Consider the following 41,859-nt stretch of genomic DNA (forward strand, 5'->3'; position numbering starts at 1 on the left):
GTTTAATTTAGGCCCAGCCTCAGAAGACGCCCCTACAAAAGCAGGTTTGTACTTTTGCAAAGAGAATAACGGCAGCAGTGCAGAGCAGTGGATACCTATCGCCGTGTTTGAGGTAGAGGGCGTGTTGTGGGTAGAAGATGCCAGCTATGGGGAAAAAATCCCTTTATCCGAGCATGTCGCGGCATTGGATTGGTATTGGTGCAAAGCCGCCTAGCGTAATGAATGCGCCTGCTAAACGGGCGCATGGCCAGCTCAAAAATCCTATGGCCATTTATTAGAATAAGACACTTCCTTTTTTAAAATTCTCGAAGCGGCTCCCGCATAAGTCAAACCTTATATCCATCCATTGACTCTAATTAATAGTGCACACTATCGCTAGTTGTGTTAATATGATCGTGTCAGTTAAATAAACCCACAGGGGATACAGCCATGCCACGACTAACGCGAGTCTACGCCTTTGACGATACAGGCGAACTATCATCAGAAACCTTGGACGACCACGGCAACAGCTCACGCGAAGCTGCTCATAAAGTGATCGAAGATGTGCTTGATTGGACGCATGAAGAGATGGACAAAGAAGGCGGTAGCAGCTACTCAAGCGCAGAGCTTCAAGAGCATATCCGCGAGCTTGAAGGGCTTCAAAGCGACATCAAACAGTGTCGTTTAACCATCACCAATGAGTTTTGGTTTCGCTCTCATCTTGGTTTCACATTCGAAGCGGAATAACTCTCCCAGCGCCTTTCGGGGCGCTCTATCTAAACAAGGAGCAGCATTATGACAATGACACTCGACCTACTGGCAAAGCAGTCCTTAGAAGCGGCTATGAGCATCACTGGTGCGGATGCGAAAGACCCACACACGCAAAACGTTGCTTTTGATTTGGCTTGCGTAGCAATGGCAGAAGAGGTGGCTAAGCGCCATTCAAATATCTTGGTCACGTCCATCGACATGAACAATGATTCAAACAAGCTCACACTTGTTAAGACCGCGATTAACGCAGAGCTTCGTATGACTAATCCGCTCAGCGATGCAGACGCGCTCACGCTGCTTGGTGATTGTGATTGTGATACAAGCAATCGTTTAGTGATTGGCGCGGTCAGAACGGCAATAGAGAAGCAAGGCTTTACGGTGCCAAAGATTCTATTTGATGGCTCTGAAGGTACTTACAGTCTCAGCGTATCGCACGACGAATACGGGCATGGCTTCATCATTGTAGAGGTCAATGAAGCGCACTAACTTTTCCAGAAAAACCCAGCCCTTAAGCCAGTGAACACCAAGCTTGAGGGCGAACTAGTACTGATAGCAATCCATAACTACGTTTGGCTGGTGGCTGGGCGCAGCGTTAAGTCAACTGAACCACAACCTGATGGTCAGTTCCTAACGGGCTTTAGGTTTCCTGAAAAACCGCCAGCCACTTTATTTAAAGAAGACATTCTTTTTTGAAATGGTCTGGGTGGTCCTGCCTAAAATCAAGCAAATTAATTTGTATTATCGTTGATTTTAATAGTGTGCACCCAAGGTATTGCGATATAATTAGCCTTGTCAGTTAAAGAGAGTTCTTACAGTTCACGAGGTCAACATGAATACTATTAATTTGCCAGCTCTACCAATGCGCCAACAGTTTTCCGCATTGCTTTCTATGCTCTTTAAGGATGCCTACTTTCCACAAGAATGCTCTGAAGATGAACTGAGAGCAATTATTGACGAGGAAGAGAAAGAAAATCATCAACGCCTTTCGGCAGCCTTGTCAATGCTTCTTCAGCGAGAAGTGTCATGCTCATACACTGGCGAGTTTTTGGTCTACTGTTCAGACCTAGATGATGTAGCTTCAATGAAGGCATTGCTTCGCTTGTATGGTTATAAACGCTTTGAGACTTACACAAAGAAATTGCCACACCCTGATGATGTTCACCAGTCGATCATTGACCCTAGACATCCCTATGTACTGAGTGTTCATGAATCTGAATCGCTCATTTTTGGTGATATGTCGAAACAATGGCTAGAGATGCACAAAGACTTCATTGATGTTGTGCGCGACGAGATATCATACATCTATTGTTACAATACAAATGCAAAACTCACGTTCTTAGATGAAAAGGTGGCTCGTATTTTCCTTGCAGCTCTATCGGTTAAGTACGCAGGGCACGAGAGGGATGCAAAAGCAGCTGGTAAGAGTTTCCCCAAAATGTGCATTGGTATTAGGCCACACTATAAAAGCCTTGATGGTTGGATAGTTCATTTCAATTATGCCAGCCAAGCACAACAAACCCCTATTTACTAGTGAGAGCTTTTTCTGAAAAACCGCCCTCACTGATTCAGTCAGAATTCACAGAGATTTGAAAATGAACTACACCGAGAAAAACATCACTTCAATTGGTTGGCTTAACTGTGCTGATGGCAGCATAAACCTCACGCCTTGTATCAATGGCGCAGGTCATGCGACTAAGGTCAATGTAAGCAAAGAAGAATACAACGCGACCAACGGCGAGAAGCCGAAAATGATCGCTTTAGCATTGAAACACCTTAATGCTGGTGGTTCGAATGTCGAGATAGACGCACTGGATACGCACAAGGGACGCATAGACCACTTTGAGCGTAACCTGAGTAAGTGCATAGAGCATCACGGTCTTATCAGTGACTATACCACGCTCGCGTTCTACGAGCTTCAAGCTGCCAAAATGGGGATGGAGCTACAAGAATCTTACGAGTGGGGCAAAAAGGAAATGGAGCGAGTTAAAGAGCTGACATTATCCCGACTATAATCATCAAGGGCAGCACTGCGGTGCTGCTCTGTTACTTCCACCAGCTGCAACCCCTTTATTTAAAGAAGACATTCATTTTTTAAATGGTCTGGGTGGTCCTGCCTAAAATCAAGCAAATTAATTGGTATTATCGCTCAACTCAATAGTGCGCACTATCGCGTATTGCGATATAATTACTGCATCAAAAAGGCAATTAGAATTTAAAACGGAGAGCAGTCATGACACTAGTTTACTTTGATGGATACAGCACTAAGCGCGTCTTTTGTCCAAATGCGACTTACAACCAACTAGCAAACCGCGCAAGCGCATTTCCACCGTCTTACATTTGGCATATTGAATAAAACAGCAGGAGCACGCCATATGAAAAAATTAATAGAGATCCCTGCAAGCTTGAGGCTGGAAGTACCAGCTGACATGAGTCAAGAGGATATGACCAAGTTAGTTAAGGCACTAACATACGGTGATTTTGCCGTTTATCCCGACAGTAGCTCAGGAAGTCTCATGCAAGAAACAAAAGAACATCTATTGATTGATGCAGACGACAGCCTAGATAAGTTAGTTGAGCAAATATCTGTAGTGGATCTTTGGGCTACTGAAAATAAATTCGAAGTCACACAACATTGCCAATAGGTTAAATCAATCGCTGCATTTGTCAGAATCACAGTTATCCACATTAACGCAGTCGAGACTATTGCACTTTAATAGATCTATTCGATGCTCTTAATTTCTAAGGGCATCCGATAGGACTACTAACGGAATGCAAACATAGGAGCATAATTATGACTATCACAGTGACACAAAACGTATCAGGAGATGAGCAGGAGTCCACGTTTATGAATTCGTGTTTATCCGTTTTAGGTGAACATTCTATTTCTATTGCAGTTAGACCACCAAGCGAGTTTGAAACGTTAACTCAATCAGCCATGCAAGATATGTTTCTTGATGATTTTCAGCCACTCATTGAAAAAGGCTATTCAGTCGAAATTCAGACGGGTTTAGATTAACAGCAACGCTTATCACCTGAATGCCAGTTTCGAACTGGCTTTCGTTTTCCTGAAAAACCCCCAACCCCTTTATTTAAAGAAGACATCCATTTTTTAAATGGTCGAGAAGGTCCTCGTTTAAGTCAACTTAAATACTTGGCAAAAAGTGAATATTTAATAGTGCGCACTACCGTGCATTGCGATATAATCAGCCTTGTCAGTTAAGCAAATCGTTTTCACTTTTTAGGAGTACTACCATGAAATCATCAGCGCGTGAGCCTATCAACATGGATGCAATGTTAGAGCGTCAGAACAAACAAGATCGCACTATCTTAATCATGACTATCGTTGCAAGTATCGTACAAATCATTATCACCGTTTTAGCGGGGCTACTGGTTAAAGATGCCATGTATTCGAATCTTATTTGTGCAGGCGCGTTTGTTTTGTTTGTGGCCGTGTTTGCATGGATGGTTATCTACCATGAGAAACACACTTTCTTGTCAGTACATGCGGAGGATAACGCATGAAACTCACCACCGAGAATGGCCTTCAATTTTTCGTTCGTAGCATGGGCAAGCTTCACCAAGTTCAACAAATCATCGACCAAGAGGCGCAATAACATGAAAAACGCACAAGAAATGCAGGAATACATTGAAAAGCATCTGAGCGACAAACCTTCTGTTGAGCTTCCTTTTGCTGTTGGTGAAGAGGTGCTTGTTATAAACAGCTATGGGCTGGTTTGGCAAGGGTTCAAAGTGATCGGCTTTTCTGATGATCCTAAACGCCCTGATTGTCACATTCACTTAAATTGGGACAGCTATTGGTTTGCCCCCGATGACCACCGCGTTTTGAAAAAGGATGACATTGAGCAGCTTTTCCGTATTTACTCACCATCAAACGGCTATGTCGCGTTAAATAAACATGACTACGTTTGGAGCGTAGACCCTGCGAATGCGGAGCTGTTTACAGCAGACACTTGCGAAAAGTACCAAGCACAGGGATTTATCAACAACATCGACAAGACGGTTGAAGACGGTGTTTACCTTCCAGCGTTAGAGTGCAAACCGCACAAAACCGCTCGCGCTTCACGAGTGCTTCAACTGCTAGATTCAGACGAAGACGCGCACGACGAATACCAAACGTTTGTTAAGCTGGTGGCCGAGGAAGAGGGGATCAGTATTGAACAGCTCGAAACCGAGTTAGAGCCATTCATCTAGTGATGACAGCTGCATGAGCTTAGGCTTGTGCAGCTTTTTCAGGAAAACCACCCGCCGCCAATCCCCTTTATTTAAATAAGACATTTTTCTTCAAAATCATTGAGTTTCCACGCCTATAAAAGCAAGCCTTTTAATTTCAATATGGTAAATTTGCACAGTGCGCACTATTGCTAAAGCCGATATAATTACACCTGTCAGTTAATCAACTTCACAGGTAATTTTATGGACGTTAAAACCGCGATAAGCCTCTTACAAGAGTGCGACCCTAATGCACAGCTCGTTGTGCGTGGAAGTGTAGAAGAGGGCTACCTTGATGAGCCTGTTGGTGGCATCGACAATGCTGTTGATATTGTCGTCATCGATGTATAGAGGTGCTTCATGTTCAGTCAGGCAAATAAAGCAAAAGAAATATTGTTCGAATTATTTCCAGCTGGTTTCGTTTCTTGTATCGATAGCCACTCAATTACGTTTTACTTCAATTCCTCTTTGAATGCTGATGAGGCAACAAAGCAAATACGTCAACTTGAAGCCAAGTTAGCCAGTAGCCAGTGCAATTATGGGTTGTATGTTGTCTACAGGAATATAAATAACGGTGTGAGTGGCGTAGCTCTATCCAATAATCCAGCCTTTAAAATTACGATTTGAGGTCGCTATCCTATGTTATTTAATCACAGATCTTATTCACTCACAGAGCTACTAGACAAAGGCTATGACCACAAATCCGCTTGGTTGCGTGAGCTGGTGCTGGTTGTTGTTTTCCCGAATGACGTAGACGCACTACACTCATTTACAGACTTTACGGTTTACCACAACAACAAACAATTGTGTTTGGTCAGTGAATTCATAGAGAAGAAGCTCGAAAACGAAGAGGCGCACTACTTTGTTCACTTTGCGCATAATTGGCAAGAGCTCGCAGAAGACTTTCAAACGGATCTTGATTTCGACTATGAAACCTTTCTTAGTGACCACCGCCCAGTTAAATATCTCCTTGAGCAGTTAGAGGACAGTTGCGCACCCGAAGCGATCGCACAGGTTAAGACCGCTTATCTTTACCATCCAGAGCAAAAGAAAATGCGCCTCGTTGAAATGGTCATGGAGTCAGAAGTTACCCAAAAAACCGTTGCACTGGTTTGCGAGCATTTGAAATTAGAGCTTAATTCGGCACTGACTTTTTACACTGCCGAAATGAAAAACGATGAACAAAGTGATTTTGAACTCGCGGTTATATCTCAGAGCAATAGAAGGAATAAGCGACATTGCCGCGCTGTGGACGTGTACGGCATGGCGTTAAGTGATGCGGTGCAAAAGTGCCTTTGCGGTCATTGGTCTGTGCGTTCGGTCATGAGTTATGATTCGTTTGATATGTGGCGCATTGTGACGGACTACAATTTAACGAGTTCATCATCGTGACCTTATCAGGGAGTGGTTATACGCCACTCCCTTTTCTTTTCTCTGTGCTGAATCTAGACACTTTTTCTGAAAAACCACCATTTAAAACCATATTAAAATCAACGACCTATTTCTTTTAAATGAATGGTAGAGATTTGACGATTTGACCTGTTTTTTTACTTCATCTAGAGCAAATAAATAGTGCGCACTATCGTAAATTGCGATATAATTGCCATGTCAGTTAAGCAATGGTTTCAGGAGATTAACCCATGAGCACTACCCCTAACTTTGATGCTTTGTTCCAACACGCTACCCCAACAGAGCACCGCCAAGATAAGGCGCAACTTGTTTGCAATCTACGTGAGCAGTATTGGAAAAACCAAGCAACGCTATGCCCTTCAATAACTCGCCTTGAGGGTGCACCTGATTTCACCAATTTGTTTGCTCAAATCAAGCAAGCCGATGAAACCCAACACTCAAGCAACAAGGTCGCAATCATTCGTTGTTTACGTCAACGCCATTGGGCTAAACATTTCGCAGAGCTACGCCAACAAGCGCACGTTCTACCAGAAGCAGAGCGCAGCGCATGGCTAGAAGCTCTAGAGCAAGAGGAATCACTATGAACCCTACAGTATTAGCAGCACTTATCGAGGGCGGTTGTAACATCGTGGCAACCGTTGTTCCTGCTGTGATTGCACTTGTGATCAGCTTGCGTTGGATGGGCGACAAACGCGCAACGAATACCGCTTATAGCGCATTACGTGAAATTCAGTATTTACGTGAAGTCATTCGCCACATGGAGCGCATCAGTAACACCAACAGCCTTGCAGCACGTAAAGCAGCGAACAATGACGGTTTCACATCAACGCAGCTTTTCACAAAAGCCAAGTTGCAGCGCAAGCTAGAAACCTATGAACGTTTAACAAACCGCAGCTTGCCACTGGAATAGTGGCAAGTCCTCACTTGCTAGAGGTGATTTATGTTATCTACAAAAACAAAGCTGTTAGCCATTCTCTGTGAAATCGAACTTAACTTGTTATTAGCAGCATCAAAAAAGGCGCTGAACATTGATAGCGGAATTGACGATCTAGAGCTGGATGTTGACGCGCTAAGTGTCGGCTATTCTCTTGCTGGTTTGGGCAATACCGCGAACCAACCGAGATTTAAAGAGGTACTAGCCAGCATTAAGCGACTAGACCAAACCGTGTTCAATGCGTATGCCTGTGGTTTTAGAGCGTACCCAAAACAAAACTAAGCAGCTCCCAAACTTAATGAGAAAACGGAGAAGGTAATGAGACACTTTTTTCACCAAGCACGCTCGATATTCGCTACAGCGCAAAGGACATTGAATCGTCCAAAGAGCACGTTTATAGCGTAGAGCTAGACGGTGCTCAATTTCGTGGCGTGGTTCCTGCACCAATGGCAGAGGATTTTGGTTATGCTTTCGCTACCGCAGCAGAGGCGTGGAGCTGGTTATCTCAAGCCCGTGAAATGCATCCAGACGGCAAACGTTGGCAGGTGCTCGAATCACAGAAAGGTGATTGCGCTAAAGCACTCTACACCCTTTTGTCTGATGTTCCTGTAAATGATAACGATGAGCTTGAAAGCGATTTTCTTCACTTCGACAAGGGCACGCATCGCTATGATGTTTGGCACTGGTTAGAGCATGAGTATGGTGTCACTGTAGCCGAGTTGTAACCCATCGCTAAGGCGTAATTTGCTGCTTACAAGTTGCGCCTGATGCCTTAACTTTTTCTAGAAAACCCGCCACCAGCCCTTTATTTAAATAAGACATTCCTTTTTTGAAATCATCGAGAAGGTCCGTGCTCAAGTCAACGGATTTAATTGCATTTATTTGCCTGATTAATAGTGTGCACCCTTGTGATTGCGATATAATTAGCCTTGTCAGTTAAGCAATTCAATTCACTTTTTCAGGAGTACACATCATGGCTAAAGACAATCGTTCAGTTATCCTTCACGATTTCGTTCTGTCTTCAACTAAAACAGAAGAAACTCAAATCCGCGAAGTGGTTCGCGTGGAGGTTGTTTTCCAACAAGGCGGCATGAACTACGCCACTTATGAGGTTGAAAAGCGCGGTCTTTATCTGACCGTTTGCCCTCTTAAAATCACCGATACAAAGGCGACTCGCTGCACTGAGTATTTAGGTTTTTCAGGCAATAAAGTTTTAATAGCAGAAGCTAAGCGCTTTAGTAGAAAGCAGCTTGATGAATGCGCTCCTGATGTAGCCATGATTCAATCCATGCTTGACCACACTTGTGATCGAAACGGTATCGCTCGCCAAGATGCGAAAGCGGTTTACAACACAACACAAGCGCTAGCCGCGTAACCCATCACTAAGCCCTAGCGTTAACGTGCTGGGGCTTACCAATTCAGGGAGAACGCCCGAATGTGTGTCAATTGTTGTGAAGGTATTTGTCAATCTAAATGTATAGCAGGTCAGGCTCGTGGCTATCGCGGTCCTATTATCCCAAGTGAAGCCATTCTATATGGTCCTATCGATTTGGAGTCACAATCTGTATCCGCAAAGCGCTCATGTGCAGTGGTATTGCATGATGTTAATCCTTGTGAAGCAACAGAGGGAAAAGACTACATCAAAGAAGCGGAGTGCAATCACTGTGAGTCTACAAACTATTTTAGTGACTGTGACTTACACCTTGCCGCTCATAGTTGCTCACATTGCAGGGCTTCACTCACGATTTTGTCTAGAAGCTAAATCCCCCTGTTCTATTAAGTATCGCTTTAACATCTTTAGATATTTTACTAATACCAATACGGAAAACACTACGATGGAAAAAGAAATCAGCATCCCAGCAACAAATGATCATCTACAAGCGTTAGCACTCTTTTTACAGGAAGACGTGTCCACAATTTCCTGCAACGGTACATTTGCCAAAGTGCATTGTTTTCGAACAGCGACCAATGATTTGTATTCTGTTGCGGATGTTTCAGCTGAGTTAGATACAAACGAGGTTGTTTTATTCAATAACAATCGGTGGTCAATTAAGAAGGTAGATGCAAACAGCCCTTATCAACGTTTCAAAGATTCCGCAGTTATGCGCCAACTTATGTTAATTAAGTCGGATTCATCTGAATTGGTATCAATTGACCAGAAAGAAAACACCGCAATATTTAAAACTGGTGTTAGTTTGATTAAGTGGAGTTATTCCAGCCATTACCCTGACGAACTAAGTAGTTATTACTTAAGGGGAGCGATTTGTGAGGTTAGCACAGGAAACCAATTGCGATGAGCTATATAGAACGTTTGTTAAATGATGGCTGGATTAAATATCCCCAAACTCGCCCCTGCAAGGGAGCAGAGGTTGAGGTTGCTGTATTTGATTTAGATTATTCCCTTATTCAGATTGGAAAGGGTGTAAGCACAGTCCGTAAAAAGTGTGGTGTATGCATTAGTATAAATGGGGTCATTATTGATAGTGATCGCTCGGTTTTATGGCGCTACGTTAAAGACAAAGTAACCACACAAACCAACCCACGCTAGAAGTTTCACTTTTTCTAGAAAACCTCATAAGCCCTTTTTTTAAAACAATTTGGTGAAGATTTTCCCTGCAAAAATAATTCATCAAACTGGTTAAATAATAGTGCGCACTATCGTTAATTGCGATATAATTAGTGCATCGGTTAAGCAAGTCGCTTACCTTCCTTTTAACCCTTACGCTAAGGAGCAGGGCTATGAACCATTCAAATTCAGCACAAAGCTTGGGAGCCATTCAAAAGCGCTTTGCAGGTAGTTACTTTATTCAGGTAGGAAAGCACACAATAGACATTCAAACGAATGGGCAAGCTTGCAGGGATTGGGCTAATCCTTCTGAGTGGGTGGTGACATATTCAGATGATTTTGATGGTGACTACCTTGCTGAATACAAAACCAAGAAGCTTGCTGATGTCTACGCGCTTAACCTTTATAACCAACTCACAGAGCAAGCATAAAACTCACTTACACCCTGCGCTCTACGGAGCGCAGGAGTAAGTCAGTTAATTGAATTAAACCACTTTCTAGGAGCGTCATTATGAGCCAAGCACATCCACTACCTTCAAATCTTGTTGTTAAGCACTCTCAGGCTGGTTATCGCCTAGGGTTTCAGCAAGTCAGAAACTCATCAGGCAATGCGTTTGCCGTTGCTCAGCAACTTAATAAGCTGGGCGTAGAGTTCAGCATTGATAACAAAATGCTAGGCTTTACGTTTGTGCGCATCCTCGATGGTAAATACAAAGGCTTGTATGATGTTGAATTCGATTTCAAAACATCAGAGCTAATTTTGCTCCAAGAGAAACACTAATTGCTTTACACCCTGCGTTTTGCGGAGCGCAGGAGTAAGTCAGTTAATTACTTTCACATGCACTAGGAGTTACCCGTTATGAATGACCTATCTGATCGCAGTACCCCTATTTATGTTACTTCTGCAAAGGTGTCATGCAAAACCCGACATCAAGACAACCGCCATGAGCGTATCGTGACCATCCCCAAAACGAATTTAAATTCTAGCTATGCTGGTGCTTTACTCGCTCGGTCTAAAGTGGGGGATGAGTTGTATAAAATGGGGTTTAATAGTCACTACAGTATTATCATGTGGTGTTTTGCAGACTCCTAAATAATGCGCAAGATACGAAGGGCAGTACCTCAATAGCTGCTTTCCTCTTTTTCAGAAAACCCCAAGGCTTGCACTGTGTTCAAGCCTTTTTCATTTCCTTCACGCACTCAACACACTGGTTATGTATTTCATGTTCTGACGCTTTTGCCTTAGTATACCGCTGTATACTCATTATAAAGACACGCAAGACGAGCCACATGCTGCATATTGACCAACGCATTACAGAGCTAACCCAATCACTAAAGGCGCACAATGATGCCTATTATGTGGTTAAACCCGAATCTATCCGCTTTGGTTTGTATCTTGCGTTTCTTAAGAAAGGTTATTGCCACGCGCAAGAACTTGCCTTTGATGAGCTACTGGCTAACGTACCTAGTGAATATTTACCTTGCTCATTAGCAATGACTGACTCCTATCACATCAGTACAAGCAGCGTGAGAACCATTGTGATGCAATACAGCGAACTTGCCTCCTTTGATGTGTGTGAGCAGGATGCAAACGCGATTCTTTCTGTAGTGGACGCTTTACCGCTTAGCCTCAACCAGATAAATACACAATTGATAGAGAAAGAGGTGATTACACGCCCCATATCAGCAAACGCGTTTTGTGAGCTGGTGGCTCAAATATCAGATCATTCTGTTTCAAGCTTTCGCGTATACCCATCATCCGCAAAGGCGTCTTATGGAGCGGCTGAGCTGCGTTCTGAGCGGTTTTCTCGTGATGCCGTGCTGATTGTATGCCTTACGTCTGGACTCGCTGTAATAAAGGCTCTGTTTGCTAAATTGATACGTGCTAGTGAAAAGCTGAGCGCAATCACCTATGCGCTTGATGTTCAGTGTATTACTAACCTTCACGCCAACCACCAAAACAATAAACCTTGTATACACATAGATACACTCATGGCTGTGCTGTCCACTCGTGATGATTTTCATGCGGTTTCGCCTACCGTCTGCATCCTTAGCCATGCCCACACATCCAAAACGCTTAACTTTGTTACGATGTTAGTGCCGTATGTACGAACTTTTAAAACCGTCGCCACTTATCAGCTGCCGACGTTGTTCCGTCGCTTCTTTGATTTTCGTTTAAATGTGTCCAATCAAGAGCTGGCTAAAGTGGCAATAGATGCCCCTAAATCAGTCACAGACAAAGTATCGACCGTTGATTTTGCCTATCATGCAAACCCTGATTTTTTCTGTGAGTCAGTTGCGCTAGCTTGTCTGAATCACAGCGGCTTTTTTGTGGTAAAGGGAAACGAAATTACACTGCAATCCCATGCGCCAGCGATTCAACTTTCATCTTACTGGCAAGATATGCTTCTCACGTTCTGTCATGAGCATAGCGATCAAGTTGAGTGTTTCTACAATTCAACAAACAATTCAGGCAAACACATCGCCAACGATTTTGCTGCCTATTGCGCTACTCAATTCAAAGCTGAGCTGTATCATTCTCTTTTATCACCAAACGGCTTTTTTGTGGCTAATGATGTTGGCTATTCGATTACGCCTGATTGTGAGCTGGTGGCTCAGAATCATAGAGGGGATTATCTAGAGCCTGATGCTTCACAATGCGCATTACTGATCTCCGAAATAGAGCAGCAGCTGTATTCATTGCGCCAGCTAGGAAAAGGGCTACTAAACAAAAACAAAACGGCATTGGATGCGAAGTTTAAAAAGAAAACAAAGCCACGTCCTACGCTATATGATTTGTACTATGACACTCAGTATGTCAGTCAACTAAAAAACCTAATAGTTTCCGCTCATGGACTCTACGCATTAAGCTTTATTCGTTCTGATTCCTCAGTGTGTGAAAAGGCGGCTAATGGGTATAAAGAACGCCTGAACTATATTGTGGCTCAAATGAACCATGAAGGACTAGAGCACTCTACTGGCTTAGTTCGCGCAATGACTAATCTTCAAAACAAGCTCGATGCGTGCACCAACAGAATAGAAGTGAATGAATCGCTGAAGCAAGCGGTACTGTGTTCGCCATTGTATAAAGAGTTTAACATTCTCATTGAGCAGCTGGTGGCACTAAAAGAACAAAGACACGCGATGAAGATAACGGGCAGGCAATACAAAGCGCCATTGTTCATTCACGATTTCTTAGCAGGGCAGACGAAGGCTGTTAGTGTTGAAGAGGTTAGCGCGTATATTGAGGACTACTGTGCCAGCTTGTTAGATTCGACTTCTGTGGCGGGTTCATCTTGGTACCGCAATAGTCATGTAATTTTTACCACTCACCCCTATTCAATCCCACCACGCTAAGCGGCTTACTGGGCAGAATAGGGGCGCTCATGTTCATGCGCTTATCACGGAATAATGAATTCCTTTTATTGCACCTTCAAGCTTTAGGAGGAAATCATCCGCAATATGTGTAAAGCGCTCCTTTACCTTCACAAACACTTCTTGAGCGTCCGACTCCTGTAACTCTTCAGCGCTGGCAATACCGACCTGTTTAAGCATTCTTTCATATTTACGAGACATGTTCGGCAGCTCTCGAATGGTCAGCGCTTTTTTCTTAGCTTCTTGCGCTTGCTTTACTTCTTTTAGTGCAAGCACGCAAAGACGATGAAACTCAACAGGGTTAGCCACTATTTCTTGTGGAATGTGAAAGTAGTTGGCTTGTACAGCGTGGCTCACACCACCTTTACTCTTATAGTAAGTGTAGTTGTCATACCCAGCAGCAATACAATGCTGTTTAAGGCTTTCACGAGCCGCTAAAAAGATGCCGCGGCTGGTGGCAAGTGCAAACGTGGTATCACCCTCAAACACGCCTATGGTGCCAAACATCGAGCGATATTTAATATCAACGAATTCGGACCCGTCTACTTTTTGCAGTGCGCTTATGCTCTCTATCGGTTTCATGCTCAATCCTTATATGGTCATAATTGATATTTCACTATTATAAGTAACATGAAGTGTAATGAGAAGAAATATGTGATCTACTGCTAAAAGGAAATTCCATCAATGACAACCCTCAGCATTCGCTTAAGCTCCATACCATATCTAGAGGCGGCATTATGTTTAGCTGGTGGCTTCTCTATGCTGTGAAGGACAAAAGGGGAAGGGGGATTCTTTATGAGAACAAGACCCTATTTATTTAAAATAGCGTAAAGGTCGGGCGACCTATAAAGCAAGCGCAAAGACATTGCCTGACGTTAATTCCCGTTTTCCTGCAAAAGTTATTAACTAATAACTTTACTCCTGTAGTGATTGTGTTATTATAACTAGGTCAGTTAATTAATTCGTTTCACTACTTCAGGAGTAACACCATGAACAATATCGTCCTTTCTCGCGAAACCTCTCGCCTAGACTTTAACGCAATCGCCAATCGTAATAACTGGCGTGACCTTTGCCTTGATGATCGCACTAACTCAGATATTTTCTTTGATGTGCAATTAACACCACTTGCAGACCTACTAAATAAGCGTACCGAAGATGCGCTTGTTGTTGGCAATGAAAAAGAAAACCCATTCATTCTTACGACCAACGGTGAACAGGCTGTTATTGATTTGGAAAATAACCATATCATTGCTGTGCACGGCAAAGACTACACCCTTATTCGCAATGAGCTTGCTTATTCCATGATCAACGAAGCAATCAATAAACTTGCCTACGCTGGTACATTAAATACTGATGGAATGTTTATCAAAGATTCAGTTGTGAACAAAGGCGGTAAAACGATTCGTGAATATATCTTCCCAGAACACAAGTTCAGTATTAACGCTGACGATACTTTGATGAAAATTACTGTTATTAACTCCTATGATGGTTCAAGCCAATTTTCAATCAAAGTCGGTGGTTTCCGTGTTGTTTGTTTGAATGGGCTGGTGGCTGGTAATAATTTCCAAAACCTAACTAAACGCCATAGCGGTGAGGTTAATTTGGTCGATATTGAAAATCGCATTACCACATCAATTGCATCATTCAAAACAATGGGCGAATACTGGGAGCATTTAATTAAAACGCCTATTAGCACCGCAGAGGTTGATTCTGTATTAACAGCGTTTTGTACAAGAAAAGGAAGCAAGCCAAGTGCGGCAAAATTTAATATGCTTGATGAACTTTATAGAGGGCATAGTAAAACTACAGGTAAGAACTGGTGGTCGCTTTATAATACGCTTACAGCGTGGTCAACACATTATGAAGTGCAAGAGCGCAATATTCACAATAAAGCCGAGGTAATTCTACGTCGTGAGCGTGAGGTAGAGGACTTGCTACATTCAAACGTTTGGACGCCCGTGTTTAAAAAGTAACTTAAATTAAATGACAAAAGCCGAGTTTAATCACTCGGCTTTTTTGTGTCTGTAGCTTTTTCAGGAAAAGCTTAGCACGCGCTGCCATCCCCTTTATTAGAATAAGACATTTATTTTTTTAAATTAGCGTAAAGGTCGGCGAACAAAAACACAAGAAATTATGTGCGGCTGGTGGAAATGAGGTTTTTCAGAAAAACCAAAATTAAGTTGTACATTCCGGTGAATATTGTTATTATAACCGTGTCAGTTAAATAAATCGTTTTCACAAATCAGGAGCAACACCATGACTAATTCAACTACTTCTATCAGCAACACTACTTTATTCAAAGCAATTAAATCAACTTCAGGCTATAAACGCGCTGACTCTCACCAAGTTCACATTGATTCTATCAACTATGACGAATCAAAAAATATTCGTAGTATTGACCCTGAACAGGTTGAAGCTTTAACAGTTGCATTCCGAAACGGTCAAAAACCTAAAGACCTTTTAGTATTTCCTGTTGAGGAGAATGGCAATATTTCGCTAGATATCATTGGTGGTCATCACACCTATTTAGCGGTTCGTGATTTGGTTGATAATGAAAATTACGACCCAATGTTAAGCATTAAATTATTTAGAGGTACACAAGGGGAAAAACTGGTTGCTGCTTATAATGACAACCAACAGGTTCAAATGACTCCGCTTGAAAACGCTCGCGCATTTAAAACAATGCTAGAAATTAATGAGGGCTGGACGAATAGCGACATTATGAAAGCTACAGGCAAAACACTTTCATTTATTAGTGATGCTCTATTTCTTCTAAATGGTGACGCTGAATTAATCCAGATGATTGAAGATAAAAAAATCAGCCCTTCGGCAGCACGTAAATTACTTCGCGCTCATGGTGCTGAGAATGCTACAGCAGTAGCAAAAATCAATCTTGGTTTAATTGAGTTACCATCTCAAGAGCCAAAGGAAATAGTAGAGATTCAAGGTGAATTAATATTGTCTGATGAAGGCGTTAATAATGAGCCATCGAATAGTTCTGTTACAGATGAATTACCAAATAATGCTGATGTAAAAATTATCACTACACATTCAACTGAAGCGAAACAACTGCAAAAGGCAGCTAAGAAAGCAACCAGCCTACGCAGTTTAACTGCGAAACAAACCGACGAAATGACTGAGCTGATGGTGGCAATGGGCAACCGTGTGGAAGGGAATACAATCACTCTAAATCCGATTCTAATGGAACAATTCACAAGCATGGTGAATACCATTAACGAGATTAAGAACCACAACCACGCTCTCATTCAGGCGGTCAATGCAGCCAAATCACGCTAACCATTAACACACACTACACAAGGCGATCTCGAAAGAGGTCGCTTTTTTTGCCCTCTTAAACTGTGAGGGTAAACCCTTTTTTGAAATAAGACCTTTCCTTTTTTAAACCACACCAGCATCTAGGTGTTGAAGTTTTGCGGTTTTTATGCTAAAAACCCATTTATAAATTTATCTAATAGATATTTATTAAATTATTTTTTAAATATTTATAAATCTTTTTATAAATGTAGAGCTTCCGCCAAATTTTTCATTACCCTTCCAATCTCTCTCGTCGCGCACTTCTTTCAGGCTGTTATAGTTCCCAAGGCTTTGTTTAAGTTGCTCATAATTGCAGCATTATCACAAATCGTCTCATATTTGAGAACTTGTTAAACTGTGTTCCATTTATCGCTTGTGCTATAATTACCGCATGAAAAAGCTGGAAAAAATGTAACTATGTTATCGACGTATTCCCATTCCTATATTGAAGAATTAGCCTCAAATCTTATGCAATCTGGCTCGTATTTGTCAGGCGATAAGAAGCGTGTCATTTTTGATGTAACCGTGACGTTAACTTACTTGGGTTTTTATGATGACTCTGCCCATAGTTACGCCTCTGCGTTAGAGGCTGTACCTGCTCAATATTTACCCTGCGACCTTGAATTGGCTGATTCGTTTCATCTCTCTAATATGTCGATTTCTCGCATCGTAAAATATTACACCCCCGTTCTTTTGTCGGGAATTAAAATAGCTAATGCAGATGTGAACTATCTAAAGAATATTAAATCCCGTCTTCCTTTGACTATGGATTCTATAAACTCTGAGCTAATTTCATACGGCGTTATTAAGAGCAATATTTCATTTCGATGTTTGCTATTTCTATTTGACATCATCTTTTCATGTAAGCACGCAATAGATTCATCCGTCATCTTTCTTTCTTCAAAAGATTTTGATGAGGACGGTAATAGATATGAAAGAAACACTAGACCATCATTCAAAGTAATACATGAGTCCCGTCATGCTAAAGATGTAAAACTAATCTCATCAGCTATTGTTAGAAATAGCGAATCGGTTGGTAAGGTTTTGGGATTTATTTCGTTTGAATTGGTCTACAAGCTTCTTCTTATTCTGAATGAGGCAAGTGTTAAAAATGTATTTTCTGACCCAGATGTAGCTAAAGATTTTACTTACTCTATTTGTTCAATTAAGTTTCCAAATAGATTTGGTGATTTCTGTGTCTACGATGAATTAAAGTCAACTGACTTTTATGAGTTCTTGTATCAATACCTTTCTGTCGTTAGAGTGATGCCAAAGTCACGAATTATTGACTTTACCTATCGAATACTTAAATACAGAACTCACGCATCTAGGTCTTCATCAAAAGTAGCTTTAAAGATGTCTTCACCTCTAATTGGTCGGGTTATTGAAGAGGTTAGGATTCCTGATTCTGTATTTTATAATGTGGTTGATTCAGTAGACTTTACTCTTACCGATGCGGATGCTGTTGCAATAAATGATGAAATATTCGTTGATGTTGAAGGTTGTAAAAGTATAGCTTACTTCATTGTATTGGATTATTTGAAAATTAACGGCAATGAATTCTTTAATATGTCTGAATCAGAACGTATTGAGGCGGTAAAACTTCATTACGCATCTGTTATGGAAGAAAAACTTCATAATGCGCTCGATAATCCTGACGGATTCTTTGATGTTGTGAATGGTGTCTATAAAGTCAACTCTAGCCACGTTAAGCACAAAGAAAATCATATTGGACATTATAAGCGACCACATTACGACTATATTACAGATGAGATATACACTGAAAATGCACTGTATGATGATGAGATTACGAATAGCAATGCCGCGTTCGATCTTCATTTTAAGCTTTATAGTAAAATATCAAACATGACTTCTGATAGTTGGTCAGATGTAATGGTTGATGACTCACATGAACTATATAGTGACTTGATGGAAATGCGTCGCAAATTGATTTTGGAGACATCTTATGACGCCGCAAGGCGTTGGTTGAATTCAGAGTTAAAGAGAGCTAAGGCTAATTCATCGTCTTGTCAGCGCTATTTAGATTACCTTCTATTGGCAAAAGATAATGATGCTTATGCAGAAACATTAACGAGAACACAGGCTAGACTCGATAAATGGATGACTATCGTTGATATAATTTCCAATGATATCGAACTGCTTACTACGTCGCCGTCGTATATATCAAAAATCAATCACCAAAATCGTATTTTGGAGCTGTCAGAGCAGCGTGAAAGGCTTTCTATACTACCTAGCACCTACAAGGCTCATATATTGCTACATGATTTTATATCATTAAATGCAAGCGTTTCTAGGGCAGATATGGAGGCATTTGTTACTTCATATTGTACTGCATTGAGAGGTACTTTTGATGAAGGTATGGATGTTGGAGGCAGGACTGATTACTACAACATTTTGGCAATGTTTTCTATGTGTATTAAATATCATCCGTTCGGTGCGCAATAGTTTAAATGGATTGGTTTGATATTTGATAAGGTCGTTGTTTTTGCTTTAGAAATAAAAAAGTCTTCTCAAAACGAGAAGACTTTTTAACTTTTGGTAGTGTGTTTTTATAATGATGGGGCGTGTTCGAACTGTTGCTGAGTAACAATTTTTTCCATGTTTTCCTGATGCGATTGTTGGGTTTTTGTTTCCAAATACTCCTGATATTCTTGGCCTAATGTTTTATCAAAAACATCTTTTCCTATTATTTTTTCGCAGTTGGTGTAGTAATCATCCGCACTCATGTAGCCCTCTAGCACTTTGCTTGCAATTTCGTACGTAGGTGATTTTTTACCTACTAAGGTGTCGTAGGTAAACGTGCTCAAAGCCGATGTTGGCCGTTCTTCTTGATGTGAGTTTCTTATCACTTCACTGATGGCAACAGAGATTGCTAACCCCTTTCTATGGTCTTCTCCTTTAAATACATCGCTCAAGAGTTCACTAATCAATTTACGCGCATGATTTGGGTTTTCTTTCAGAGTCTCATACGAGATCGCATCTTTGAACCCCATAGCTTCATGTACGAGCTGCTTTAGGTCTTTGTCCACATCTTTAAAATTGTTGTGTAACTCATTGCGTCGTCTACTGATTGCTTCTATTAGTTCAGGGTAATCTAGTTTAGACGACTGTTCGGTTTGATTTACTTGTGTTGGTCCCTGCTGAGGCACAGAGAACATTGATGCAGCAGCGCTAGGTTTTGGCGCTTTATTCAAATGCGATTGCAGCGCAAGAGTTACTTGTTTACGTTCTTGGGACGATTCAGCAAGCTCGATATCCAATTGTTTTAGCGTGTTGACCAGCTGTATGCGCTCTTGGTCCTGCTCTGTTACCACTTCCTGTTGTTCAAGTGGGGAGGGTGCTTGGTCTTGATTTTGTGCTTGCATCAGTTCGGTGGAAATACTTTTGTTTGCACTCAGCTCTGCAACGATCATCATTAGTTTGTTTTGTTGTTCGATCACCTTCTCAAGCAATGTAGCTTGTGATTTGTTTGATTCCACCAGCTGATTAACCACTTGTTTATGTGATGCTTCAATGTGCTCAAGAGTTTCTTTAAACATTTGAGCGACAATTCTCACAGTTTCATTGTCAGAACTAAGCGCAGCTCTTAGAGATTTAGGCTCTTGCTGCACAATTTCAGCGTTTGAAGAGGCTTTCACTGACTCGGCTGTTGGTTCTTCTGTCGCTATATGTAGCGTTTGTTCATTGGTCAACGCTTCATTTTCAATTTCTGGCTGATCAGCTGACGCCTCTACAGATTCAGGAGCAGGCTCTTGTGTCTGCGCTTGCGGCTCAGATGGAAGTACTTCTTCAGCGGCCAACGCATCAATTTCTACTACTGGTTCATCGGCTGACGCCTCTACCGATTCAGGAGCAGGCTCTTGTGTCTGCGCTTGCGGCTCAGATGGACGAACTTCTTCAGTGGCCAACGCTTCGGTTTCGACAGATGGCTCATCGGCTGACGCCTCTACCGATTCAGGAGCAGGCTCTTGTGTCTGCGCTTGCGGCTCAGATGGACGAACTTCTTCAGTGGCCAACGCTTCGGTTTCGACAGCTGGCTCATCGGCTGACGCCTCTACCGATTCAGGAGCAGGCTCTTGTGTCTGCGCTTGTGGCTCAGATGGAAGAACTTCTTCAGCGGCCAACGCATCAATTTCTACTACTGGTTCATCGGCTGACGCCTCTACCGATTCAGGAGCAGGCTCTTGTGTCTGCGCTTGTGGCTCAGATGGAAGAACTTCTTCAGTGGCCAACGCTTCGGTTTCGACAACTGGCTCATCGGCTGACGCCTCTACCGTTTCAGGAGCAGGCTCTTGTGTCTGCGCTTGTGGCTCAGATGGAAGTGCTTCTTCAGTGGCCAACGCTTCGGTTTCGACAATTGGTTCATCGGCTGGTGCGTCTATCGAATGTTCTGTTTGGTTGTTTTCATATTCATGCTGCCTAAATTCATTTATTTCGTTTAATAAATCCTCTTCATCGGCAATGCTACCTTCTATGTGATCATATACAGGCTCGAATTGAGTTGGATCGAAATCATAATGTTCTTGCTGTGCGTCTATATGAGTTACCTCATCCAGACTATTCAAAGACTCAGGGGCTTCTTGTATAAATTGTGGTTGCTCAGTCTCAGGATAAGCTTCATTCAATGGCTGATCTCCACCTATTGCTTGTTCAAATCCAGCAGCTGGCTCATCCACTTGACCCATTACTTTATTAAACAATGCCGCAGCATCTACCTTACCCACGAGCTCATCGGTAGCAGGCACATCCTCAATTTGCTCAAATTGTAGTTCTTGTGATGGAATTTCTTGCAAATCTGGCTCTTCGAACATTTCTGGTTCTTCGTATAAGAAGTCCATGTTCGGGTCAAGATAGGTACGTAGCGAAGACTGCTCTAATATTTCCGCAGCACTGACGTTTAATAGGCGAGCTTTTTCATCAGCAAGTTTTCTGATGTCTTGAGCAATCTTTTCAAAGCGCTCTTCTATATTGTGATAGCTATCTTGGTTCTTTATAAGATTATGTATCTTACGTTGGATGACAGAAATCTTCGCATCAACAGCATTTATATCTTCGTCAATCGTTGGCGAGATATTGATACTACTGTCTGCCTCCACCATTGGTTCCATAACAAAGTTACGTGTTGCAGTCACAACTTCGTCAATAGTTTCCAAATGTGTGTCTAGTGCGGAGTCGTACTGGTCGATATTTGGATCTAGTTGCTGCAAAGCTTCCAAATCTATTGCTTCAGGGTTCTGTTCGTTTACCCAGTGTTGCGTGTTTGCTAAAGCATGATATTCAGCATAAGGCATCCCGAACTTTTGTTGAAAAGCAGCTTTTGCTGACTGAATACTAGCTTTCATTAAGTAGTAGTCACCTAATTGTTCATCTGCCAGCTTGTCTTCAGATGGACACCAACCAAATCTATGTTGGTCTTCAATGCTCCAATGAGGTGATACTGAGGAATGTAATGCTTGCTTTAGTTTATAGGTACATACTTGCTTAGTGATTTCCCACGCTTGTTCTTGCGGGGCCTCAATCCCTTGTGCTTGTAAAGCTTTTATTAAGCCCTTATGTAGATCATCGACATCCGACGCCTTATTTTCCTTCTGATATTCCGCGAGATTAATTCCTGCAACATCGTTTTCAAAGTCAATATAGGCAAATGGAATGTTGACTGCCTTGTGCATTTCAATAGCGCGGTCAATACCAACGTTCACACCCACTTGCTCTTGCTGCTCTTTTGTCATTGCAGCAAGTTCGTACGAAACGTAGCGACGTTGCTGGTGCTTATCATAAAGGTCGTTGTCAGCAAAATTGACTACAGGAATGGTAGGGTGCTCTGCAATGATTTTTTCAGCAATGCTAGGAATGTTACCTACGTCAAGTGCGCAAACTACCGCACAGTTAATTCCTTCCTCATCATAGGCAGCCTTTTTAATCAAGCCGTTTACCACGCCCTCTGTTTCGATTATGACCGAGGCTGTAGATGGGTCGCCTATAGTCACCGAGCACAGTTCTTTTTGGCCATCTCCGATACCTTGATAAAGTTTATTCGTTTCCAAGTTTTCGGGAACAGTTGCAAGAAACTCTTGGAAGCCTTCTGTGTTTTCGAGAGAGGGGTTTGGTTGAATGACGTTAGCAAGAGGGAGCCATACATTACCGGCACCATCAACTCTTAGGTTGGGCAGATACCTAGCGGCAAGTTCCTGTACACCTTTCTGCCCAAAATAAGTGTTGTCTAATTGGCGTGCATTGGTCACTGGCGTATTGCTTTGATACGCTTCGATTGCAGCGTCCCGCTTCTCTTTGTTCTCTTTTTCAATGAGTTGTGCAAATTTAGCTCGGCGAGCTTGTGCTTTTTCTTCTTGCTCTTGATATGCCTTTATCTTTTCAGGTGTGAAATAGTTTTCTACCTTCGCCGAATTGACCAGTGTTTCAACAAGCAGGTTACGTGATGAGTCTGCGGTAGGATGTTCCATGTGCGAGTAAATTGGCACGTTGGTTACAACAGAGTTTTTGCCCTCGAATTTTACAATATTCACATACAGGTGATACACGTCTGCACCAAACTCTTTGTCGGGTTTCATGTATGCCGAAATGTTGCCCTTAATGTCACCTTTAGGTTTTACTTTGTATTTCTTGAGTACCGATGATGGCAGCTTTTCACTAGCAGAAGCTTTTCCATTGTTCTTTCTAAAGGGCACATCCGCTAGCACATCAGTAGTTAAATTGATTTCCGCTAAGGCGGCTTTAAAGTCGCTACTATTATCCAATAATAAGCTTCTTAGATATTGGGTAGGCTCTGTTGTGCCAAATCTCTCACGATAGAAGTTTTGAATTTTTTCCTGTCTGTCATTGTAGATATTAGATATCCCGTTACTATGTTGCAACGGCGCGTCAGCTCCGAACACTATTTGCTTTTGAAATGATTTAATAAATAGTTGGCCAGCTGCTTTTGCTTTAGTGAGTGTTATGGCTGCGGCGGTCAGCTCACCATTTGCATCCAGTTCAGCACACGCCATATCCAAATATGCACTGGCTTTCTTGCTAATGGATTTTGCCAAGTCCTTATCTTTAAATATACGTTCCCATGCTTGGTTCAACGCTGCAACATGTTCTTTTGTAAATCGTCTATTCTGACCATCACTATTATGGTAAGCGTTAAACGCCGCATTTAGGTATTGGCTTGCTTCATGGTTGTTCGCTAACTCTGAAAACGTTGCGTATATCATGGCGGCTTGCGCCAAGTTCTGCATTTGTGTTCGGTTAGGGTTTGTTTTTAGAGAAGGGTTTTGAGCGATGACATCCACTCGTGTTTCGTAGAACAACTGGTTCTTTTCTCCCCTCGTGCGAACAAGGGCAGGGATTACGATTTTTTCTTGTCCATCAATCACAGTGAAGCGACGATTGTTTCTGGAAGAAAGTACATCATCCAATAGGTCGCAAATAGGTCTGTTACTCATACATAATTCTCCAAGCTCTTAAGGCGTTATAACTTTTGCGTAATGACGGATGGATGATGGCAACTGCGCAATGGGCATCTTAGTTATTGCGATTGTGCAGTTACTGTTTTCGACGCATTTCACGAATGTTTCCACATTTCTCTTGTTGCTGAGTACCCCCATGTAGAGAGGGTTCGTATTGTCTTCCAAGAACTGATCATTTGCTGTGTGGATGTCTGTTACGCCCAATAGCTCACCCACGTAGTTGACCTCACGGCTATTTAATATGGTGAAATATGGACTAGCTTGGGCTATCAGCGTATTTACCACTTTCTCTGACATGTAAAACTCACAAGCAGTTGGTTGAAGGCAGATAATTAGTGGGTGGTTGGTTTCTAAACTATTTTGTACTTCTGAAGACAACTTGCTCACATTACTTTCTGTACGTTCTGTGTCGCTTGGTTCATCTCCGATAGCTGTATACATCACTATGGTAATTGTCTTTCTTCCACCGCCTTGCATCACCGTAGCTTTATAAAGGTGATTTCCACCATCACCCAATACAGCCTTTACAAAGTGATGCCCATTTTTTACCGAAGCAAGATATTCATTTGCCATAGAATCGATAATAAAGCCTTCAGCGTGTTTATTAATGTCTACCACCACATTGTCTGATTCTCTCTCTGAGCGAGAACGGTAGCTCTTCAACATCAACGTAGTTTCGTCAATTACAAAGGTATGTTTTCGTTCCCTGAGCAGCAGGTTTTTTAGAAAAACGCACTCGGTCAATTCGATTATGGGGCTACTCTCTTTGCGTTTAGCCACCAGCGATTCATTCAACTTTGCTACGTGCTGGGGTGTTGCAAACAAAATGTGCTGCTTTGCTTTGTTATAGCGAAAAAACAGATGAATAGGGCAGTTCTGGTTTTTTTCGTTGCTCTGAATGTATTTCCATCCAGCAATAGAACCAATCACCAGACAAAGTACTTCTTGCTCTTCAATAATCGCGCAGTTGAGTTCAGCCAATGTTTCCATAAACACGGTATTTTTCAGAGCACGTTCGCTAGCATTCAATTGAGTTGCATCATGCAGATAGAGGTACTGATAGTGTGCAGCTAAAACAAACAGCTTCTTAGCGTCTGGAACATGTGTCGCATCATAGAGTGATTCAATAGTTGGGTCGTCCCCAATGCTAATATGCTGATGTGCACATATTTCACTGAGGGGTTTGCCTGCTAGCTCTCTTGACCAACGAATAGATATGCTATGACGCTCATCCCTTTCCATCAGTTCCCCAATTATTCCATGAATAGGGCAAGGTTCATTAATTACACTTAATCCAATGTTCATGATTACCTATACCCCCATTTTCATAGAGCCAGCTTTCAGCACGTTGCTAATGCCTTGCATGAACTTCTTCGCACTACTTACCATTTCCTTAACATCCAATGCCGCTTTAGCAAAATCCGTTTTCAACGCTTCAGGTAAAATTGAGTTTTGACTGTTTAGTTTTAGTGAATTCTTTTCGAGGTAGTCTGCTAATCCGCTGACCTCTTTCATGCTCTTATTGATACGCTTCTCAGCTTTATCGAACTCATTTCCACGAAGGTGTTGTGTGGACTTCATCTGCACTTTGGATTGCTGATTGATGTTGTTCATATCATCTTTCAAAGCTTTCACTGCTTCAGTCACCTGTTTTGCACTAGAAGCTGGGTCTACCGCTATATCTATATTTGCTTTCGCGCTTTTGCATAGATTCGTGATCTTGTCGCCTGAGTTTTCCATTGCGGCTGCTTTAATTAGAGCCTCATTGGTTACTGTGCTTTGTCTTGCGTTTCGTATACCGTTTCTACCAATCTGGATGCCGTTTTTTGCTTGGCTGAGAGCTGCCTTAATAAATTGCCCTGTGCCAAAGTGAATCCCTTTATTCACAATGGTGTCGGGTTCACGAGTTGGCTCTTTATCCGGTGATGGTTTCTTTTGATTGCTTTGGCCACTACGCTCAACTTCATCTTTCACTTGTATGTTCTGATAAAGAGCATCCCCGTTATTCATCTGATAACGTGCTTCTTGAGTGGCTTGACGATTCTGTTCTATAGCTTTGGCACGGTTCTTAATTTCTTTCTTTAGCTGCTCAATAGAAAGATCTTCGTAATTAGCGTTTGGTGAGTTCTCATTGGCAATATCTTGCTCCTGCACCTCTTGTTCAGGCTCTGCGTCTACTTGATCAAGCGTAGGTTGAACTAACTCTGCTTGATCTTGAGGCGCTTGACTGTTGGGCGTTTGTTCGACCTCGTTTGAAGGCTGTTTTGGATCTACAGTACTCATGCTAGTTCATCCTTATCTTAAAATTTCTTTGGCTTTAAGTGCCTGTTCGGTTTGAAAACGAAGATTGTTTTCAAGCTTTTTATATTGAGTTCTCAGGCTTTTGCTGAACGTAAGAGCGTACAGGCGCAGCGCATCATCGGAGTACTCTGCTTTTGCAATGTCTTCGCTAAGTTGTTTCATTACGGCATCAGACTTCGACTCGATCAGCTGCGTGTCGGGTGGATAGGTTTCATTGACAATCGTGCGATCATTGAAATTTCTTTTGACATACCCTTCGTAGGTATTGCTAAAGAACACGTCTTTTGTTTTTGAATGCACATTGTGTGCTGTAATTTCTCTACTGACTTGTGATGGTTTGGGCAGACTTGTTTCCCAATCAAAGATGAGTTCGTTGATTGCGGCAATATTTCCAGCGCTACTAGAGTCAATAAGCTCGTACTCACTAATCTGTGACGTGTATTCATCCACGGATTTATAAATTGCCTTAATTACGTCTTTCGCGGATGTGTTTAGATCGAAGCCATTTGACTCATATATGAATCGGATATATTGACCGTCTTGTTCCTTCGGATTCAAGAATCTAGCTTGCAGCTTGTCTAGTTCAGACTGCTCCTTCTCCTGACCAATAGCGCAGACAGCACTATCTGCTAATCCAGATATAGAGTTCACCGCGTCCGATGCGGTTTGAATCATTGAACATACCGCATTAGACACAGTAGGCCCGTACCGAATTTCTGACCGTGCGTTTTGGGTTTGGGATGTAGCAGTTGTTTGAGCAATGATGTCGGAACTTTTGTTAGCACTCGCGTTCTCTACACGCTGATATGTGAGCAACTGGTTTGTAAGGTTTTCTTCTTGGTATGCAAGCTCTTTTTCCGCGTATACAAACAGCTTTTTCATTGTTTTTAATGTGTGGTTCATTGTCTTTTCCACATCGACAATGGTCCAGTAGACGATGGCATGAGCAGGTGGCGAGACAGACGCTAACCAAGCGGTTAGACCTGCACTATAGATCAGGCGCTGAAATTTCATGGCTTGTTTCCAAAGGTATCTGAGTTGCTGATAGTTCAATGTCAGTACCAATCACAATCTGGTGACTTAATGCATTACGATTTGGGTTGGTTATGCTCGCGTAGGCAATTTTGGTGTAATCCAACACCAACACATCATTTTCTAGTAGCGTTAGCGCACCGCGAAATTCTACAGGTGTATTGACTTGAGTTTCGTCGTTAAACAACAGCGTCATAGTCGCAAGATGCGCATATAGAGTCAGCTGCTTTTTGCTGCAAGGATGCAGCCTATGGGACTCATAAAACTCAGTTAGCACGCTAGCCTGATTTGAATTCAAAAGCTCTTCACTCATTACATAAATACGACTTTCATGTTGTACAAGCGCGGCTTCCTTGATGTAGCACTTGTTGGTAAAGGCAAACCATTGGATTAAACACCACATGTCAAATTCGTAGGCGTCATTGCCTAACACACTCTGAATTGGGTTTGATTTGTATAGTATGGTTTCGGCTGCAATGCCTTTCTTAGCCATTACCGTTTCGAAGGCTTTCTTTATTTCTCGCTCAAACATCGCTTTTTTCTTTGCCCTGTTGTATATTTGCTCATTATAGATATTTTGTGATTATAACTCAAATGGCAACTTTAGTACGAAAAACACCGCTCTATAAACCAGCGGTATTAGCAAAGTTATTGGACCGAGCGGATGTTTCTCTCTTTGTTACATTTCAGAAATATATCTCACTAGAACAAAGGCGCATGGTGTTTTCACCGTACTTTGCAAGCTTCATCGGTGTTGAAACTGAAGGGTTAAACGCTTATCTAGGTTTTCCTGAAAAACTTTGGCCATCCATTTCGCGAATAGATTGGCAAAGCTTTTCCATTGATGAGACAGAGCTACAGCTGACTCTCAATTTCAATGTCGATGTAACAAGAACAAAAGAGCGCTATACATCCTACGAAGGCAAGGTTCAAACAACTGAATTGGGAGTCGATGGGCTGTCCCTTTGCTTTCCAATTAATGTGCAAACGCTACGAAGTATTTCAAAAGCATCAATATTCCATCTGTGCGCAATGAATGACGAGCATGAACGCACTGCTCACGCACCCATTTCAATCACCAAGATAGTGTATTAGGCAGTAATATGGACGACCAAGAAACTATGACTCAAAACTCTCACGTTCCAACACCTCACGTTTCACCACTCAAGTACATAGTGCCTACCTTATTGGCTACGACAGTGGTACTGAGTTTTGGTATCGCAGTGGGGAAATACTTGCCATCTTCAGAGCAACAAAGAGCCGCAACCACGCTAGACACCAAATCGCTTTCATCGAAATCGGTTGATGCAGAGTCAATTAATGGCACCGCCTTACAGCTTACTGAAAAATTTATTGGCCTACTTGGGAAGACTGTTCGAGTGGTTCCATTGGAAAGTACGTCATTGTACGCAGTGATGTATGACGGCAAAGTTCTGTTTACAGATGAAGCAGGTTCGGTGCTGATATCAGGTGACGTACTTAATACCAGTTCGAAGCTTATCGTATCTGACCTAATGAAAGCTGATTACTACGCTCAGCTTGAGCGTGAGGCATTAGTCAAATCCTCGACTCTATCTGCTCTTTCTCATTTTGGTGAGCATAAAGAGATACAACGGGCTGCTTTAGCTGGTGGTTGGCAGGTTCATGTTTCAGAGCAGGTAGCGCCTTCTAGTCTTGGGGCTGATACATCCAATGCTTCGCTTGAGTCTTCATTGCCAGAGCCAGAGCAATCGAAGGGGGGCAAAGTGCAAAAGGTGACGCTAAAGCTGCTGCTGTGGGTAATGCCAAAAGCACCCCTGCACCTGTTCACGTCAGTGCACCAAAGAAGATAGAACCAGAACCTATTGATAAACGTCCCACACCTGTTGTACCGAATAAACCTGTAGGAAATGAACGTCAGGTTGATTTCATCAATCGGAAAAAGACCGAACTTGAAGCGCAGCTATCTACCATAGCTTCAGAGCGTCGATGTCTAGAGCAGATAAGCACCGCTAATGATTTACGCGGCTTATACTCAGTATTTGCTGGATTCAATAAAGAAGAGTCTATTGAGTGTGGGCAGATAATGGCTGGGAAAAACATTCCTCAGTTAAATGATGAGTCAGACTACATCATCTATCCAGCCGAGAATCCTGAACGTGAAATTACATTTTTCTCAGATTATACATGTATCCATTGTCGAACAGACTTTCCTCTAATTAAGCGTCTCAACGAGAATGGTGTAACTGTGCGAGTATACCCGTACGGACGAGGCGAGTATCGTGAAACCGCAATGGGTGATGATGGCCAGCTCCACTATACGCCTGAATACACCATTCTTGGTAAAAACTATGTGACCGCATCTTGTTACTCATCTGACATGCAAACCAAACGCGAGTTGTTCAATGAACTCATGAATAATTCGATGGCTTACACCAATGACGTACTCCCACAAGCTGCAAGCGTAGACTTTAACTCTCAATGTGCGTTAAACGTCTTAGGGCAGAAACTATGGGGGGATTTGTTTACTACTCGTGGTACGCCTATGTATGTATTTGATAATGGTAGTGTTAATCGTGGCAGCTTAACATTTTCAGAGATCATGAAGAAACTCAACTAAGTAGACATGCCTCCGTTAGAGGCGCTTCCAGTGCCGCGCCTCCATTTTTGGGCGCGGCTTTTTTTAGCAACAATATTCACTATTCATTGCAGCAAGGAATATGAGATATGGCTGAGGTACGTAGACGCATAAGTAAGAACCAAAAATCAATCTTACTAGCGTTGACCAACGGATTTATAAAAGGACGTAAGAGTATAAAATCCACACTGCTTAATGACGTTATCAATTACGAGCGCGATACCCCCATCCATCCAAACACTTTTAGAGACTCATGCGAAACCCTTGAGTTATCTGGTTTGATTATGCGTCGAAAGGAGCGTTTTGATTGGTACATAAACATTACTAGCGCTGGCTTCGAGCAGGCTCTTAAATGGTTAAATGACAATACAAACAAAGACACACATGCAACGAAGATTAATACTAAGGAGTGTTCATTATGATTAGCTTTATTATGGAATGGTCATTGGCGCTTTCAATTATTCTAGGTTTATTTGCGCTGGTGTGTTGGTTCGCTTTGGTGATGTATACTTCAGCTGGTATCTATTCTATTGCATTTTCAAAACACATTCGATTGCACGGGGGATTGCACCATCCATACCTCGGCTGGTGTGGCATTACTCTATCGTAAACGTTGCCATAGCAAGTTTGGTCCTTGTTGCTTTTACTATGGTATCTATTTGTCTTTACACCATTGTATTGGGGCAAATGCCATCCTCGGTATTCAGTATCTTAATCGATCGCGCTGTGCTTATAGGTTCACTAACCACTTGGGGTCGGACGCTATTGGTGTCTATCGGACTAGTGATGATCGCATTGATTCACTTTGGTCATCAATTTGGAAAGAGAAATACATTTGCAGCTCAAAGTCTACGACTGTAAACGCAACATGCATGTCGTTCATGTCTTTAGAAAAAGTGGTTCATGTCAGATCCCTGACTGACATAGACAGTGTTTGTTCGATTGAAATCTGTCTTCTCAATAGCAGTAGCAATTTCTTGCTGGTGGTTTTCCTTTATTGGATTTCTCTGCTCGATTACATGTTTAATTCCATACTCAAGCACTTCAGGAACAGTGCGCTCAGCCTGATTTAGAACACTTTTCACTACCCCTTCTTTTAAGTGCTGACCATTATAGAAATAGGGTTCATAGGTACTGATAGCTCTACCCATGCTCGATACAAATGCATCTGTGTCTAACGAAAGATGCAACAGCAGTTCGGCTTTAGGGGATAGACGTGCGGAACTGATCCTTTCGTCTATGGCAACATAACAGCCACTGTTTGCAATTACTCTCAATGCGTGTGGTGTACCTTTTGAAACTGCCGTTTCATTGAGTTTGTAAATATGTCTCTCTTCGTCTTCACTATAAGGGACTAAGTTATAAATGGCGTAGTGGGCCGACTTTAACTCACCATTCATGATGTGGTGTTCATAGGCAGTGTTTGACGGAGGTAATAGCTTAGCGTCTGTACGAATGTACGATACTCTCAGGTCTTCGTAACCACGCTGCAACCTCTCCATAATGTCCACTCTATTATCATATGCAGCAAGCGTTGTCAGTTGGCGAGTCGTGGCAGGGTGAGCTTTGGTTACATCCAAGCTACTCACATCGACCTTTGGTATTCGGAATTGAAATTTTCGGCTTTCATGCTCTATGGTGTAGTTCTCAAGGTTATCTAGTCTTCCTCGCATGTCAAAACTCTTCGCGAGAGTAATATTTGTTGTTGTTAAGAACTGATTTCGTTGTCGTTGAAGTGAAAGCTTGAGATTCAGCACTCGAAGATACGCACCTTCGTTGGCCAAAGCGTCATTGAAGGGGAGTGGTCGCTGTAATGACTGCTCAATTCCCTCTTTATCAAGACGGTTGATAACGACTCGTTGGTGTGTGGCTCTTGGTGTTAGCGCCCTGATATGCGCTGCAATCAGCTCGCCTTGTTGGTCACTGTCAGTAGCAATCGTTATCAGTTGTTGTGGGTCGTTTAAATTAGCAATATGTGCAACCAAATTGGGAGTTTTGGCATGTAACTGCAATTGACCATGTTCATATGCGTAATCGAACAAATGGCCATAAGTGGCCATTGTTCTTTCATTAGTTTGTGAGCGGATTCTGTTTGCAGTGATGGGGCTTTCGGTAATGACTGTTCGTACTGACGGCATAGAATCCTCTAAAACCCATAGTATTTATCGTGAAAATCTAAGCACTGAGCGGCTTTAAACACGCCTCCTAAATGCCCATAACACGCCTTTTCAATTAAGGAACATGATCCCCGCGTTGGAGCCTCATCAGAGGTTTCGCTACTGTTATTGTCGTCACTGCGCTGAGGAAGCGTACACAGGCGATCATATTGCGATACTTCACCATTGTAGTCACTGCAATAGATAGGGTCAGAATAGGCCCCACAAGCAAATGCGTTTTCCTGCGCTAGCTTACTTGTGCAACCACCTATGGTGTATCGCTTCTCACCGTACTCATCATAGTACCAGCCTGTTATGCATAGTTCCGCTTCTGGTGTGAAGCGCGAGCAGGGAAGGTATTCAAAAGGTTCGCTGCTGTTGCCTGAATCGACGTAACATTCATTGAGGTCAGTTCCAATAGGTTCCCCCATAGAGCAGGGCACAATGATTTTTCTTCCATCAGTGTCGTAAGAATAGCAACGTGATGCACCCGTTTCATCCGTCTCCGTGCTTGGCTTTGCTTCTACTAGATTCTTCCATTCATCTACGAGGTCTAATTCAAAGTTTGTTTTTTCGTCAATCTCGTTGAGCATTTCGTCAACAGTTGCTGACTTGACTTTCTGTATCTGATTGCAGACTTGCTTACCTATACCCATTTTAATGTCATCGAGAGTAGGCAAGCCAATTAAGTCAAAGTTTAACTCACAAGTTTCAAACGGATTGAACCAGCTTGAAGGATTGCCTGAAGACATATCCAACTCACATCCCATATCAAGTGCTGGGAGCTTGAGCTTTATCGTGTACGAATCACATTCGCTACTAGCCTTTAGGCTCCATGTATTGTCGTCAATTTCAGCATGACTCAAAGCGGGGAATAATACTAAGCATATCATTAAGAGGCGTATCATCATTCTGTCGGTGCCTCTTAATTGGATATATCCGACGTGAATTCATCAATGTCGTCGTTTACACCGTCTTCTACACTATCGATAGATTGATTCACTTCATCAATCAAACCATCAATCGTCGATGCTTTTACCTCTTGTATCTTGTCACAGACAGCACCAGCAAGACCCGCCTTAATGTCTGCGATGCTCGGTAGCCCAATCATGTCAAAATTCAGCTCACACGTTTCAAAGGGGTTAAACCAACTTGATGGATTTCCTGAGCTCGTGTCTGTGTTACATCCCATATCAAGAGCAGGAAGAGGAAGAGACAATGTAACGGTATCGCACTTATCTGACATTTGCAGAGTCCATGATTCTTCCATCGCCAAACAGGATGTGGCTGTAAGCAATACGCAGCCACCAATGAAACTGTTAATCTTCATGATTTTCTTCCTTGTATGGCTTGCAACACTGATATTCTTTGAATGACGCTCGCTCGTTGCATGAGCAAAGATGAATGCATTTCTGGGGTGTCGGAGTAGGCGCATTGGTAAGCTATATCGTAAATAGCGTGTCCATAGTCATGGTTTTCAAACCCTAGATAGGCAAGGACGACAATGGATTCGGTGAACGGTAGGTAAGCCAACAGTTTGATAAGGTTTTCAATCAGCGCACTGTCATGGTCATCGAATGGCTTTCTGCACACCTCGGGAAGTTTCTCAAAGGTATCAATGAGATCTTGCACGCTGACTTCGACACTCCAATCTTCTTTCTTCTCTAAGTTTTTTAAAAAAACCTTTCCGAATTCGCTGTACTGGGCTAGGTAAACCTCTTTGAATTTCTCAAAGTTTTCTACGTTACGTTGGCCTTTAATTGGTGACATGACATTTGAACTTGTGTTGTATATAATAACAAAATGTACATTACACTGGTTAAAGTTTCAATGAAATTTAAAAACTCACTCTCTACTTCTGGCATAGAATCTGCGCCACTTTTAGATTCATTGGTCATCAATTCTTCGGCCAAAATCAGTCAAGAAAACGTGCTTTCCTTTGACCAGTGCGTAGATGCACTTAAAGCCTATCATGACCCATCTTTGGATAAAGCAATCCTTGCCGCGGTGTCTAACAGTGACCAACCAATTTTCAACTTCAAGGATGTGGAACACAGCATTCCTCAAGACCCAGATTCGTTGTTTCAAGAGCAAGCTATCGATGGACCTGACATGGGAATGCCACTATGAAGCATCAATTGAGAAAAAATCTAGTAACGGTGGCTCTCTCGGCATCCGTTTTTTACACGGGGAGCGCATACGCAATTGTGTGCACCGACCCTGCTGGTAACGCGTTGCAAATACAGGAAATGGTTAAAGATGCTGGCTTATGGGTTCAGGAAAAGGGAATGATGCTTACGCAGATGGCTCAAGATAAAGCCATGTCACTCTATGAAACCTACCAATCAGAGTACAATGCCAGTGCGGGAATATCATCTGTGACAACTGCAATAAGCTCTACTGAAAACGCGGCTTCTGAAGAGCGCTATACTACTTCAGCATCCGCGTGTGACACGTTAAATCGTAGCCTTTCAATTGTTAACTCATTTTCCGATTCTTGTGAAAACCCTGTTACTGAAGCTTTCTTTTCTAACGAGCAAGACCAAATCACTGACTGTTCACTTGGTGGTTCAGGGTTGAACTGTGGCCGTGTGCAAGCTCGCAGACAGCAAATAGCAACAGCGGTCAACGATGCGGTTGAAAACAAAGATGGACGCAAGCTATTAAACATCTTGTCTGGTGAGAAGCTGCTTGGGTTAAGTGACCAACCAATGCTGCCTGCCGATGAAAAAGAACACATGATAGCGTTATCTTTGTTACTTGGTGTTGAAGACCCAACTAACTTGCCTCGTGCGGCTAACGGAGCAATGTTAGACATCTCAGATGAGAACTCAGCAAAAGAGCTTTCTTACTGGGCAAGAAGGCATTTGCTTCGTTCCGTTCCTAACGCTGCATTAACGCGTGTATATCAGTTGTATTCCCCTGATGCTGAAGGCAACGCTTCCACAATGGCACGAATCAAGGACCAAGTGGATTACTACACTAGTGAACAGTTCATTAAACTTATTACCAACACCAATGATAAATCATCTTTGCCCAGCGGTTGGGATACGGCTTCACCTGCGGAAAAACACGCATACAATCAAAAAGCAGATATTAGTAAACGCATCACGTCTAGTCATGAAGTGACTCGTTATATTGCCGAAATGATGTCGCTATCTCTTCGTATGCAGTCCATTGATATCGAAACAAATCTTAATTCCAACTCCATGTTGGCACTTCAGCTTAAAGAAACACGTCAATGAGCGCTGAACTTGACACGGCTACTGCTCAATCAGCGTTAGAGCAGGTACTAACTCGAATTACAACGATGGATATTCCAGCGTTGTATTTCTTATTGGAAAAATTTGCGTTTCTTTCTGCTCTCGTGATTTTTGGTTCTGCCTGCTACTCCATGTGGAAGGTGAGGGCTCTTACTGGCAACATGACCATGCAATCCATGCATATGGCCGATGTTACGCCTATGTCCTTGGGTGCTAAATTCTTTGCAATGACATTTTTAGCCAGTTTTGGGCAAGGCCAAGCTCTTATCTCAAACACTCTATTTTTGGAATCGTTTGATTCTTACTCCATCGACACCCTTCGTTCGATTAGCTGCGCGGTCAGTGATGCTACTGGCTGTTTGTCTTACGAGTTAGGAATGTTTCAAGATGGTAGCTGGTCAGAGAACGCTGTTAACCAAACATTTTTTGAGTTTTTTACCGCTGTCATTGTCATGGCAGGCACAATTTATTACCTAATTGGTTGGCTCTCATTTGCCAAACTGGGTTCTGAGCAAGGTCGCAACAAAACCTTTTGGCAGTGTATATGGCAAATATTTATCGGCGCACTTTTGATGCGACCAACAGAGACTTGGCGAATGTTAACAGGCGGGTACTTCTAGATGGATGAAACCAGTATTTTCAATTCGTTCAATGAGCCATCTATTGCCCATTGGCTGGCAATGATGTTGGGTCAATGGATATATGCTTTTACAGGCATTGAGGTAACGATTGAGCATCCCGTTAGCGCAGCAATGGTGTTGCTTGCGTGTCTCACAGTCATTGCTTTGATGGCTTACGCAATAATATTTATGTTCTTTGGCGGCAAAGCCATTTTTTCCGCAGGGGCAACAGCAAATCTGGTTTCCAAGCCGACGCAGTTCATGCATGTGCGTGTCCTTTCTGTGTTTATGCTACTTATGCCGACGACTTATGCACTTGATGCACTAAATAAATACAGCGTCAGCATCTCTAACGGTCAGGTTATTACGGTTGGATCGCTCCTTTGGGGCAGTGGAGTCGCTGATGTAGGCTGGCACATTGCGGGTGAATCACTTATTCGCTACAACATTTCTGGACTTCCTCAGCATTTTGATACGGTAAGCAAATCCAATTCGTTGGCCAAATCATTCCTATGTAACGAGTTCTACTACGAAAACATAGGCAAAAATGCCAATCAATCACTTATCTATTACAGCGTGAATGATGGAGAGCTTACAGGCTCTGATAAGCTCAGTAACATTGCTTTCCCTACCAAAGAAGCGATCACGCAAGCAGCCTCTTCGTATCCTTTGAAAATCTATCTTGGCGGAAAAGATGGTAATTGTGGGTCTTTTTCCTTCTCCTATGGCTATGATGATTCCACTACCAATGATTCAATTATTTCTCGAATGGAGACGAACCTATATGGAGGTCTTCGTAGTGGCGATATCATCGCTCGTAATGAAGCAATTACAGCGTTTATCTCGTATTTGGATATCTACAGTACTTTTGCTGATAGTTACTACACTATTATGGGGCGCGTAAACCCCGATACCATCGCAGAGACTAAAATAGCTCAAGGAAATCACAGCAAAGCCATTGATGTATCATTGCTAGTGAACGAGGGTGGATTGCCAACTGCAACCGCTGGCGATAGCTTGGAGAGAAAAATCGCCTCAATTACTGACGCGCTCAACTATCTGGCAATACGTTTATCCTACGAACAATCTGCCATGTCGCAGACTGCGAACGACGCGATCATCAAAGCTTTAACGGGCGTGTCTAATAATGAAGAAGCAGATTTGGAGGACTTTTCATCCAACTTGTTTAATGAATGGTTGGGTGGTTATCTTAACGCAGGTATGTTTTGGTCGGTCTTCCAGAATATCTCCGATTTACTGTATAAAACTAATCGTGAAATAAATAGCTTTGATCTCGCTAACGCGGATATTGACGAGGCCACACTTTGTCAAGATGTCGGATTTGTTACGCGAGCAGCGAAAAGCATCTCGTCGTTCTTTGGCGACAATCGCTATTTGTGCCAATCCTCTCAGCATGTACTCGAATCTTTCTCAATCATTGAACAGCTTGGTTACATCAAAGCTCGCAATACCATCCCAACCACTATTTCTGCGGCAGGTTCTAGTTATACCATTGATGCTAAAAAGTGGGCGGCAAACTTTAGCAAATCAGACCCTTCCACGCGACCAAAGTCTGCTGATTACGACAGTGAGGTAAATGGACTCTTCTGGCTCGTAAATAAAATCTGGGGGCAAGCACTTAAGTTCAACTCCGACAATGCCGTTGCTAATACTGGCAACATCACAAGCACACAGTCACTACTCGAAGGTGACAGCAGCTTTATGATGGACATGAGTGGCACCACCTCACCGTTTTCACTGCTTACCCAATTCGGTCAAGAGACTCGTGATGCAGCAATTCTCGTAGAAGGTGCTGCGATCACTATGAGTTCATTCTATAAGGCTTTCGATAGAACCGTAGACGACAAGGCTAAGGACAGGAACCCTATATTAGCTTTTATGATCCGCTTCTTTGGCTTTATGTTTGGTTCCACTATAGAGCGAATTGCTACCACTCTTCACCATTTATATACCACGTTACTAGTATCGAGCTTAGGGTTAACCTATGGTATACCTGTCATTCCAATCGTTGGTTGGGTGTTCATAGGTATTTCGATATTGTTCACCGCTTTGGTCGCCATTGGAGCTATTAACTTTGGCGCAATTCTCATGGGATTACCTAAAGGCGACGGTGTTTTCGCCCCCGACACTGAGCGAATTGTTAGTCTGGTATTTGGTACTTTCATTCGCCAGTTCTTGATTGTTGTTGGCTTTGTCGCTCACCTCACCATTGCTTACGCAGGGCTTTCATTTCTCAATCTCATATGGTTGGGCTCTTGGGTAAATAAGCTGTCCAATTTAGGCATACTGGATGGCATTTTCACGGTCATTGTATTCTTTGCAGGTTACATGGTTGCGGCTTTCTACATTTGCTTATATTCATTCCGCTTCATTGGTAAATATGTGGACGAAATAGGCGTGTGGGTATCAACTGTGTTGGTCGGTGGCGCGTTGGGTTCACATGGTGATGAGGTTCAGACGGCGGGGCAGGGCTTGCTTGCAATGTCCGGCAAATTGGATGAGTTGATAAAAAACACCCAAAAACCGCAAGCACCAACATCAGGCGCTGGTGGCGGTAATAGCAATACTAAAGATAAAGACCCATCAACTAAAACGGCGAACAGTAACGCATGAGTATAAAAGATACCAAAGGTACACCTACTCGTTTAGATACCTTAGACAAACCTGATGTAGACTTAGGCCATGCTGAGCATTTGTTTAACAATGACAGTACTCAGGGTTCAAGGGTTGTCCAAACGATCAAATATTCTACGACTATTGAAAAATCTGTCGTTACTGAGGTTTCAACCACACAGCATCAAGGTAGCGTCATTATTGATGGTGAGGCGTCTCAGTTTCACCCACCAATTGTCGATGATACTAGTGGGTTGCCACCGCAACATCCAACTTACACTCCCAGTTCGGACGTTATCATTTCGGATGATGGTAAGTCTGTTGCTATCAAAAAACGAGGGCTGTTTAAGCGGATTGTTGATCACCACATAGTCTTGCTTGATGACTGTACTTTTAGGAATTTACGCAGCAACAAGCCTTTTACGCATATCTTTGTTAAAGGTATCTATCAGGATTATAAAACGTTATTGAGTACTACTTCGGTATTTGATAAATACGATTATTTGTCCGATCACAAGATGTCCGTTCGCAATACAATGAGTTGGACAGGTGAAGATGCCATCGCTATCGTTGAAGGACAATACACCCGACTACGTTGGACTATGGTCTTGATTCTGGTGTTTTGGATGCTTGGTCTTTATAAATTCACCCTTGGCACGTTAGAGTTTTTCGCGCACTCCATCACTGGGTTATCTCTGATATCCTATTTTGGTATGGTCGGTTTTCAGCTTGTGGCCACCACCTATTATTTTGCTTATGGCTATCACACCTATGCGTTGAACATCGATACGTTCATTTCAAGGCGCGATTACTACAAAGCTCTTATGAAGGGCAAACTTAACGCGTGGTTTCCCTTCTTAGAATTTCATAATGACCAAGATTAAGCGCCATTGGCGCTTAATCTTCTCTAGTTACCGCTATTAATGGTTCGCCTTTTTTTCATCGTTATAGCAACGACGCTTTTGGGTTGAACATTAACCTTTGTTTCCTGCTGAGAAAGCTGTCTCAACAAGCTGTTATAGCGGATCTCTCGCTTCTGTAGCTTTGTCGCTATCTTCTCCGCAAGTTGGTCTATTGAACTTATGGAGATGTCTGGTGGTGTGTCGTAGGTCCATACTGGCGCATCTATAGAGTACCCTATATCGCTGTCCTCTCTAAATCGCTTGGTCAATACTGCGTTCTGATACAAAGCCAATTGTGCATAATACTTGGCCACGCCGAGAGGCGCATCTTCGTCCATGTTGTAGATAGCACTAAATAGTGGAAATGTTTCAGCGGTCCACACTTCACGCAAAGTTGCCGACATTGCATCTTGTCGCAGCTTATTATCTACATTTCTTAGCACTTTCTCTGACTTGATCTGCATGTTGGCCAAGTCTACTTCTTCAATCGTCTGTAGCTGCTTCAACGCCATATTGGTGCGTTCTTCTACGTCGCGGTTCTCGATTAGGTCAAAAATAATATTCATTAAGTCATCACGCTTTTTACGCAGCGTTCTTTGTGCACTCTTACATTGGCCAATCTCTTCTTTAATCTGCAACTTCTGCCTGTCAGACATTTGGCCAGAATTGAGCAATGTAGTGAACAAGCTATCTAACTTAAGGTTCACAGCAGTAAGCTCTTCAATCACCGTGTTAAATGTGGCGCGAATGGAGTTGGGCATCAAGTTACTCTTCGGGTGTACAGTATAGGTTCGCATTGTAGCAAAAAGGGAGGGTGAATATTTAGATAATAAAAAAGCCGCTTATCGCGGCCTTACGTAAAGAAACGTTAGTCTTCGATTGACCGTATTACTCTGTCGATCAGCCATGACAAGGCGAAACTAACCAGAGTTAGTACCATTCCCCAGAACACATGCAGTTTAGGAATCCAAACACCGATCACGAGATTTCGAGCACCATATGCAAACGGGTTTGTTCCTGTTACAGCTTGCTCCGTTAAACTATCAAGCCCAGCATTCCAAGCTCTTTCTATTGTGCCTGCGTGGGACATATAAATATCAATTGGCAGAGATAGGAACCCGTGAAGAGCGAAGGTACTAATCGCAAACACGATAAGCACACGTACGATAATCCCACCACCCTGTTTTTCTGAAAAAAGGGAAAGAATGGCACTAGGTACTAAGTAGAACATACGTCGAACAATGGACGTATAAAGCAACGTCACAAACACCATTGGCACCGACAAAATGTAGTAAGTTGTTCGGCCTAATACCATAAGTTTACCTCTCAAACCTATTTTGCTGGTTCAAACGTTTGACCGTCATTAATGGTCACATCTACCAGACGCTGAGCTTTATTAAACACAAAGTCTACGGCCTGACGAACATTCTCATTATGCGAAGAATAAGTGTAACGATACTTAAGTACCGTTCTGTCATCAGGGTATTCAACAGATTGTGCGTAGCCAAAGAGCTTTTCTACGTCATCTTGTGTTGAAATACCCACAGACACACGTTCAAGTTTTGCAAAGTTAATGGCTCTGCCTTCTTGTTTTGGCGAGGCACATCCTGATAGTCCCATTGCAGCCACCAATACTAGCGATGCAAGTGCATGTTTTTTAGAAAAAGTCATATATCACCAATAATCTGTCATTTTCATTATATTTATGTTTTATGGTTTTGCAAACATTTCTACGTTTCAGGGTAATAGCAATAGATGTGAGATAGTCCATAACCGTTCGTATCATCCATTTCTTGCTTGTTCGCAGGATTGTAAGTTCTCATTTTTACTCGCCAGTTTGTGCCTTCTCTAGTTACAGGATACTTATTAATGTTGTTGTTCATGGTGATGTTTCCTGCGTTCAAGAAGTAAGTACTCCATTGAAACGGCGTAACAACAATCCTTTCATATCCCCGAGTTCCGCAGTCAGGCATGGGAACAAGGTCATTGTATTGCGAAAGTAGTACGCCTTTTAAAACGTAGTTCGGCAAGCGCTCAGATAGCAAAGCCTCGCCCACACTACCGACGGCCAAATCTTCAATACGGCTTATTCCGTCTAAATCAAGCATGTATTCTGGACTGTTTGCATCGTACACATTCCCCGTGGTGAAAATACTACCTTTGGATAGGGTGGTGTAGTCTGTGTCATCACCTACTTTTAATTCACCTGCAAAGTAGTTTTGTACATCCGCATCGACTTGCTCAATGTAACCTGTACTTAGAGC

General features: G+C 42.5%; 50 protein-coding genes and 1 pseudogene (1 of these 51 running past the window's edge). 37 read left to right on the plus strand and 14 right to left on the minus strand.

The features are described from left to right. From P4S58_RS23410 to P4S58_RS23525, 24 genes are all read left to right on the plus strand, one after another. Nucleotides 1-214 carry the 3' portion of a hypothetical protein gene (locus P4S58_RS23410; RefSeq protein ID WP_337166216.1) on the plus strand. It extends 2 nt beyond the left edge of the window, so 214 of the gene's 216 nt are visible here — the last part of the coding sequence; only part of the start codon is in view: it crosses the left edge, with 1 base visible at nucleotide 1; it ends in the stop codon at nucleotides 212-214. Nucleotides 215-429: 215 nt separating this feature from the next. Further along, complete coding sequence (locus P4S58_RS23415; protein ID WP_337166218.1) at nucleotides 430-726, plus strand: hypothetical protein; 297 nt, start codon at nucleotides 430-432, stop codon at nucleotides 724-726. A gap of 48 nt (nucleotides 727-774) precedes the next feature. Continuing rightward, the gene (locus P4S58_RS23420; RefSeq protein ID WP_337166220.1) at nucleotides 775-1,236 is read left to right on the plus strand and encodes a hypothetical protein; all 462 of its coding nucleotides are present in this window, start codon (nucleotides 775-777) and stop codon (nucleotides 1,234-1,236) included. 343 nt (nucleotides 1,237-1,579) lie between these two features. Next, a complete protein-coding gene (locus P4S58_RS23425; protein WP_337166222.1) occupies nucleotides 1,580-2,281 on the plus strand; it encodes a hypothetical protein in 702 nt (233 codons plus the stop codon). Nucleotides 2,282-2,342: 61 nt separating this feature from the next. After that, a complete protein-coding gene (locus P4S58_RS23430) occupies nucleotides 2,343-2,762 on the plus strand; it encodes a hypothetical protein (RefSeq protein ID WP_337166224.1) in 420 nt (139 codons plus the stop codon). Between the two features lie 218 nt (nucleotides 2,763-2,980). Then, a complete protein-coding gene (locus tag P4S58_RS23435; RefSeq protein ID WP_337166226.1) occupies nucleotides 2,981-3,103 on the plus strand; it encodes a hypothetical protein in 123 nt (40 codons plus the stop codon). 19 nt (nucleotides 3,104-3,122) lie between these two features. Then, nucleotides 3,123-3,392 carry a hypothetical protein gene (locus P4S58_RS23440; RefSeq protein ID WP_337166228.1) on the plus strand — a complete coding sequence of 90 codons (270 nt, stop codon included), beginning with the start codon at nucleotides 3,123-3,125 and terminating at the stop codon, nucleotides 3,390-3,392. 149 nt (nucleotides 3,393-3,541) lie between these two features. Then, on the plus strand, nucleotides 3,542-3,766 hold the full coding sequence (locus P4S58_RS23445; protein ID WP_337166230.1) for a hypothetical protein: 225 nt from the start codon (nucleotides 3,542-3,544) through the stop codon (nucleotides 3,764-3,766). Nucleotides 3,767-4,002: 236 nt separating this feature from the next. After that, nucleotides 4,003-4,272, plus strand: coding sequence for a hypothetical protein (locus P4S58_RS23450; RefSeq protein ID WP_337166232.1), 270 nt, complete (start codon nucleotides 4,003-4,005; stop codon nucleotides 4,270-4,272). A gap of 93 nt (nucleotides 4,273-4,365) precedes the next feature. After that, on the plus strand, nucleotides 4,366-4,962 hold the full coding sequence (locus tag P4S58_RS23455) for a hypothetical protein (protein WP_337166234.1): 597 nt from the start codon (nucleotides 4,366-4,368) through the stop codon (nucleotides 4,960-4,962). Nucleotides 4,963-5,184: 222 nt separating this feature from the next. Next, on the plus strand, nucleotides 5,185-5,331 hold the full coding sequence (locus P4S58_RS23460) for a hypothetical protein (protein ID WP_337166236.1): 147 nt from the start codon (nucleotides 5,185-5,187) through the stop codon (nucleotides 5,329-5,331). Between the two features lie 9 nt (nucleotides 5,332-5,340). Beyond that, entirely contained in the window at nucleotides 5,341-5,607 is a 267-nt protein-coding gene (locus P4S58_RS23465) for a hypothetical protein (RefSeq protein ID WP_337166238.1), read from the plus strand. A gap of 12 nt (nucleotides 5,608-5,619) precedes the next feature. Then, nucleotides 5,620-6,372, plus strand: coding sequence for a hypothetical protein (locus P4S58_RS23470; protein WP_337166240.1), 753 nt, complete (start codon nucleotides 5,620-5,622; stop codon nucleotides 6,370-6,372). 248 nt (nucleotides 6,373-6,620) lie between these two features. Continuing rightward, nucleotides 6,621-6,974, plus strand: coding sequence for a hypothetical protein (locus P4S58_RS23475; protein WP_337166245.1), 354 nt, complete (start codon nucleotides 6,621-6,623; stop codon nucleotides 6,972-6,974). After that, entirely contained in the window at nucleotides 6,971-7,300 is a 330-nt protein-coding gene (locus P4S58_RS23480; RefSeq protein WP_337166248.1) for a hypothetical protein, read from the plus strand. The genes P4S58_RS23475 and P4S58_RS23480 overlap by 4 nt, the downstream gene beginning before the upstream one ends. Before the next feature lie 30 nt (nucleotides 7,301-7,330). Beyond that, entirely contained in the window at nucleotides 7,331-7,606 is a 276-nt protein-coding gene (locus tag P4S58_RS23485; RefSeq protein ID WP_337166250.1) for a hypothetical protein, read from the plus strand. A gap of 164 nt (nucleotides 7,607-7,770) precedes the next feature. Beyond that, nucleotides 7,771-8,049: a hypothetical protein gene (locus P4S58_RS23490; RefSeq protein ID WP_337166252.1), complete on the plus strand. Its 279-nt coding sequence runs from the start codon at nucleotides 7,771-7,773 to the stop codon at nucleotides 8,047-8,049. A gap of 248 nt (nucleotides 8,050-8,297) precedes the next feature. Further along, a complete protein-coding gene (locus P4S58_RS23495; protein ID WP_337166254.1) occupies nucleotides 8,298-8,699 on the plus strand; it encodes a hypothetical protein in 402 nt (133 codons plus the stop codon). Between the two features lie 460 nt (nucleotides 8,700-9,159). Further along, on the plus strand, nucleotides 9,160-9,621 hold the full coding sequence (locus P4S58_RS23500) for a hypothetical protein (protein ID WP_337166256.1): 462 nt from the start codon (nucleotides 9,160-9,162) through the stop codon (nucleotides 9,619-9,621). Then, nucleotides 9,618-9,872: a hypothetical protein gene (locus P4S58_RS23505; RefSeq protein ID WP_337166258.1), complete on the plus strand. Its 255-nt coding sequence runs from the start codon at nucleotides 9,618-9,620 to the stop codon at nucleotides 9,870-9,872. The genes P4S58_RS23500 and P4S58_RS23505 overlap by 4 nt, the downstream gene beginning before the upstream one ends. A 191-nt stretch (nucleotides 9,873-10,063) precedes the next feature. Further along, nucleotides 10,064-10,321 carry a hypothetical protein gene (locus tag P4S58_RS23510; RefSeq protein ID WP_337166262.1) on the plus strand — a complete coding sequence of 86 codons (258 nt, stop codon included), beginning with the start codon at nucleotides 10,064-10,066 and terminating at the stop codon, nucleotides 10,319-10,321. 80 nt (nucleotides 10,322-10,401) lie between these two features. Beyond that, nucleotides 10,402-10,671 carry a hypothetical protein gene (locus P4S58_RS23515; protein WP_337166264.1) on the plus strand — a complete coding sequence of 90 codons (270 nt, stop codon included), beginning with the start codon at nucleotides 10,402-10,404 and terminating at the stop codon, nucleotides 10,669-10,671. 78 nt (nucleotides 10,672-10,749) lie between these two features. Further along, the gene (locus tag P4S58_RS23520; RefSeq protein WP_337166266.1) at nucleotides 10,750-10,983 is read left to right on the plus strand and encodes a hypothetical protein; all 234 of its coding nucleotides are present in this window, start codon (nucleotides 10,750-10,752) and stop codon (nucleotides 10,981-10,983) included. 197 nt (nucleotides 10,984-11,180) lie between these two features. Continuing rightward, a complete protein-coding gene (locus P4S58_RS23525; protein WP_337166268.1) occupies nucleotides 11,181-13,247 on the plus strand; it encodes a hypothetical protein in 2,067 nt (688 codons plus the stop codon). Between the two features lie 33 nt (nucleotides 13,248-13,280). Here the strand turns inward: P4S58_RS23525 and P4S58_RS23530 are convergent, their stop codons facing one another. Continuing rightward, entirely contained in the window at nucleotides 13,281-13,847 is a 567-nt protein-coding gene (locus tag P4S58_RS23530) for a TfoX/Sxy family DNA transformation protein (protein WP_337166270.1), read from the minus strand. Between the two features lie 407 nt (nucleotides 13,848-14,254). Here P4S58_RS23530 and P4S58_RS23535 point away from each other — a divergent pair, with 407 nt between their 5' ends. The 3 genes from P4S58_RS23535 to P4S58_RS23545 all read left to right on the plus strand — a co-directional run bounded on the left by P4S58_RS23535 (nucleotide 14,255) and on the right by P4S58_RS23545 (nucleotide 19,046). After that, nucleotides 14,255-15,238, plus strand: a complete 984-nt coding sequence (locus P4S58_RS23535; protein ID WP_337166273.1) for a DUF932 domain-containing protein — start codon at nucleotides 14,255-14,257, stop codon at nucleotides 15,236-15,238. Nucleotides 15,239-15,521: 283 nt separating this feature from the next. Next, nucleotides 15,522-16,562, plus strand: coding sequence for a ParB/RepB/Spo0J family partition protein (locus P4S58_RS23540; protein WP_337166275.1), 1,041 nt, complete (start codon nucleotides 15,522-15,524; stop codon nucleotides 16,560-16,562). A 504-nt stretch (nucleotides 16,563-17,066) separates the two neighbouring features. After that, nucleotides 17,067-19,046, plus strand: a complete 1,980-nt coding sequence (locus tag P4S58_RS23545) for a hypothetical protein (protein ID WP_337166277.1) — start codon at nucleotides 17,067-17,069, stop codon at nucleotides 19,044-19,046. A gap of 104 nt (nucleotides 19,047-19,150) precedes the next feature. On the opposite strand, the gene P4S58_RS23550 is transcribed toward P4S58_RS23545, so the two are convergent. The 5 genes from P4S58_RS23550 to P4S58_RS23570 are packed head-to-tail and all read right to left on the minus strand — an operon-like array spanning nucleotide 19,151 to nucleotide 27,935. Next, nucleotides 19,151-24,046: a hypothetical protein gene (locus P4S58_RS23550; RefSeq protein ID WP_337166280.1), complete on the minus strand. Its 4,896-nt coding sequence runs from the start codon at nucleotides 24,044-24,046 to the stop codon at nucleotides 19,151-19,153. Between the two features lie 18 nt (nucleotides 24,047-24,064). After that, the gene (locus P4S58_RS23555) at nucleotides 24,065-25,375 is read right to left on the minus strand and encodes a hypothetical protein (RefSeq protein WP_337166282.1); all 1,311 of its coding nucleotides are present in this window, start codon (nucleotides 25,373-25,375) and stop codon (nucleotides 24,065-24,067) included. 6 nt (nucleotides 25,376-25,381) lie between these two features. Then, a complete protein-coding gene (locus tag P4S58_RS23560; RefSeq protein WP_337166284.1) occupies nucleotides 25,382-26,353 on the minus strand; it encodes a hypothetical protein in 972 nt (323 codons plus the stop codon). A gap of 12 nt (nucleotides 26,354-26,365) precedes the next feature. Then, the gene (locus P4S58_RS23565; protein WP_337166287.1) at nucleotides 26,366-27,385 is read right to left on the minus strand and encodes a hypothetical protein; all 1,020 of its coding nucleotides are present in this window, start codon (nucleotides 27,383-27,385) and stop codon (nucleotides 26,366-26,368) included. Beyond that, the gene (locus tag P4S58_RS23570; RefSeq protein WP_337166289.1) at nucleotides 27,360-27,935 is read right to left on the minus strand and encodes a hypothetical protein; all 576 of its coding nucleotides are present in this window, start codon (nucleotides 27,933-27,935) and stop codon (nucleotides 27,360-27,362) included. Before P4S58_RS23570 ends, P4S58_RS23565 begins: the two co-directional genes overlap by 26 nt. A gap of 47 nt (nucleotides 27,936-27,982) precedes the next feature. Between P4S58_RS23570 and P4S58_RS23575 the strand changes: the two genes are divergently transcribed. From P4S58_RS23575 to P4S58_RS23595, 5 genes are all read left to right on the plus strand, one after another. Continuing rightward, nucleotides 27,983-28,498, plus strand: coding sequence for a hypothetical protein (locus P4S58_RS23575; protein ID WP_337166291.1), 516 nt, complete (start codon nucleotides 27,983-27,985; stop codon nucleotides 28,496-28,498). Between the two features lie 8 nt (nucleotides 28,499-28,506). Further along, nucleotides 28,507-29,235: a hypothetical protein gene (locus P4S58_RS23580; protein WP_337166293.1), complete on the plus strand. Its 729-nt coding sequence runs from the start codon at nucleotides 28,507-28,509 to the stop codon at nucleotides 29,233-29,235. Beyond that, nucleotides 29,178-30,002, plus strand: a complete 825-nt coding sequence (locus P4S58_RS23585; protein ID WP_337166295.1) for a hypothetical protein — start codon at nucleotides 29,178-29,180, stop codon at nucleotides 30,000-30,002. Before P4S58_RS23580 ends, P4S58_RS23585 begins: the two co-directional genes overlap by 58 nt. A 107-nt stretch (nucleotides 30,003-30,109) precedes the next feature. After that, a complete protein-coding gene (locus P4S58_RS23590; protein ID WP_337166297.1) occupies nucleotides 30,110-30,442 on the plus strand; it encodes a hypothetical protein in 333 nt (110 codons plus the stop codon). Beyond that, on the plus strand, nucleotides 30,439-30,630 hold the full coding sequence (locus tag P4S58_RS23595) for a hypothetical protein (RefSeq protein WP_337166299.1): 192 nt from the start codon (nucleotides 30,439-30,441) through the stop codon (nucleotides 30,628-30,630). Before P4S58_RS23590 ends, P4S58_RS23595 begins: the two co-directional genes overlap by 4 nt. Before the next feature lie 277 nt (nucleotides 30,631-30,907). Here P4S58_RS23595 and P4S58_RS23600 read toward each other — a convergent pair whose 3' ends face one another. Genes P4S58_RS23600 through P4S58_RS23615 form a run of 4 tightly spaced genes read right to left on the minus strand, consistent with a single transcriptional unit; the run spans nucleotide 30,908 to nucleotide 33,946 of the window. Further along, nucleotides 30,908-32,158: a toprim domain-containing protein gene (locus P4S58_RS23600; RefSeq protein ID WP_337166301.1), complete on the minus strand. Its 1,251-nt coding sequence runs from the start codon at nucleotides 32,156-32,158 to the stop codon at nucleotides 30,908-30,910. Between the two features lie 8 nt (nucleotides 32,159-32,166). Then, the gene (locus P4S58_RS23605; RefSeq protein ID WP_337166303.1) at nucleotides 32,167-33,087 is read right to left on the minus strand and encodes a hypothetical protein; all 921 of its coding nucleotides are present in this window, start codon (nucleotides 33,085-33,087) and stop codon (nucleotides 32,167-32,169) included. A gap of 14 nt (nucleotides 33,088-33,101) precedes the next feature. Next, a complete protein-coding gene (locus tag P4S58_RS23610) occupies nucleotides 33,102-33,506 on the minus strand; it encodes a hypothetical protein (RefSeq protein ID WP_337166305.1) in 405 nt (134 codons plus the stop codon). Next, nucleotides 33,503-33,946, minus strand: coding sequence for a hypothetical protein (locus tag P4S58_RS23615; RefSeq protein ID WP_337166307.1), 444 nt, complete (start codon nucleotides 33,944-33,946; stop codon nucleotides 33,503-33,505). The genes P4S58_RS23610 and P4S58_RS23615 overlap by 4 nt, the downstream gene beginning before the upstream one ends. A 60-nt stretch (nucleotides 33,947-34,006) precedes the next feature. Between P4S58_RS23615 and P4S58_RS23620 the strand changes: the two genes are divergently transcribed. The 5 genes from P4S58_RS23620 to P4S58_RS23640 are packed head-to-tail and all read left to right on the plus strand — an operon-like array spanning nucleotide 34,007 to nucleotide 39,577. Then, a complete protein-coding gene (locus P4S58_RS23620) occupies nucleotides 34,007-34,306 on the plus strand; it encodes a hypothetical protein (protein WP_337166309.1) in 300 nt (99 codons plus the stop codon). After that, complete coding sequence (locus P4S58_RS23625; protein ID WP_337166311.1) at nucleotides 34,303-35,421, plus strand: hypothetical protein; 1,119 nt, start codon at nucleotides 34,303-34,305, stop codon at nucleotides 35,419-35,421. The genes P4S58_RS23620 and P4S58_RS23625 overlap by 4 nt, the downstream gene beginning before the upstream one ends. After that, nucleotides 35,418-36,059: a hypothetical protein gene (locus tag P4S58_RS23630; protein ID WP_337166313.1), complete on the plus strand. Its 642-nt coding sequence runs from the start codon at nucleotides 35,418-35,420 to the stop codon at nucleotides 36,057-36,059. The genes P4S58_RS23625 and P4S58_RS23630 overlap by 4 nt, the downstream gene beginning before the upstream one ends. Continuing rightward, nucleotides 36,060-38,693, plus strand: coding sequence for a hypothetical protein (locus tag P4S58_RS23635; protein ID WP_337166315.1), 2,634 nt, complete (start codon nucleotides 36,060-36,062; stop codon nucleotides 38,691-38,693). Further along, nucleotides 38,690-39,577, plus strand: coding sequence for a hypothetical protein (locus tag P4S58_RS23640; protein WP_337166317.1), 888 nt, complete (start codon nucleotides 38,690-38,692; stop codon nucleotides 39,575-39,577). The genes P4S58_RS23635 and P4S58_RS23640 overlap by 4 nt, the downstream gene beginning before the upstream one ends. Before the next feature lie 23 nt (nucleotides 39,578-39,600). On the opposite strand, the gene P4S58_RS23645 is transcribed toward P4S58_RS23640, so the two are convergent. The 4 genes and pseudogenes from P4S58_RS23645 to P4S58_RS23660 all read right to left on the minus strand — a co-directional run. Beyond that, on the minus strand, nucleotides 39,601-40,356 hold the full coding sequence (locus P4S58_RS23645; protein ID WP_337166319.1) for a hypothetical protein: 756 nt from the start codon (nucleotides 40,354-40,356) through the stop codon (nucleotides 39,601-39,603). A gap of 107 nt (nucleotides 40,357-40,463) precedes the next feature. Continuing rightward, nucleotides 40,464-40,910, minus strand: coding sequence for a hypothetical protein (locus P4S58_RS23650; protein ID WP_337166321.1), 447 nt, complete (start codon nucleotides 40,908-40,910; stop codon nucleotides 40,464-40,466). A gap of 17 nt (nucleotides 40,911-40,927) precedes the next feature. Then, entirely contained in the window at nucleotides 40,928-41,266 is a 339-nt protein-coding gene (locus P4S58_RS23655) for a hypothetical protein (RefSeq protein ID WP_337166323.1), read from the minus strand. 59 nt (nucleotides 41,267-41,325) lie between these two features. Further along, nucleotides 41,326-41,859 (minus strand): annotated as a pseudogene (locus P4S58_RS23660) (type II secretion system protein); the annotation flags it as partial.

The sequence above is a fragment of the Vibrio sp. Hal054 genome, from assembly GCF_037162405.1.
In the GTDB taxonomy this organism is placed as follows: domain Bacteria; phylum Pseudomonadota; class Gammaproteobacteria; order Enterobacterales; family Vibrionaceae; genus Vibrio; species Vibrio diazotrophicus.

Bases quoted from the DNA above. Each gene is read 5' to 3' on its own strand.
- P4S58_RS23455 (WP_337166234.1), top strand. From the start codon at position 4,366: ATGAAAAACGCACAAGAAATGCAGGAATACATTGAAAAGCATCTGAGC.
- P4S58_RS23435 (WP_337166226.1), top strand. From the start codon at position 2,981: ATGACACTAGTTTACTTTGATGGATACAGCACTAAGCGCGTCTTTTGT.
- P4S58_RS23460 (WP_337166236.1), top strand. From the start codon at position 5,185: ATGGACGTTAAAACCGCGATAAGCCTCTTACAAGAGTGCGACCCTAAT.
- P4S58_RS23625 (WP_337166311.1), top strand. From the start codon at position 34,303: ATGAAGCATCAATTGAGAAAAAATCTAGTAACGGTGGCTCTCTCGGCA.
- P4S58_RS23415 (WP_337166218.1), top strand. From the start codon at position 430: ATGCCACGACTAACGCGAGTCTACGCCTTTGACGATACAGGCGAACTA.
- P4S58_RS23465 (WP_337166238.1), top strand. From the start codon at position 5,341: ATGTTCAGTCAGGCAAATAAAGCAAAAGAAATATTGTTCGAATTATTT.
- P4S58_RS23490 (WP_337166252.1), top strand. From the start codon at position 7,771: ATGGCAGAGGATTTTGGTTATGCTTTCGCTACCGCAGCAGAGGCGTGG.
- P4S58_RS23450 (WP_337166232.1), top strand. From the start codon at position 4,003: ATGAAATCATCAGCGCGTGAGCCTATCAACATGGATGCAATGTTAGAG.
- P4S58_RS23645 (WP_337166319.1), bottom strand. From the start codon at position 40,356: ATGCCCAACTCCATTCGCGCCACATTTAACACGGTGATTGAAGAGCTT.
- P4S58_RS23600 (WP_337166301.1), bottom strand. From the start codon at position 32,158: ATGCCGTCAGTACGAACAGTCATTACCGAAAGCCCCATCACTGCAAAC.
- P4S58_RS23500 (WP_337166256.1), top strand. From the start codon at position 9,160: ATGGAAAAAGAAATCAGCATCCCAGCAACAAATGATCATCTACAAGCG.
- P4S58_RS23640 (WP_337166317.1), top strand. From the start codon at position 38,690: ATGAGTATAAAAGATACCAAAGGTACACCTACTCGTTTAGATACCTTA.
- P4S58_RS23425 (WP_337166222.1), top strand. From the start codon at position 1,580: ATGAATACTATTAATTTGCCAGCTCTACCAATGCGCCAACAGTTTTCC.
- P4S58_RS23525 (WP_337166268.1), top strand. From the start codon at position 11,181: ATGCTGCATATTGACCAACGCATTACAGAGCTAACCCAATCACTAAAG.
- P4S58_RS23510 (WP_337166262.1), top strand. From the start codon at position 10,064: ATGAACCATTCAAATTCAGCACAAAGCTTGGGAGCCATTCAAAAGCGC.
- P4S58_RS23470 (WP_337166240.1), top strand. From the start codon at position 5,620: ATGTTATTTAATCACAGATCTTATTCACTCACAGAGCTACTAGACAAA.
- P4S58_RS23595 (WP_337166299.1), top strand. From the start codon at position 30,439: ATGATTAGCTTTATTATGGAATGGTCATTGGCGCTTTCAATTATTCTA.
- P4S58_RS23650 (WP_337166321.1), bottom strand. From the start codon at position 40,910: ATGGTATTAGGCCGAACAACTTACTACATTTTGTCGGTGCCAATGGTG.
- P4S58_RS23560 (WP_337166284.1), bottom strand. From the start codon at position 26,353: ATGAGTACTGTAGATCCAAAACAGCCTTCAAACGAGGTCGAACAAACG.
- P4S58_RS23555 (WP_337166282.1), bottom strand. From the start codon at position 25,375: ATGAACATTGGATTAAGTGTAATTAATGAACCTTGCCCTATTCATGGA.
- P4S58_RS23615 (WP_337166307.1), bottom strand. From the start codon at position 33,946: ATGTCACCAATTAAAGGCCAACGTAACGTAGAAAACTTTGAGAAATTC.
- P4S58_RS23485 (WP_337166250.1), top strand. From the start codon at position 7,331: ATGTTATCTACAAAAACAAAGCTGTTAGCCATTCTCTGTGAAATCGAA.
- P4S58_RS23530 (WP_337166270.1), bottom strand. From the start codon at position 13,847: ATGAAACCGATAGAGAGCATAAGCGCACTGCAAAAAGTAGACGGGTCC.
- P4S58_RS23610 (WP_337166305.1), bottom strand. From the start codon at position 33,506: ATGAAGATTAACAGTTTCATTGGTGGCTGCGTATTGCTTACAGCCACA.
- P4S58_RS23590 (WP_337166297.1), top strand. From the start codon at position 30,110: ATGGCTGAGGTACGTAGACGCATAAGTAAGAACCAAAAATCAATCTTA.
- P4S58_RS23580 (WP_337166293.1), top strand. From the start codon at position 28,507: ATGGACGACCAAGAAACTATGACTCAAAACTCTCACGTTCCAACACCT.
- P4S58_RS23655 (WP_337166323.1), bottom strand. From the start codon at position 41,266: ATGACTTTTTCTAAAAAACATGCACTTGCATCGCTAGTATTGGTGGCT.
- P4S58_RS23605 (WP_337166303.1), bottom strand. From the start codon at position 33,087: ATGATGATACGCCTCTTAATGATATGCTTAGTATTATTCCCCGCTTTG.
- P4S58_RS23515 (WP_337166264.1), top strand. From the start codon at position 10,402: ATGAGCCAAGCACATCCACTACCTTCAAATCTTGTTGTTAAGCACTCT.
- P4S58_RS23420 (WP_337166220.1), top strand. From the start codon at position 775: ATGACAATGACACTCGACCTACTGGCAAAGCAGTCCTTAGAAGCGGCT.
- P4S58_RS23475 (WP_337166245.1), top strand. From the start codon at position 6,621: ATGAGCACTACCCCTAACTTTGATGCTTTGTTCCAACACGCTACCCCA.
- P4S58_RS23635 (WP_337166315.1), top strand. From the start codon at position 36,060: ATGGATGAAACCAGTATTTTCAATTCGTTCAATGAGCCATCTATTGCC.
- P4S58_RS23505 (WP_337166258.1), top strand. From the start codon at position 9,618: ATGAGCTATATAGAACGTTTGTTAAATGATGGCTGGATTAAATATCCC.
- P4S58_RS23430 (WP_337166224.1), top strand. From the start codon at position 2,343: ATGAACTACACCGAGAAAAACATCACTTCAATTGGTTGGCTTAACTGT.
- P4S58_RS23480 (WP_337166248.1), top strand. From the start codon at position 6,971: ATGAACCCTACAGTATTAGCAGCACTTATCGAGGGCGGTTGTAACATC.
- P4S58_RS23440 (WP_337166228.1), top strand. From the start codon at position 3,123: ATGAAAAAATTAATAGAGATCCCTGCAAGCTTGAGGCTGGAAGTACCA.
- P4S58_RS23565 (WP_337166287.1), bottom strand. From the start codon at position 27,385: ATGAAATTTCAGCGCCTGATCTATAGTGCAGGTCTAACCGCTTGGTTA.
- P4S58_RS23630 (WP_337166313.1), top strand. From the start codon at position 35,418: ATGAGCGCTGAACTTGACACGGCTACTGCTCAATCAGCGTTAGAGCAG.
- P4S58_RS23495 (WP_337166254.1), top strand. From the start codon at position 8,298: ATGGCTAAAGACAATCGTTCAGTTATCCTTCACGATTTCGTTCTGTCT.
- P4S58_RS23535 (WP_337166273.1), top strand. From the start codon at position 14,255: ATGAACAATATCGTCCTTTCTCGCGAAACCTCTCGCCTAGACTTTAAC.
- P4S58_RS23570 (WP_337166289.1), bottom strand. From the start codon at position 27,935: ATGTTTGAGCGAGAAATAAAGAAAGCCTTCGAAACGGTAATGGCTAAG.
- P4S58_RS23445 (WP_337166230.1), top strand. From the start codon at position 3,542: ATGACTATCACAGTGACACAAAACGTATCAGGAGATGAGCAGGAGTCC.
- P4S58_RS23550 (WP_337166280.1), bottom strand. From the start codon at position 24,046: ATGAGTAACAGACCTATTTGCGACCTATTGGATGATGTACTTTCTTCC.
- P4S58_RS23540 (WP_337166275.1), top strand. From the start codon at position 15,522: ATGACTAATTCAACTACTTCTATCAGCAACACTACTTTATTCAAAGCA.
- P4S58_RS23620 (WP_337166309.1), top strand. From the start codon at position 34,007: ATGAAATTTAAAAACTCACTCTCTACTTCTGGCATAGAATCTGCGCCA.
- P4S58_RS23520 (WP_337166266.1), top strand. From the start codon at position 10,750: ATGAATGACCTATCTGATCGCAGTACCCCTATTTATGTTACTTCTGCA.